A 57,671-nucleotide genomic window follows, 5' to 3' on the forward strand; every position below is an offset into this window, starting at 1 on the left:
GGTGTGATGAATACCTATTTTCAAACATGGATGGCTAACGAAGATGATATTTTGTCTAAGCTTGCTCAGATGTATATCAACCGCCATCTTTTAAAATCCTTAGAATATAATCAAGGACAAGAAAAACAGCTGGATCTTTTTAACTCTGATGCTTCACTTTTGGACAAACTGCGGGACCAAGTGGAAAAAGCAGGCTTTGACCCGCAATATTTCACGGGAACAAACAGTAATTTCGATCTGCCTTATGACTTTTACCGTCCCAGTTCAAATAAACCACGAACACAGATTGAAATTTTACAAAAAGATGGCAGTCTCATTGAGCTCTCCGAGGTTTCTCCCATTGTGGCAAGCCTAGCGGGCACCATTCACGGAAACAGCCGCTTCTACTTCCCAAAAATTATGTTGGAGAATCCTGAATTCATCACCTTTATGCAAACCAACCTTTAATTAGAAAAGAGAAAAAATAAAATGATTAAACTTATTGCTATTGATATCGACGGTACATTATTGGACCCAGAACGCAAAATTACGCCTGAAGTTAAGCAGGCAATTGCAGAGGCTAAAGCTGCTGGGGTAAAAGTTGTCATTACAACAGGACGTCCACTCATGGGTGTTCACGATATTCTGGAAGAACTTGAATTGACGGATTACAGTGATTATGTCATTACTTATAACGGTGCTTTAGTACAACGTGCGACTGGTGAAGAGTTTATCATGGAAACCTTAGAAGCTGAGGATGTTCTTGATATTGATGCTGCCGCTCGTAAAATAGGTGTACATATGCACGCCATTACTAAAAAAGGAATATACACAAGCAACCGTGACATCGGCAAATACACTATTCACGAAGCTTCCTTGGTTAATATGCCCCTCTATTTCCGTCAGCCTGAGGAAATTGCAGCACTTGAAGTTGCAAAAGTAATGATGATTGATGAACCTGAAATTTTAGACAATGCTATCGCCTACTTGCCTTTTGAATTTTTCGAGCGTTATAACATGGTCAAATCAACTCCATTTTATCTTGAATTTATGAATAAAAAAGCCAGCAAAGGAAATGCTGTACTGCACTTAGCTAAAAAACTCTTCCTAGATGTGGACGAGTTAATGGCTATTGGTGACCAGGAAAATGACCGTTCTATGCTAGAAGCTGTTGGCAACCCAGTTGTCATGGGCAATGGTAAAGAAGATTTGAAGAAAATTGCCAAATATGTCACAAAATCTAATGCTGAATCTGGTGTCGCGCATGCCATTAACGAGTGGGTTTTGAAAGATTATGAATAAGCTTGCTGAAGAAACCTTTGGTCAGAGTGTTCACTTTTGGTATGACGGACTTCCGCTTTATAAAGATGGAACTTATGCAAAAGAACTCCAACTCTCTGACCAACTTAAAACTGTTCTTTTACTGGTAAAAGATGATTTCTATAAAAAAGAAGCCACTGAATATTTCTGGTATATCTATGGTAATGAACAGACACAGGATGCTCTGCAAGAAAAGGTACGACCAAATATTATGATTCGTTATCAGTCAGAGGAATTTTTCGTACGCATGAATATTGCCGATGCAGATTTTGCCTTATCTTTGGAGCACGTGCTTGCTTTTGAAACAGAACTCAGGGAACAATTAAAAAAAGCAATCTTTTAAAAGATTGCTTTTTTATTTTTAGCTTCTTCCTTTTGTGAAGAATGTTGGATCCGCTGCACGCTCTGCGATTAAAGCATTGATTTCTTCATCAGATAAGCTGAGTTCTTCCACACAGCTTTGTGAACAACAACCTTCAAAGCGCTCGGCACAATTTTCACATTGGATAAATAAACGATGACAAGCTTTATTTTTACAGTTCGTATGCATATCACAAGCTTCGCCACATTGTGGACATGTTGAGAGAACATCATCTGTAATACGCTCTCCCATACGTTCATCAAATACAAAGTTTTTACCAATAAATTCAATAGGTAAATCTTGTTCTTTGGCTTTACGTGCGTATTCAATAATTCCACCTTCCACGTGGTAAACATTTTCAAAACCTTCGTGCTTCATAAAAGCACTGGCTTTTTCACAACGAATTCCACCTGTACAGTACATGACAATATTTTTATCTTTATCGTCTTTAAGCATATCTGCAGCCATTGGTAGCTGTTCACGGAAAGTTGCAGATGGTACCTCTAAGGCATTCTTGAAATGTCCCACTTCATATTCGTAGTGGTTACGCATATCAACAAAGATGGTGTCTTCTTTACCAAGCATTTCGTTCACTTCTTCAGCTTTTAAGTACTGCCCAACATCTGAAGGGTCAAACGTTGGATCATCAATACCATCTGCAACAATTTTGTTGCGGACTTTCATCCGTAAGACCCAGAAAGATTTACCATCATCTTTAATTGCATAATTTAGACGAAGTCCATCCAATTCTGGCGCTGTTTGGTAAAGTGTCGTTTTAAATTTTTCTAAATTAGGAGTAGGTACACTGATTTGTGCGTTAATTCCTTCTTTCGCAATATAAACACGGCCAAAAACTTTTAAATCCTCGAATTTCATGTAGAGATTATCACGAAATTCTTGAGGATCAGCAATATTAAAATATTTATAAAAAGAAATTGTTGTACGGGGCTCTGTTTCAGCCTCTAAGCGTTCTTTTAATTCTTTATTTGAAATTTTATTGTGTAAGATAGTCATGCTTCTATGGTAGCACAGCTTTATATTTTTCTTAAGAAATGCGCTTGTGTTTTGTTGCACAAACCTCAATACAAAAAAAAACACAATCAAGGAAGTGTTTCTTTTTCTTCTTCGGCAAGTTCTTCAAGTTTTTTCATACGACTCATCAGCTGTCTTTCTCCCAAGAGAATAACCAACAATAATAGGCCCCAACCTGCCAATATCCCTGCCGTACGCATCAGCCCATCCCCACGATAAGTCAAAAAGATACGTTCTGGGTGTTCATTGTCTACATAAATTTTGATTTTTGTATCAACAGTGCCCAAGTTTCTAAAGTAAGTATCCAAGGGACGGACTTGGTGACTAACACCTTCAAAAGTGTAGTTCACCTCTTTTAGTGCTTCGTCCCCGCGGACAATCACACCTTGAGTTTCAGTTTTTGTGACGTTTTTATTAGCCATATGAACCCCAGTAAAAAAGAGAGAGCCTGAGATTAATGCTAAGCCAACAACAAGTAAGAGAATTCTTGAAATCCCTTGCAGTATTTTTACCGTATTATTCATCTATAACCTATATAAATTCTAAACTTTATTTTGATCTCCCCCTATTATATCAAAATTATCGTTCGGACTCTAGTTAGTTATAATCCATAAGCTCACAAATTTATTTTCTGTAGACATATTCCTCAGCAGGACTGTTTGACCCGCCTTGCACGAAAATTAGACCTGATTTAAATAAAAATACTTTGAATTTATCTGACAGCTGGATAAGTACTTCAAAATTATAGAAATCTATGGTACACTCTAACAAAACCCTCACTTCTAATAGTGATTTCCGAGGAGAAATAATGAATTATAAACATATTGACATGGCTTCCTATAATCGTCTTTCTCATTTTGAATATTTTAAAAGTCTTGCCCAACCCTATGTTGGAGTGACCGTTAACGTAAATATTACAAAACTTATCGCAACGATAAGAGAGAATAAATTTCCTTTTTTCTTAACGATCTGCTACTGTGTGTCACAAGCAGCAAACGGTGTTTCAGAATTTAAACAACGTATCGTTGAAGATAAAATTATAGAATTTAATAACTGTCAGACATCACACACAGTTTCCTTAGACGATGGGACCTATACTTACTGCAATCTTGATTTCACACCTGATTTTGCTGCATTTTTGAGCTATGCTGTGGAGGAGCAAGAAAAAGCTAAAACCATACGCTCAATCGATGAGGAGGTTGAAGGTACTTTAAATAAATTATTCATCTCAACACTCCCTTGGTTTTCTTTTACTTCCATGATTAATCCCACCCCAGTTCCTGCGGACAGCAATCCAAGAATTACCTGGGGAAAATATTTTGAACAAAACAAGGAACTGTTGCTTCCCCTTTCGGTTCTTGCTAACCACGCTCTTGTGGACGGAGCACACATCGCAGCATTTTATACCTTATTGGATGAAGAAATTGAAAAATTAGTCCAAAATTATCAATAAACCAAAAATTCCTGTAATCTTTTTTCGGTTAACACAATTAGAACTTGACTTACGGTTCTGTTATAATTTAACTATGAAAAAATTAGCACTGCTTTCAGATCTGCATCTGGATGTTAATCAATTTATAGATTCTGAAATTCAAGTTTTAATTGATACCCTGCAAGAGCAGTCTGTGACTGATTTGCACTTTGCAGGAGACATGTCCAACGACTATAAAAAAATTACGACACCTTTTTTTAAGCAATTATCAAAAAACTTTGATATTAGCCATAATCTTGGCAATCACGATATGGTACATTTATCCGAAAAAGAAATTAATGCACAGGACTTTTCGCTTAAGTATTTTGGGGATACACTTTTAGTCAGTTTTCACGGTTGGTATGATTACTCTTTCGTTCAAGATTACTCAGATGAGAAACTTTTATCCTTTAAAAATAGCTTTTACTTTGATCGCAAAATCCATCGTGATTATAGCGATGCCCTTACGACACAACATACTCTCAACACTCTCGAAACAATTTTGGAAAAGCTCAATTTTTCTGGCCGTATCATCATAGCCATGCATTTTGTTCCACATGAAGCTTTTTCCATACCTACGACTTATAAAAAATTTGAACGCTTCAATGCTTATCTTGGATCACAAGCTTTCCATGAATTGTTCATTCAGTATCCTCAAATCACTGACGTTGTCTTTGGGCACGCACACCACCGAATTTCTGCTCAAACTATCGATGGGATTGTCTATCATTCACGTCCTTTAGGTTATACTTACGAGTGGCAAATGGTCAGCGATTTTCTTCAAGATTATCCCGAATATCAAATCGAAGAACATTATCATTTGCGTAAAAGATATCAGGCGATTAGATCACTTAATATTTGGGAAGATTACCGTGCACAGCATCTGTCAAGGGAGCTCCTCAGGAGCTTAAGCTTTTTTGAGCTACCAACCTGAGTCCAGAAACTTTTTGAATATTATGCTATAATAATAAGCGAGAACTTTGAATTTTGGAAAGTTGGTGAAGCCTTGAATCTTCCGAAAGAAGGCGACCTTGTCACGATTCAAAGCTATAAACATGATGGCAGTTTACATCGTACCTGGCGAGATACGATGATACTGAAAACAAATGAAAATTCAATTATTGGTGTAAATGACCACACACTTGTAACCGAGTCAGACGACCGTCGTTGGGTCACACGTGAACCTGCAATCGTTTATTTCCACAAAAAGTTTTGGTTTAACATCATTGCTATGATTCGTGAGGAAGGCGTCAGCTACTATTGCAACCTTGCGAGCCCTTTTGTCTTAGACAATGAGGCACTGAAATACATCGACTACGATCTCGATGTAAAAGTATTTAAAGATGGCGAGAAAAAACTCTTGGACGTTGAGGAATATGAGCGTCACAGGAAACAAATGAACTACTCTCCTGAAATTGACCACATTTTAAAAGAAAATGTAAAAATTCTTGTTGATTGGATAAATAATGAACGCGGACCTTTCTCCAAGGAGTATGTTGACATTTGGTACAATCGCTATCATCAATTAAAAAAATAGTCCATCTGGACTATTTTTTAATTAATCGCCAATCAAGTCACGTTGCCGATAAATAAACATGCCAATCAGAGCAAATATTACTGCTAAAGCAAGTATAAATACAAAATTGCCCCAGTTCATTGTTTCTACCGGAAGTCTTGAAATATGGTGGAAAACATTAAAATTATTCAACCAAGCGGGGAGATTCAATATGTTACCAATATAACTCATGAAAAAAGCAAAACCAAGATAAACCCAGATTAATGTGCTCAAGCGTGGAAGCACGGCCATTAGAAAGCCTAAAATCCCAAGGACAAAGAAAATCCCAACAGTCCAAGACATTCCCGCTGCAGCTACATTAGCAAAACTGAATGCATTGTCATTATTGGCTTGGGCGAGATAGATACCAAGCACAACTGCAAATTGAGCAAGACCTCCCAATATCCAAGAGATAATCATATAAGTGGCATAAACTTTATAACGACTAATTGGCATAGCATAAAGCTGTTCTTGCCGATTTTTTCGTTCTTCTGTTACCATCCGCATGAGGGAAGTGACCGCAAAACAAGCAACCATTACCGCACAAATCATAAAGATTGTCGACATAAAACTTTCAATCATCGCTTTACTTGCTGCCTTGCTGGCCTCATTTGCCAGATGAGGGTCAATATTAAAGAGTTTGGATATAGTTGGACTGGATTCAACAAAGCCACCGATTTGGTCAATCATTGATCCATAAGTAATGCCTAGAACAAAAAGCCCTAAAATCCAGCCGATACTAGCTGTACGTTGTTGCCTCATCGTAAGCCCTGTAAAACTGAGCAAGCTTTTCGATGCATGAGCCTTACCATTTACCTCTGGAATATATCCTGCATTGACATCTCGCCTAATTTCAAGGAAATAAGCGAGAACGAGAAGAACAAGGCTCAATCCTAAAGCTAAGAAGATGGGAAGCCAATGATTCTTAACATAAGGGTCGGTCAGATAGGACCAACTTAAAGGATTCCAATAGCCCCAATTTACATTTTGTGTATCTGTTCCCATACGAATAAGGTAGAGCAAACCAAGCAAGCCAAAAGTAGCACCTTTGGCACTGCCTGAATCGGAAAAGATTTGTGCAAAAACAAGTGCAAACAAGCCCCAAAGTAAACTTTGAGCGCCTATAGCAGAGGCAAACAAGAGATTTTCGCTAAAAGAAGTCATACCCGGAATATTTTGCACCTGAATTGAAATCGCCAAGGCTACAGTAATCAAGACTTGTAAAACAAAGAGTTCAATAACAACGGCTGTCGTATTGGCTAATTTTCCGACTTGAAAAGAGCGAAAAACTTCAGCGATTCCATCTTCTTCTTCTTTTCGTGTACGATTGATAACATAGATAATCGCAACAACAGCGAATGTTATTGCCGTAATTAAAGGCATGGTCGTGCCATAAGCTGCAGCCGCGGTAAAGTCCTTACCTTGAGCGACCGTCATAGGACCGAACAATGCCGTCATAGCTGGTCCCTGAAAAACATTAAACATGGTTTCTCGTTGACTATCAGTCTGCATGATAAGCTCGAATTTACCCACTCCCGACGCTGCAAAGGCCAGCACACCAACTATCCAAAAGACAAGTTTTAGCCAATCTCTCTTGAGTAAAGCCCTCAGCATACTAAAGGTTTTATTTAAAGGTTTGTCCATAACGTTTACCTCCTACTCATAATGATGCATGAAGAGCTCTTCTAAAGTTGGCGGTGTAGACTCTAACTTCTTCACCCCATACTTAAGTAAAGTTTTTAAGATAACATCTGTTTTATCCGAATCCACTTGAAAGACAGCCTTATTGCCATTGAGGTGCAAATCATGGACGCCCTCTAATCCATGCAACGCTTCTGGCGCTTGAGTAGTTTCGACTTTAAAAGTATCACGTGTCAAATGACGTAAATCATCAAGTGACCCTGTTTCAACGATTTCTCCTTTTCGAATAACAGCAACACGATCTGCTAGACGTTCGACTTCAGATAAGATATGGCTGGACAAAATAATGGCCTTGCCCGATTTTTTGAGGCGCTGAACTTCAGCTTGGAAAACTGATTCCATCAAGGGATCCAAACCACTGGTTGGCTCGTCAAATATATAAAGTTCAGCATCCGTGGCTAAGGCAGCAATTAAGGCAATCTTCTGACGGTTTCCTTTAGAATAACTACGCGCCTTTTTCTTTGGATCAAGTTCGAACTTCTTGATAAGTTCATCACGTTTTTTTAAATCTGCATGACCATGTAATTTCAAGAAAAGGTCAATAATCTCGCCCCCAGAAAGATTGGGCCAAAGATAGACATCGCCAGGTACATAAGCAATTTTCTTATGAATCTCAATGGCATCCGTCCACACATCTTTACCAAATATTGTGGCTGATCCTCCACTCTTTTTAATAATCCCCAACAAAACACGAATCGTTGTTGATTTTCCTGAACCATTGGGACCAATATAGCCCAAAACTTCTCCAGCATTTACATCTAATGTAACATTCTTCAAAGCTTGAAATTTACCAAAATTTTTCTGCAAGTTTTTTATTTCAACAATCTTTTGCATTGCTTTGCCTCCTCAATCCATACTAATATGTACTATTTTTACTTTTATAGTTCATATTGTACTATTTTAGTTGAAAGAGTACAAACGAAAAGATATAATACATATAAAGTATTCTTTTGTGGAGGCGAGAAAATGAATCAAACAGAAAAAAAGAAAAAAGCCATTCTTGAAGTGACTTCTAACCTACTACGAGAACGCTTAATTTCAGATATTTCTATGGATGAAATTGCTCAACTGGCACAAGTCTCTAAGGTTACAATTTTTAAATATTACAAGAATAAAAATAACTTGATGAATATCGTTATACGAGATGCACTTAATTTTATGATTGAAGAAATTCAACAGTTGGTAGACACGAAAGAAAATTTTCGTGAGACTTTTCGTCAGGTTTCGCGTTTTAAAATAAGACAGATTCATTTAATGACTGATATTTTTTTGCAAAACATGATGAATCAATACGCTACTGACCCTAACTTCTTTGATACAGATATGCGACATATTCAGCACCTTGTTTATCAAAAACTCTTTCAAAAGGGGCGTGCAGAAGGAGAAATTTCTCCTGATTACACGGATGAGGATTTGATTCTTTTTATCGATATTATGAGTGAAGGCATGAAAAGAATCCCTTTAGAAAGGGCACTGAAGCGCCCTGAGATTCTTACTGAAATGTTTTTAAATGCTCTAAAAAAAGCGGATTAATTTCCGCTTTTTTTTATTTCTTCTGCTAAAGCTGTCAGTTTTCGTAACCGGTGATTCACACCTGATTTACCCAGAGGCGGATCCAAGAGTTGCCCTAACTCTTTAATTGTTGCTTCAGGATGAGCAATCCGTGCATGTGCAACCTCTGTGAGTGCAGGGGGCAGGTTTTCCAGCTCTTTCTTCTCTGCTAAATATTTGACGGCCGATATTACATCTTGCGCTGCCGACACTGATTTGTTTATATTTGCCGACTCAAAGTTGGATTGACGGTTTGCCAAGCCACGCATTTCACGCATTATTTTTGCATCTTCAAATTTTAATCGTGCCTTCATCGCACCAATCAAAGTCAAAAAATCCATGATTTCTTCTGCTTTAGATAAATAGAGGATGTAGCGGTTCTTCCGCGCAATGACACGCGCATCAAAACCGAAATTATTAAAAATATCTTTTAAATCTTCTGCGTGTTCATAATATACACTAGAAATAGACAACTGATAATCGCCTTTTTCTGGGTTGTGCATTGAACCACTCGATAAAAAAGCTCCCCGCATATAATCTTCTTGTGCTTGTTGGTCATACTTCACTGACTCAGGTATACCCGAATCCAAAAACATCAGCGAATCCGACAGTTGCAGTTCATTGAGCAATGCATTGACCTTCTCCTCGATAAAAACCGTGTATACTCTATTTTTGGATAATGTTGTTTTCTGATGCACCCGAATTTCAGCACGTATCTGATAAATTTCGAGGAGCATCTGATAGATATACTTTGCGGTTGCTGCATTTTCTGTAGACAAGGACAAGGTTAAACCACCAGAAATACCCAGAGAGCCATTCATCCGAATTAATGCAAGCAAAGTTCCTCGGCTTGCTTTTTGACTCGTAAGTTCTTTTTTTATTTCACTTGTAAAGCTCATTCTTTTTTTCTCTCACAACGTGTACTGATGCCCATGATTTCTGAAGCAATTGCATCCCCGTTGTGGAAGGCTCCACCATTAATCAATTCTAAGAAATCATTTGAAATAACATTAACTTCTTCCTCTCTGAGTGCTTTAAAGTCATGAACAACTTGGACCAAATACTCATCAAATTTATTAGAATTCATATACTCTTCTGGCACTTCCGCACTATTTACAAGAACGGTATCAATCACACGAGTACCTAAGTGTTCGTGGATGACACGTACATGATCGGCATCACTGAAATGCTCCGTCTCCCCACGTTGTGTCATGATATTGCAGACATAAACAATACGGGCTTTTGTTTTTAATAAGGCTTCCCCAATTTCTGGGATGACGATATTTGGTAAGATTGAAGTAAAGAGGGAGCCAGGTCCTAAAACAATCGTATCTGCTTCCATTATAGATTTTACCACCTTTTTAGAGGCGCGTGGGCTCTGTCCTGTATTTGTCTCCGTCAAATATACATGATGAATCAAACCTTCATAATCCGCAATTTTACTTTCACCTTCAACTTCATGCCCATCCTTAAAGACGGCATGCAAAGTCAAAGCTACATCACTTGAGGGATAAACGTTTCCACGCACATGGAAAAAACGAGCCAGAGTTTGTACCGCCTGATAAGTCGAACCTTGCATTTCACCAATCGCAGCGATAATCAGATTTCCTAAAGGATGACCAGAAAGTTCCCCATCGCTTGCATCAAAACGATATTGGAGAATATCTGCGTAAAATTTCGGCATGTCGCTCATGGCGATAAGAACATTGCGCAAGTCTCCAGGTGGAGCAATATTAATTGCTGAACGCAGACGCCCTGAAGAACCGCCATCATCTGCTACTGTTACAATTGCGGAAAGATCGATATTTTCTTGACGCAAAGACTTCAAAATGACGGGAATTCCAGTCCCGCCTCCTATAACTACTACTTTTGATTTACTCATGATCGATTAACCGTTTCTTTCCGTCTATCCTTATCTCTATGGCTAGTATTTAAATGCCAATCTTCTTTAAGAAGTGCTTTGGATACACGTTCAGCAAATGCGACAGAACGGTGTTGTCCACCTGTACAGCCAAAAGCAATTGTCAATACAGATTTTCCTTCTTTTTGGTATGCAGGTATAATCGGCAAGAGCATATTCATTAAATTTTTATAAAAATCTTCAGAAGCTTTCTGGTTCATGACATAGTTGAAGACTTCTTTATCTTGCCCTGTTTTATCACGAAGCTCTGGAATATAGTGTGGGTTTGGTAGAAAACGCACATCAAAGACTAAGTCTGCATCCATCGGCAAACCATACTTAAAGCCAAAGGAAATAACTTCAATACGAAATGGTGCTTCTTTTGTCTCTGAAAAACGCTCAAGAATACGGGCCCGCAAATTACGTGGTGTGAGCTCACTTGTATCAATAACAACTTCAGCCAAGGACTTCAAATCTGAGAGAATTTCGCGTTCTTGTGTAATCCCATCCAGTACACGACCATCAATAGCTAGCGGATGTGAACGGCGTGTTTCTTTATAACGTGCGACCAGTTCAACATCACTTGCATCAAGGAATAAAAGTTTGAAATTCACTTCTGGAAGATTAGAAAGTTCTGCAACGATGCCGCGCAAGCGGTCAAAGAAGATACGTGAGCGCATATCGACAACCATTGCGACTTTGTTTATCTTACTATCCGGTGTATTGAGAAGCTCAACAAATTTTTCAATTAAGTTAGGGGGCATATTATCCACAGCAAAGTAGCCCATATCTTCAAAAGATTGAATCGCTACAGTTTTACCTGCGCCTGACATACCTGTAATAATGACAATATTCAGTTTGTTATCCATGTTTTTCTCCTCTTTCTTATAAAGTACAAATAGGATTATTTTGTTCAAAGCATTGGACTAATGAGTCTTGCAAGCCCTTCTTTGAAGCGAATACTGGTGCTACGCTCTTCGTATATTTCCATAGTCAATCGTTTACTGACTTCAAGGTCTTTCTTAAAATCTTCGCGTAATTTTTGCGAAATATCATAATCGTAAAGGACCATATTTCCCTCAAAGCAAAGTTGGAGACTTCGATTGTCGAAGTTTGCTGATCCTACAGATGCATACTCTCCATCAATGATGAGCGTTTTAGAATGCACAAACCCTTTCTCATAAGTATAAACCTTTGCCCCCATCTTAAGCAAGTCTGCCGCATAATAATAGGTTGCCCAATAAACCAGCGGATGATCTGGCTTGTTAGGAATCATAAGCCGAACTTCTACACCAGATAAAAGCGCCAATTTCAAAGATTCATGTAAAGCATCATCTGGAACATAATAAGGTGTTTGAATAATGATTTCACGTTCTGCACTGTTTATCATTTTCATATAGGTCATTTTGATTTGTGCTTTAACTTCATCTGGACCAGAGGTCACAAACTGTGTGATGATGCGGTCTTCTTCTAAGGCTACTGGGAAGTACTCTTCTGCTTCCGATATTTCAAACTTATGTTGACTGTTCCAATCCATAATGAAGCGATTCTGTAAAGAATACACAACATCTCCTGTTAAACGGAGATGCGTATCTCTCCAATAACCAAATTTAGCCGTTTCTGTTGCGTATTCGTCTCCCACATTGAAACCACCTGTGTAACCAATTTGACCATCGATAACCACGATCTTACGATGTAGACGATAATTTGTTCGGGGATTGATGAGGGATAAAATCAGCGGAAAGAAATAGGACACCTCTCCCCCAGCTTTCGTCAACTCATCAAACTCATGCATTTTCGTTTTATTACTTCCCCAAGCATCAATGAGAACTTTCACTTCAACACCACGTTTTACAGCTGCAGTAAGAGCATCGGTAAGCTCCCTTCCGAGATGATCCATCCGAAAGATGTAATACTCTAAATGGATATGGTGTTGGGCATTATGAATATCGTCAAGCAGCGCATCAAACTTTGCACGACCATCTGTGAAGATTTTTACTCCTGTGTTTGCTGAAATAACGGCTTTTTCTTCAACAAAAAGCATATGAATCAGCTGTGTAATACCATGATTCCGCGTTATTTTTTTTATGAAGCCCTCTTCATTATATACTCTCCAAGTACGTTTCAATTGTTCCTCAAATCCCACACGAAAGGCACGCTGCACTTTAAAAATTCGATAGTGTGCAATGCCACGACCAACCAAGATATATAAAATAAAGCCAAAGACCGGTAGCAGGTTAACCACAAAGAGCCAAGCCCATGTTGTTGAGGTGCTTTTTCGCTCCCGAAAAATGATGGTCAATGATAAAAAGAAGTTTAGGACAAAAATAGATAGTTCAACAATGGCAAGAATCCCCAAAATAAAACTCCTTTTTCTAAAAGTATTCTTATCTAATTATAGCAAATTAAGGACTGTTTCGCTTTCATTTTAGATAAGAATACTTTTAGAAAACCTTGAATATACTTCAAGGTTTCTTAATATAATCATCATAAAGTAGCTCAATCTCGTCGGTATCAATATTTTCTTCAGGTAAAATAACGACCCACTTGATATTTCGGCGTACTGCTTCCTCACCTAATTTGCTTGAGAAATGGAACTCCAAAATATCAGCTTTGATCTCAATTTGTTCCAAAGCGTTCTTTCGTTTGTCCTGGAATTTATCAGAAAAATACCCCTTAGTTCTAAACCATTTACGGTTGAACGCAAGCAAAGTGATAATAATCGACACTACAAGTAGGGTCATAAGGATTGATTGCGTGAAGGTATAGAAAAGTCGTGTTGTGGACTCCAAATAAAAGAAGGGCTCCTCTGTTTTTAATATCTCTTCAGTCAAAAGGACTTGCCATAAAGTAACTATCCCAGGTACAAAGGTTACTAACCAGACAATGATTATCCCGCAAACATTAAGCAACCGGGTTGTTATCAACTTCGAATCTGGTGCTGCTTTTGGATTAAAGAATGCATCGTAAACCACTTCATTCTCGATTTCCTTACGTGACAGGATGCGCGGACGTTCTGAATTTCCCCGCGGTTCTTCATTCAATCTCCTGTTTTCTGTCTCTCTGGGGATACCCATGTTCCTCCTCCTCCTGTTATTTGTGCTTTAATCGCTCTTGGTAAAGCCGCGAGCAAGGTGAATGGTGAAATGAGCCAATAAATCCATGTGTACCAGCCTGCGAAAAGGGAATACTTCATGGCAGCCTTATCACTATCATTGAACCAAATTGAAGTTAACAACTGTGTCACACCAACAATAAATTCATACATGATGAAAATCAAGGCACTAATCATAAAACGCCTAATCTGAAAACCATCCCCAAGTGCCACCCAGAAAAAGAGCCAGTAGATGACGAAGAGTGACGAGATAAACCAGAAAATGGCCCACATGATTGATAAAAATTGGTCCATAAGCAAAAAGATGAATGGAAAAGTTTTCACAGGATGTAAAAGCACATCCAGAGCGTGAGACATAAAAACTTCAAGGCCACCTTGTGCCCAACGCCTCCGCTGTTTATAAAGGACACTAATTTTTTCAGGAACTTCCATATAACAACGGGCATTCGGTGCATATTGGATCCGCCAACCCTTAAGCTGCAATGCCCAGCTGACAGCGATATCTTCGGTGATTTTGGATTGATCAAAAAGCCCTATGTCTATCAAAGCTTCCCGCCGATACATGACACAGACCCCTGAAACTGTGAAAATTCGTCCAATCATTGATTGTGCACGCTTGGTCATTCCGATAATCGAATGATATTCCACATATTGTAATTTCGCCAACAAAGAAGTCAAATTACGTGGCATAGGATTTCCTGTGACTGCAGCAACCAGTTCTTTTGGAGAAAAAATAGAATCTTTCATGAACCAAGCCACCATATGTTTAAGTGCATCTCCAGTCACGAAAGAGTCTGCATCGATACAGAGGAGAAAGTCTCCTTTAGAATGAAGCGCTGCTTGCGTAAGTCCATGTGCTTTTCCTTTATTCTTCTGTACTTCAATTACTCTTAAATGTGAGTCGGGCTTCGTCTCTTGCCAGTTTCGCAAGATAGTATTTGTATTATCTGTTGAACCATCAGATATTGCAATAATTTCATAATTTTTGTAATTGATCTGTGTGTCCAAGTAATGTAGCGTACGCTCAATAACAACTTCCTCATTGTGACAAGGGACCATGATGGTGATGAAAGGCTCTTTAGTACCTTCTGGAAACTTGGGAAGACGATTTTTAGTCCGGAAATGATAGTAAGTACCACCAATAATCCAGAATATCCCACCAACAATCGGATAAAAAATAAAAATGAAGAGCATTACATCAACAATACTGCTAAGATTAAACCAACCAACCATCTAGTTTCCGCCCTTCCCTTCAATATAATTCCGTTCTTGTGAAACTAAAGATTCATAATTTTGGAAGAACTTCGCATAGCGGTTTCTACTATTTTTTAAATCAATTTCAAAAATATGGGCTGCCTCGCGCACAGTATCACATTGACCAGTTTGAATATAGCTCTGAAAAATTTCGATAGCTTTAGGCGTTAAGTAATTCACTGAAATATTTGTTTGAGATACTGTTTCCGAATCTAAGATTTCTCTAGTTTCTTTTAGAAGGCGCTCACGCTCTGTTTGAGTCTCACTATTAATCCTCGCTACTGTAGGGCTGGAAAAGCGCTTGAGTACCCCTTTCTCCCATAAAAGTAGAAAAATCACCATAGAAATCATGCTAGAAAAAACAAAGTAGAAAACGTCAAAAAGAATCAAAAATTCAAAGTCCATCCGCTGAAGCATATATTCACCAGCAACGATGAAAAATGCGACCGCAATAAATATCCCCGCAATTGAACCTGTGATAAAAGCATAACGATTACGAGTAGCGTTAATTTCACGCTTCATGGCCTTTTTCAGTTGTGTGCGCTGAATGCGTAAACTGTCTAGGCGCTCAAGTGCTTGAAGTAAATTATCAAGCTGAACAAGCGCAGTTGATGATCGCTTATTTAACATCTGGATTTCTCCCCTCTTGCTTTTGGTGAAGCTGCTCTCTTACTTTTTGTGCTGCAATTTTTAGAAAGTTATCGGGATTTTGGAACCCATGCTCAAAGTAGAGATCTGCAAATTCCATATCTTCAATCGTCATATCTTGTTGGATAGCAACTGAGACAATATTGGCATAGCTTGAGAGATTAGAGACGGTGCCCATTGCTTGAAGACCTAAAATCTTGTGATTTCCTTTGTCATAGGTAAGCCATACCTTGACATAGTCATCAGAGTTGATAAAGTGATTTTCTAGATAAACCAGCTCAGCTTCGTAGCCTTCTTTTCGAGCGGTTTCTTTACTTAGACCTGAGACACAGATGCTATATTCTTCTAAATTCATAGAATAAGTGCCTTGAGACGGCGTAATCATCCGTTTAGGCTCCATAAGATTAATAGCAGCGACGGCTCCTTCACGGAAAGCATCTGAGGCATGGGGGAGATAGATTTTGTGCTCCACTTGCTTCATAGTTGTGGTGGCACAGTCTCCCACTGCAAAAATGTCATCTGCACTGGTACGCATGTATTCATCAACCTCGATTGCACCCCTATCGCCAATGAGGACCTGATCCATTAATAAAGTCGAATTTGGTCGGAAACCTATGGCTACAACAACAACATCGACATTTATTTGTTTATGTTCTGTGTAAACAGCTATAGTTTGGCCTTTTTTACTGAGTTTTGATGATGAAATCTCTTTGATGTCGATAACCAAAGATGAAGTTTGCACTTTGATCCCTTCCTTTTCAAGTAAGCTCTGTATTTCTTCACCAACTTCTTCATCAACATACTTATTCAGGATGCGATTTCCAGCTTGGACGATATAAACTTCCATACCTTTTTTTCGGAAAATACGAGCAAGCTCAACACCAATCATGCCGCCTCCCATGACCGCAACAACTTTTTTCTTATCCATAAATTTGCGAAGAGCAAAAGCATCTTGTTTGTTTTTAACAAAATATACGTTGTCATTGATCACACCACGAATTGGGGGAATGACAGGGTATGACCCAGTTGCTAGGACTAATTTGTCAAAATGATCTGTGAGTGGGATTTCATCGTCTTTTTCAGTGTAAGTCAACTGCTTAGTTGTTGTATTAATATCTTCAATAGTTGTCCGCGTTTTGACATGGATCCCCAAATCTTCAAGCTCTCTAGTAGAGGTGTAAGTCGATTGGCTCGCCAGATTATTTTTCCCCATCAAAAATTGCGGAATGCTTTGGGAAATGAAACTCACTTCCGCTTTTCTTTCGTAAATTATTATTTCAGACTCTGGATACTCTTCCCGCGCACGCTTGGCACAAGCAATACCAGCATGAGAACCCCCAATAATTACAAGTTTCATAAAACGTCTACTTATTTTAACTTAATACTAATTATATTAAAATAAGAATTATTTCCCTAACATAATGCGCGAAATGTAACAATATATTTTCTAATGTTTACATTTAGATGAAATGAAATATCAAAAAAGAACACCTCAATTTGAGTTGTTCTCCAAAAGTTAATTCATATTACGCACTGGTGGCCACCACCCATCCTTACTTGTACCATCTGGATTGACGATATGCAAAATTTGAGCCTCATCAATATGCTGGCGATTCATAGCTTCTTGTTTGGCTTCAATGCGGCTGCTTGCTTCGACAAAAACTCGCAAAGTATCAGGGTTGGTCTCAAAATTAGTCTTCATACTTTCAACTTCTTCAGGTGATGGTGCATAGTAAACTAAAAAAGTATATGTTCCAATGCCGCCTTGGCCTTGTTCTTCCCATTTTTCCTCGATTGCTGTAAGTTTTTTCATTGATTCACGATTTTGTGTAAAAACCACTGCAGTCATTACTAAAATTGTAACTAGTAGTACGCCTGACAGTGAAATCAGTATCTTTCCGACCTTAGACATCTTTTTCTCCATTTCATTAATTCTACTTTTATTTTACAATAAGATTTCCAATATTAAAAACGAAATACTTTGCCGACAACTATTGTTACTCATCAGTCTAGAAGTGAGTTTGTACCTTTGGTAAGTTATTTCCTTGGAACGATATAAAAATCTAATTTTTTACTCTAAAGTAAAAACGCCCGCTTCACCAACGGACGTCCTTACTTTTGTAAACATTTTATAGGAAAGATTGCTCTTTGGATAAAGAGCTGTGTCTTCAAAATAACGCTCACGTAAAACGCTTTCATTCTTTCGACTCCTTTAGTATACATGAATAAAAGGAACATGTCAAGAAATCGCTGAATTTTCTCAATAAAAAAAGCAGTGTGTTAAACGCTGCTTTTTATGAGTTCGATTTGGGCGTCTGCTACTTGATCAACAAAATACTGATCGTGCTCAATGACAAGCATACTGGGCTTGCTCCTCTTTATCATTTGAATGATTTGCTCTTGATTAAAAACATCAAGATAGTTGAGCGGTTCATCCCAGAGATAAATATGCGCCGGCTGACTCAAGGCGCGGGCCAGTTCGACTTTACGCTGCTGTCCCTGACTCATATTTTCGATTTTTTGCTCAAAAACTTTGCGCTCTACGCCTAATTTGCGCAAATTGTTGAGAAAAAGTTCTAATTCTAAGTTTTCTTTTTTGGCAAACTCGTTCAGAAACCCTCTATTATCTGCAAGTTGTCTTACTTCGGAAATGACCAAGTTATGGGCCAACTCAAATGTTCCAACATAACGGCCAGTAAATTCACCTGTGAGGACTTTCATTAGAGAAGATTTTCCTCTACCATTTTCTCCTGTTAGTGCAAGCACCTGACCTTGTTCAAGTGTAAAAGACACAGGTTCAAAAAGAAAGTCTTCAAATCCAGCCGCTAAATTTTCCACTGTCAGTAAGCGTTTTTGATGACTCTCTAAGACACTCATTTCCAATCCAGGTACTTCTTCCCAATTTTTTAGAAGTAGTTCCTTGTCAGCGATATCCTCTTTCATGCGCTTTTCGAGATTTTTAGACTTTTGCATCATATTTGCTGCTTTTCGTCCAATAAAACCTTTATCAACACGTTTTGTTTCCGAATCAAAACCTCGTTTCTTGCGGGATTTTGTTGCTTCTAAGTTACGCGACCACGCTTCTTTTTCACGCGCCGTTTGCTTCAATCTACCGATTTCTTTCCTGAGTTTATCATCTTGTGCCTTTTCCGTGAGATCTCGCAATCTTTTTTCCTCCTCGTAGATAGCAAAATTACCTGCATATACTTGTAAGTCCGCACGCTCTATCGCAAGTGTATGATCTGTCGTCTTATTGAGAAAATTACGGTCATGTGAGATTAAAATATATCCCTTTTTTTCTGACAAGTAGGCTGCAACTTTCTCACGTGAAGCTTTATCAAGATGATTGGTTGGCTCATCGATGAGCGGATAATTATGCTCATCCAAGAATAAAAGTGCTAAGAGTGTCTTTGTTTGCTCTCCACCAGAAAGACTATTGAAAGGACGCCATAAAGTATCTAAATCTACGCCCATTAGTGTCAATTCACGCTCAAGTTCCCACTGCTCAAAGTCAGCTAACTCTTGCAAGACAAATAAGGTCAACTGGTCTTTATCATTAATCGTCTGAGGAAAATACACAAAGCTCTTATTGGTTTTAATTTCAAGATGTACATCCACTTCTCCAAGAAGGATTTTTAAAAGTGTAGTTTTCCCTCTCCCGTTACGGCCAACCAATCCCAGCTTCCATTGATCATCAATATTGATATTTACATTGTCAAAAATAAGCTGATCGGTATAACCAAATGTTAAATTATTTATTTTAATATTCGACATTCTTCTCCTTTACTAAAAAAGCTCATGGGCTTTTGTTATGTTACCCTGTTCTTAATTTCTAATTAAAACCTATCGTATAATGTTGTGAAGTTGTATGTGGCTTTGTTGCGTGTTTAAGTCCTTTGGCCTGTATTTTTTGTCCTGTCTGAACAGGCATTTTCTTCTGCACCGCTCTGATTTTATCTAATCGAGCTTGCATCTCTTTCTGTTTTTTATTCAAAATAAAAACTCCTTTTCTCTATCTTCGCATCCACAAAAATAGAGAAAAAGAGTTCAAAATGAGCCTAAAAAGGGCTTTATTTTTGAAAGTCTATTTCTATAAATCATGAATGCGAAAAAACATCTGCGAACTTTCTTTCAGAATCGCCTTTAACATTTTTTCAATTTTCATGACTTATAATTTCAATAGACCTTACCTCGCTTTTATTGTTAAGAATAGTTTATCAAAACAAAAAAATACTGTCAAGAAAAATACTTGACAGTTTAGTGTTTCATTTATTTATTCTTCTTTTTTACGATAGCTTAAAAAGCTAAGGAGGCAGACAACTAAGGCAAATACAGAAATTCCCCATGGATTTGAAATCACAACGTTATAGCCCACAATAAGCAGCACAATTAAAGTGAAGATAGAAACCGTCTTGATAAACCAACCACCAAGTCCTGTTTTAAAATAGAAAATAATTGCAGCAATCAAGAGCATCATCCACACAATAAGAATCGTGTAAGAGATAGATCCCGCAAGATAGACAAAGAGATTATCACCAAAAATAAAGGAAAGAATAGCTCCGATAAAGAGCATACCTGAGCAAAAGATAATTGCTGCGACAGGAATTTGTTTCTTCGAGAGTCTACCTAGCGTTTGTCCGATTGGACCCTTTGCATCTTTGGCGCGTGAATAGACCGAACGCGATGTGGCATAAATCGCTGAGTTAATTACAGAAAAAAGAGCTAAAATAATAACAAAGTTAACAATCAAAGCTGCTCCTGGAATCCCGAGTTTTTCAAAAATCAAAACAAATGGGCTTTCTTTTGTTGTACTCAAGAACTTCCATGAGTAGAGCTCTACAAAGATAAACATTGGAATAACATAGAAAGAGAAAATACGGATAATAACTCCTCGAATCGCTCTTGGTATAGCTTTCTTAGGGTTTTCTACTTCTGCAACTGTCAAGGCGATGAGTTCTGATCCCCCATAAGAATATAGGACGATAAGCATGGAATTAAACACTCCCTGCATACCATTGGGCATAAATCCACCATAAGTGTTCATTCTTCCAAGGCCTTCACTGAGGCCGAGGTGGAAAACTTGAGTTGCGACTAAATAAAGTCCCACAACAATCAAAATAAGAATGACAATAATTTTTGTCCAAGCCAGCCAATACTCTGTTTCCGCAAAGACACGTACTGAATAAAGGTTTAACCCCAAGGTAATAATAGCTACTATAAGTACAAAAATCCACGATGGAATTTGGGGGAGCCAAACTCCTAAAAATTGAGCAATGGCTGCTGATTCTGCTACCATAACAGCCATCCATAAGGACCAATAAACCCAGTCTGTAAAGTGGGCAAATCTTTTTCCCACATAAGGGGAGATGAGCCCTGCTAAACCAACAGTGTTCTCTTTTTGATGAATGATTATTTGGCCAACACCATGCATCACGACATATAAAATTACGCCAGCTAAAAGATAAGCAATCATTACCGCTGGACCAGCGGCTTGGATGGCGTTACTGGAACCAGCAAATAAGCCCGCTCCAATGGCGCCACCAAGTGATAGCATAATCACATGTCTCGTCTTCATTGAAGACTTCAGTTCTTGATTAGAATTTTCCAAGTAAAATCCCTCATTTCTATTTTTTTTGCTTCTTTAGTTTTTTATAAAAAAGGTAAAGCCCTGCTTGGATCACGATAGATTAACTTTAATGGTTTAACAAAAACTAAAGAGCGGTTAAATTCAAAAAGAAAAAGCCGGGTAAATTACCCGGCTTTTTATCACGGGCACAGATACTTTTTGAGAATACTCAAAAGTTGTATCTATGCCAAGCATAAACACAACTTATCTGCGCCAAAAGAAATAGACTGTCAATGGAAGTGTTTTGCTCATGTGATTTTCTCCTTTATGAATTTAAAACTTATTATACGTAAAAATATTTTAAATTGCAAGAATTTATACAGAATTATGTGAAAATTTATGAAATTCCAGTTTTTCGCCTCAATTTATCTTCCAAATCGGAAAAGCATATCGCTTGACATGGAACGCGTTTCATAAATTACAATGAAAGCATCAAAAAACATAAAGGAGATTTAACGATGATTAAACACATTTTTACAGACATGGATGGAACACTTCTTGACACACGCGGCAGCCTTTCTGATACAAATCGCTGGTCAGTCTGTCTGAGTGATATCCCCGTTACCCTTGTTTCCGCACGAAGCCCGATTGAGATGGGACCTACATTGAATAAACTTCAGCTGAAAACACCACAGATTGCTTTCAACGGCAATCTGACTTTTACCCAAAATGAATTTGGGATTCAAGTGATTGAAAAGCACACCTTACCAGCTGATATTGTTTCCGCTCTTTTGGACTACTTCTCTTCAAACTTTCCAAATGTAAGTCTCAGCTGGTACAGCTTGGCACATTGGTACATTAAGAAACAGGACAAGGGAGTCTTCTTCCAAAAAGCCCTTACTGGAGCTGAACCACGTATTAAAGCATTTGACGGACAATCTGAAATCTACAAAATTATGTTGATGACTTTCAATCCTGATGAAATGCTACAAATTGAGCATGCTTTGAAAGAGCTGGATATTCCTGATATCCATGTGACTCGTTCCACAGCACATACTTTAGAGATTACATCTGCTGAAAAAACTAAGGCTGATGCTGCAGAAGCTATTTTGGAAGAAAAGGAAATTGACTTTGAGGAAATTGCTGCAATTGGTGATGGAAATAACGATATTCCACTCTTGAAGGTTGCCGGTCTTCCTATCGCAGTAGATAATGCTAGCGAAGAAGTGAAAGCCCATGTTAAAATAGTGGTAGCTAAAAATACAGATCACGGTGTAACTGAGGCGCTCTCAGCTATTCGTGAAATCAACGAACAGGTAACCTTATGACATCTCTTTCTGATATTGCCAAACTTACTGGATACTCCAAAGCCACCGTTTCTCGTGTGCTTTCTGGTAATGGCTATGCCTCTCAACACACGCGTGAAGAAATCTTGAAAGTTGCTGCCGAATTAGACTATGCGACAAATGCGATTGCTCAAGAATTGGCATATGGAGCTACACATAATATCGGTGTTGTACTTCCTTATATCAAGTTACCCTTTTTCAGCAAAATTTTAGAAGGAATCCTTGAGAAAAGCTTTGAAACAGGATATAAAATCATTATTCTCCCCTCAAACTATAATCAGGATTTAGAAATTGAATATCTAGAAAAATTACGTAAAAAGGCCTTTGAAGCCATCATTTTCACTTCACGTCAAGTACCTGAAGAGACGATTCTTAAATATCAGAAATATGGTCCTATCGTGCTCTGCTACAAACCTGAAAATTCAGGGATTCCAGCAACCTATGCAAATCGGATCCCTGCTTATCGTGAAGCCTTTGAATGGCTCAAGGAGCAACACTGTTCAAATATTGGCTTTCTCTTATCCAGAGGTAAAAGTCCCACAATCTCAACTACTCTACAGGCTTACAAGGATGTTTACCAACTTGAGGCAAGGCCAGAGCAGATCAAATCAGGCCTTATCTCATCTGAGGATGCTTATCGCTTTGCTCCACAATTGACACAATTTGACGGAATTTTTGCTAATTCCGACGAAATTGCGGCCAACGTATGGCGTTGGTTTGAGGAGCAAGGACTTCCTAAACCGATTATTGTAGGACAAGAACGTTTGCTGGCTGGACAATTGCTCAAATTACCCACCATTGACAACCATTGCCGTCAAGTCGGGCGGATGGCTTTTGAGCAGGCTGTTTCAAAAGCAAATAAACAGACCTCTGTTAACTCTGAGTTTATCCTTGAACGTTAACTGAGGCGTGACATAAAAATCCCAAGAAATTTATCTTGGGATTTTTTTACAGCCCTTTCTTGCCGATGAAAGGGAAAAATTTAGGGGTAACTTGCGCGTAAGCTTGAAAATCTTTGCGCGCTTTGTATTTCCTTTCAAGTAATGGGACTCCAGAAACAAACAAGAGTAAACCAGTGATTAAAAGTGGACTCACAATCAACCAAAGATCAGAAATGTCTGTAAAACCAATCAAGAAGATGCCCCACCAACATGCAGCTTCTCCAAAATAATTCGGATGTCGCGTCACTGACCACAAGCCGCTGGTCAGTAATTTTCCTTTGTTTTCTTTATTCTTCCTAAACTGTTCCAGTTGCCAATCACCTATTACTTCAAAAACAAAACCTATCAGCCAAACTACTACTCCAAGAATTTGCCACCAGAAAATTTGACTTTCCGGGCGGTGATTGCTTTGCATGATTGGTAGCGCAATAATAAAAAGTAAAAGGTACTGAACCATAAAGACGGAGAAAAAAGCCTTTAGTTTTGGCGCGTGACTTCCCCATCTGCGGCGCATGTTGGTATAGCGATAATCTTCGGGTTTGTTCCAATTGCGTCGAGCTAAATGAACGAATAACCTCACACCCCAAAGCCCAACCAAAACTAAAATTGCTCTATTTTGCATGGTTATTTGAGTATTGAAGAAATAGCTTAAACACGCTGTCAAAACAAAACCACCGCCCCATGCTATATCGATTAATCCATAGTTTTTCTTCTGGTCTGCTACTTTAAACCAGCAAATGAAATAAACAAGTAAAACCCCTAAAACTATTCCATAAATCATAACCGCTCCTTTGTAATGCCAGCGACAGCGATACTTCCAGCTCCCGCAGAGATAGCAATGGCAGATGAACTCTCAATCACCTTATAATCATTGCCCGTTTTTTCTTTTAATATTTTCTGCCAATCTTCTATATCACCTTGGGCCAAGACATGAGTCAGAGCAATATCTTCAATCTGTCCACTTTTTGCTAAGGATTGGATTTTTTTGAGTATTTTTTTCATACTTTGCTTCTGACTTAAGGAAGTACCGATGAGTTTCCCATTGCCCGTTTTGTCTAGACTAATTATTGGATGGAGTGAGAGTTTTTGAGCTATTGCTCCCAAAGACTGAGGAATTCTTCCTGACTGTATCATCGGAGATAAATCAGCCACTGCCACATAGATGAATATTCTTTCACGTAGCTGCTGGATTTCTTGCACAAGCTGTCGGATAGGAACTCTCCTCTCCGCAAGTAGAGCTGCCTGTTGTACAAGTAAACCTTGAGCAACAGAGTTTAATCGTGAATCAATGAGATGAATCCAGTTTTTCGAATAATTTTTTTCTTTGATACGTTGCTCAATCAACTGATATGTGCCACTAAGTTGTGACGCTACCGTGATAACAAGCACATGTTCATACTTACCTTCCAAAAAGGAGAAAAGTGCATCAATCGTTTGGATGCTTGGCTGTGAAGTACTCATCTTAAGATTTTCACCTGCTTTTTCTTTGATAAGTTGTGCATTAATTGTCAACTTGTCTAGAAAATTTTGGTCTCCCACAGTGACATTTACAGGTAAAACATGCACTTGATGTGCAAGCACAAATTCTTGAGATAAATCAGCTATAGAATCTGTAACAATCGCTATTGGAGCTAACATTTGTTGAGAAATTTCGTACTGTAGGCGCATATCGTCTACTTTTTGGTAGATAATTTGTCCGTATTTTTCTAGCTTTGCCAAGACCTTTTGAGGCTCATTAGTGTGCATATGGAGTTTTAACTGTTTAGCATTTCCTGCAGTAACCATTGAATCGCCCTTTTCTTGCAGTACTTCTCGTAATTGAAGTTCAGAGATTTGGGGTGCTTTGATGATAAATTCGGAACAGTATCTGTAACGCGGTGCTTCAGCTATGATATGGTTTACCGAAAGTTCTTTAACCATCTCTAGACCGTCATCTGCCTCTTCATCCCCAACTTTTAAAACTCTACCGCAGTAAAAGTCTGTAAAACCAAGGATAAAATAATAAAAACCTTTCGCCCCTGCATCTACCAACTTATTTTTCCGTAATAAGGTCATCTGAAATTGCGTAGCATTTAGTGCTTCTTGTGCTTCTGCTTTTGCTTCTAACAAGGCCTCTTCAAAGGAGTGATTCAATCTATAATTTTTTACCAGTGTAATAGACCAGGCACGCATTACTGTTAAAATAGTCCCTTCCTTAGGATCTATTAACGAACTATAAGCTTTGTTTACAGCTTGTTCTAAAGCTTCAACAAAACTTTCAAAATTCGTTTCTGCTTTCTGATAGTTCTCAGCCACAGCACTTAAATATTGGGCAAAAATGATTCCTGAATTTCCTCGAGCGCCAATAAGTGCTGCTGCTGATATTTCATCTAAAAGAATATCCATAGGATAATTTTTCATCGGTACATTGTCAATAATAGCTTGCATTAGTGAGGCAAGATTACTACCTGTATCTCCATCTGCCACAGGGAAAACATTTATTTTATTCAGCTCTTCTTTCTGAAGGATTACTTTTTCTGCCCCAGCTCTAAAACTCTGTAACAAGCGATAATTTTCATTTTTTTCTCCCACTTCTTTCTCCTTCTAAAGCTTTGCAGCAATTATATAAGTGAGTGTTGCACTAAGGGAAGTCACAAAACTCCCCCAAATAATATCAACAATTGTAATTTTCAATGGCCAATCGCTCAATGTCGCAAGATTTGTCAAATCATATGTGGCGTAACATACTGCTCCAAAAAAAGCTCCGGCTAAAAGAACGTAAGAAATGCTTTCTTTCACTTGTCCAGGTACCAAAACAAAAAATACAAGTGCAGCCACATAAATAAGGTAAAAAATGATGGCAGGCAAAAGTTTGGTTTGCCCCATCAAATGGCCAATGTACGGTTGATAAAACTTTTTATTTGCAAAGACTAACCATAAACTATCTAAAATAAGGAAAATTACTGCATTGATTAAAAACAGCTTTAGAAATTGAAACATCTTATACCCCTTTTCCACTCCATATCCTACTCGGTAACCGATTTCATTTCATTAATTTTAACACTTCTCTTTAAAATTAGCGAAAAACTTAACTCAAATCTTTCAATTCAGAAAATTTTTATTTCTTAAATGAATCGGAGAACTTAAATCGTCAAAATATTGATATAATAATAAAAATAGGAGTTAAAAAAATGGAGAAGATAAATGAAAAAAATTATTGAAATCCCGGATGAAGTTGCGGATAAATTTGAGCAACAAAACTATAAAATGTCAATCGAGCAAAATCAGATTGTCTTAAAAAGTGACGTTGGTCAAATTGATGCACAAAATTTTTCATTACACTATATGCTTATTCCCAGTTTATTAAGTTTAATTATCTCGTTACTTACTTTCTTTTTAAGTGGCCATTCTCAGATTAATTTTACAGGCGGGCGGTATCATTCTGTCGCTGGAATCAGCATGCTGTGTGCGACAATTATTGGCTTTGCAACCTTCCTCTGGGTTTACGCCAAGCAAAATACCTCACCTCAAAAACGCATGCTTAGCCGTATAAGAGAACTTGTCACAATCAGCCTTGCCTATACCTTGATTGTTTTTGCGATTCAAGCATTAATTTGGTACATTTTGGGGATGACCTTCGTCGGAGTAACTCTCGATCGCTTCACAGCTTCTTTTGTAGCTGCACTCTTTTCAGCTATTGTTTTTTACTTTTTAATTCTCTTTGCAGCCTCTGTTAAAATTTCTCATCTGATTATCTTATTGTTTATTACCTTCATCGGTGGTATTTTTCTTTCCATGGCTATGAATGGCCAAAATGCTTGGTGGCAATACAACTTTAGCTTTTTAGGAACAGGTGAGGCTAAAAATCAATGGCAATTTAATTTTACGATGATTTTTTCTGCCTTGATGCTATTAACAATTACTGATTATTTATTTATGGATTTTCAAAAAAGTGACTTATATAATTTCAAAGTCAAGATTGTTCAAGCCTTTTACTATGTCATCGCACTATTTATTGCTGGTGTAGGTATTTTCCCCGCTCAATCATGGACAATGACCTTTCACAATGCTTCTGCGTATGGTATTGTTTTGTGCATTATTATCCTGATAGTATTAAGTAAATATCTTTTACCCCAAATTTCGAAGGAATTTCTCAGCATGTCAGCTATTGTTTTCATCGCTCTTGTTACTTCAGCAATTTTATTTCTGAAAGTGCATTATCTATCTCTGACCGTTTTCGAAATTATCGCCTTTGCAATTTCCTTTACATGGTTGGTTCTGATGATTAATGCTCTCCAAAAAATGCTTCATGAATCAAGTGTCTATCAAGTCAAAATTGTCCAACTAACGGAAGAGATTTAATAAAAAAAATAAGGAGAAAATCTCCTTATTTTTTTTATTTTACACGTGGTTCATCATCATCGCTGACTTTGTCTTTTACTTGATCAACTTTTTCCGAAGTAAATCGTCCTGTTGATTTTGCAGCATCGCCTACTTTATCTTGGAGGCTTTGTTCATCTTGCTTTTGTTGTTCTTTCGTTTTAACATCGATAACATCTACGTTAACTTCTACAACTTCAAGGTCTGTCATGCCTTTAACTTCTTTTGAAATAACTTCTTTTATATTTTTATAAATATCTGGAACATATTTCTTATATTCAGCTACGATTTTAAGATCGACCGCCACTTGTTGTTTACCGACTTCGACACCTACACCAGAAGTTACATCGTCCGTATTTACGAGTTTTCCTGTGAGATTAGACAGGAAGCCACCATCAACTGCAAGCAATCCGTCTACTTTTTCCAAGGCAAGTCCTACGATTTTTTGAATCACTTTATCTTCATAAGTTAAAGTTCCACTTACTGCATCAACTGAGTTATCCAAAGTTTTTTTGTTTTCTTGTACCATAGCTTCTCCTTTTGATTTATAAATTATTTAATTATTTTTTACTTATTTTATCAAGATATCCAGTACGTTCGAGATAGAAACCAATGTAACTACCAAGCGCGATGAGTAAAAACAGTAAGAGCATCTTCCAAAAGCCAATTGTAAAGATACATATGGCGATGACCGCTCCAGTTGCCCCACCTATAATTGGATATTGATATTCTTCTAAAAGATTCATCTAACCTCCAATCATAATACACGTGAACTGCTTTTACTCTTTGGTGTTACAGCGTTCACTTTTATTTTCAAACTTAAATGATGATTTACCCCCAGAAACTCTTTAAGTCCTTTACGAATTTCTTCTTCAATAAGTAGGGACTTTTCTGAAATTTGCACGCGAGGTATAATCTCACCTTTAATAGCAAGTTTAATCTTATTTTTACCTAACAAAGTATCGATTTTCGGGTCTTTGATATAACCATTTTCTTTGAGCGTTTCTCGCACAAAACCTTCAATCGCAGATTTTTTAAGAAGCAGTTCTCCTCTACCTTCTCCTAGGACAAAGCCTGTATATCTTTTTGGATAGAAGATAATAACGAGTAAGAGAATGAGTAAGAGAATTCCTAAAATTCCTGTTGCAAACAAGAAATATGTAGGCAAGTAGGGACCAATGTAAGGGACTTGTGACATATCTTTGATTGGCTGGTCTATATCAAATTTCCCGAGAGTGTATAGAAACAGTGGTAGGATGGTTGTAATAAGAAATAAATCAACTAAAATTAGAATAAATTTTTTTCCTTTTGACACATTTCCTCCTCCCGTTTTACTGCAACTACTGTTTAATCGCCCATTTTACTTAAGAAGAAAGAAACAACAGCTACCACGATAACGGCACCGATAATGGAAGGAATAAGAGCCATACCTGCTAAACTAGGGCCCCATGATCCTAGTAAGGCTTGACCAACAGCAGAACCCACAAGACCTGCTAAGATATTAGCAATCCAACCCATAGATTTCCCTTTACTTGTGATTGCTCCTGCAATTACCCCGATAATTGCACCAACGATTAATGACCAAATCATAAAGCACCTCTTTCTTTCTAATTATTATTTTTTCTATATAATAATTCTAACAAAGTTAAAAAACGCTTACAAATTATTCGACTTATCTTTTTTAGATGAGAGTTTTTCCTTCATTAACTTTTAATTTATAGATAATTAATCAGGTTTTTAAGAGACAATATGTTATACTGGAAGTAACAAAAAGGAATTTTAAGGAGTCTTACATATGAAAAAATTTAAATTATCATTACTTTTAGTTAGTTCATTAGCTGCTGCCTTGCTACTGACAGCTTGCAGCAATACAACTAGCGCAAAGAAAGACACATCTTCTGAACCTTCTAGCTCTGTTAAAAGCTCAAGTGAAAGTACAAGTAAAGCCAGCAGTTCAGAAACATCAACATCTGAAAGCTCAGATGCCAGTTCAACTTCAGATTCCACAACAGCTACTTCTGAAGCCCCAGCAACATCTGAACAGCCGTCTGAACCTGCAACATCAGAAAGTTCAGATCAAGGTTGGGTCGATAACTCAAATAATCCTGTAGAAAATAACGGTGCAGGTGGACATAGTCCTCAGGCTGACCCTAATGCAACATCATCTAGCTCTGAAGCAACTCCAAACGGACGTGCTTGGGTCTTGGTTTACGTAGATAAAGCAGGAAACAAGCATGAGTCAACAGTCTCAACATCCTACAAGGAACTTCAAGACAAAGCGAATGCTCTCCTCGCTTCAGGTGAAGCATCATCTTATTACTTCATTCAAAAATAGCGGTAAGCATTAAGAACAAATAAACTAAATTTATAAAAAATAGGAAATTAACAAAAAAGACTAACTTTAGTTAGTCTTTTTTTATCTCTAAATACTTTACAAAACTACCCTTCTTAACGTTTCTTAAGAAAGGCATCATAAACCACAAAGATGAACAATCCACCAAATACGCTGTAAAATGTAGTAAAGCTTCCTAGATTTTTCCAAAATGGAATTTTAGTTACTTCTACTGTTTTATCCCAAGTCGTCTCTGCATCAATGATGACACGCGTTGTTTTTGATCCATTGCTACTGTAGCCTCGTGGCAATTGTACAGTGAGCGTTTCTCCTGTTTGGCCTTCAACATTTGTGATGGAAATATTTTTTTGGTTTTTGCCATTAAAGAATAGCGTAATGTTATGGAGCGTTGGTTTGACGTGAATATCTATGGCTTGATCAAAACGCTTATTAAAAACGTAAGATTTAGGGTTATTTGATAGTGTTTCATACCCAGATGTTGCTGCATGAGAGATATCGTAAGCTTCATTATAAGGGGAAGTGATTTGCTCTGTTGCAACGATTTCATCCTTATTTACATCGATATAGCGAATGAGCGCATTACGCAGCCAAGGTTTATCTACCGGTAAGTTTTTATTATCGGGTTTAGGGTCTTTAGTAATGGTTGCTTTTGCTGTTGAAGTTTTAGCGGTTTGCTCACGTTTTAAGACCTTATCAGTATTGAAAGGAAGAATCTTGCGTTGGAAATAACCAAAATACTTATTGTAAGCATTCAGAATGTTATCAATAGGTTGAGCATTCTCTAAGTTTACTTTTGCCATGGGCACTGTATCGTCCAAATAGACTTTCTCTAGCCCATAATATTTGGCAAACCATGTGTTGGACCATTCTTTTTCTGGGTGCTCACTTGAAACCAAATAAGGCGTTCCAAAATAAGCATTAAAGTCGTTAGAAGTCATCGGAATCCCAGGTACGCGGATCGAAGTTTTTCCCTCTTCCTTTGCTTTTTGAGCTATAGATTGGGCTGTATAAAAATATTCATATGAATTTTTGATGTCTTTTAAATTATAGTCATAGCTTGGCAAACTCACAAAGCTTAAGCAAAGAATGGCAATGCACAAAGGAAGATTGGTCCAAAAGCTTTGTGTACGTAACTCTTGCCATGCTTCAACCATCATTAATAAAGCTATGATAAACAGAATATTACTTGCAAACCAAAGACGGGCGGGTGTGATCGGCGAGGCTAGGATTGCAGCACAACCTGCAAGACCTGATACCAGAAAGATAAGTCCTCCATGCCAGAGGTAACATGCTTTTTCTTGGAGTTGCTTCCGGTTAAAATAAAGAATTCCCCCAAACACAAGGATGGGCAGTATAAGAAAACCAGAATAATGCGCAGTTCCCGATATGATATCAAGAAAACGTTGTCCTAAACCGGAAGAAGCACCGTAGTTCTGAGTTTCAGCAGATCCTGATGATAAGATGACTTGCGTCCCAAAACCAAAGGCGGCAGCTAAGGTTCCTAAAATCTGCGCCACCGTGTTTCCGTTTGTCGATTTTTTAAAATTATAAACCGTAAAAATGAGAGCAAGCAATACAGTTGTCGCGCCACCGACTTCATTTGTTAAGCCTGCTAAAAGTCCCAAAACTGGGAGGTAGTATTCTTCCCAGCTACGTTTTGTACTCACATTAAAACGGTAAGGTAATAAAAAGAGGAGTATAATTACTGTGGCCCACAGGTAATTCGCAGCACCACTGACCCAAAGCACCGTACTTCCCATCCCTGGAATAAAAAACCACATCAAAAGAAAGGTTAGTGCCAGATGTAAAGGTTTTAAAAGTACCTTTTTCCCACTGATTACCACATTCAACAACAGTCCAACCAATACATAAATACCGGCATTAAGGATATTGAAAATTCCTTTAGGAAGCTGCATCGCTAAGATTTCGAAAATTATTGATGTCATGCGCGCATTCCATAGTGTCATGTGCGTATAGACTGCTGAGATATAATCACCAATATTATGATATTCACTCAGATGTTCACTTGGCCAAGCACCTGTATAGATAAAGTGATACAAAAAATCATCGCCCGTGTAGCCTGTAAAGTGGTTGAGGTTCAAAATAAAAATAAAAGTCAACCAAAGAATTACTAAAGTTGCTATTGTACGCAATATATTCCAACCACTTAGAAAATTGAATTTTGTCCGCTTATTCATATGTGACACCTTTAAATGACTTCACGAAGTCACTTCCTTTTTCTTTACATTTTAAGTCAGCAAAGTATAGGCTTAAAATTTTTTTATTTTACTATCAGACATTTTCTCATTTTAAATCTTCAATAACTTACATTATCAAATAAATGTGAAAAAATCACCGATAACATTATAGCAAAAAAATGACACAATCTTACTTTATGAAGAGATTAACATACTGTTACAGGTGATGCTCTTAATCTCTCCCAACTTTTCCCTCAAAAATTGAAAATATAAAAAGCTCAAGATGCAGAAAAGCGTTTATTCTTCTACATCTTAAACTTTTCAAATCACCAAAAAATATTGGTCTCTATGGTCTAATCCTGTACCATCCTCAAGACTTGCTCTGTCGAGCGGACGCGTCCTAAGCGTGTAAAGATACCGTTAACAATACCCGTATGTAGCGCTCCATTAAAGTCTGTCATTGCATCTTCAACAGCAATCACATTATATCCATGTTGATAAGCTTCACGCGCCGTCGTATCGCAACCAATCGTTGTGGCGATACCTGTCAAGATAATATTCTCAATGCCTCGTCTACGTAACTGCACATCCAGATCTGTCCCATAAAAAGCACCCCAATTATGCTTTTTGACATGGATTTTATTTTTAACCTCTTCATCATAAGCCAAAGGAGAAACAAATTGGCTATAATTTTCAGGAAGTGGACCAGAAGCACTTATATTTGTATCTGTAAGCGGAGTGAGCATTTCTGGCCCATAATTCTTCACATGTACAAAAACAATAAGTCCCGCTGTATTCTTGAACTTGTCCAGCAATCTATCATTTTTGGCAAGAATTTCTTCTTTACTATAGGGTTCAAGCTGTGGACGATTTACAATGCCTTCTTGTAAATCAATCAGGACCAAGGCCGTTTTCTCAAGATTCAATTGTTCTGACATAGGCTTTTCTCCTCTAAAGTATTTTTATTTTTTCGCTTTTTTCTTCGTATTTTTTCCGAACTTTCCTTTTGCTGCATCCGCGTAGAAAGGCTTCTTCTTTTTCTTTTTATTTGGTTTTTTATCGAAATCGTTTTTACGTTCTCGATCCTCATCCTTGGATTTTCCTCTGTATTTTTTGTTTCTGCTGTTTTCAGAGAAATTTTTTCCGTGTTTTGAGGCTTTTCGTTCCTCTTTATTTTCAGAACGGTTTGCTTTTGGTCGACGGCGTGGGCCTTTTTCTTTTTTAGATTTTAAATTACTTTCGACAACATCTAGATCACTCTTGATATATTCAAAGTCGATATCACCGGTAACTTTATCCGCTTTAGTGACTTGGATTTTGATGGGTTGACCAATACGGAAGACAAGTCCTGTTTTTTCTCCCACAAGTGCCATCATACGTTCATGGAAGTTCATATATTCACCTTTAATAGTAGAAATATGAACCAAACCTTCAATAGTATTTTCAAGCTCAATAAACATTCCAAAGCGAGTAACGCTGGCAATAACACCTTCGAACTGTTCGCCGACATGTTTTTCCATAAATTCAGCTTTTTTCATCTTTTCAACTTCGCGTTCAGCATCGACAGCACGGCGTTCACGGTTACTTGATTGTTGGGCAATTTCCGGTATTTTTTCTGCCCAATATTCGATGGTCTTTGGACTTGGTTGATCCATCTCACGGATTAAGCGGTGAACGATCAGGTCAGGATAACGACGAATCGGACTGGTAAAGTGCGTATAGTTTTCTGCTGCCAAGCCAAAGTGACCATAGTTGTCTTCCGAATAGCGTGCTTGTTGCATCGAACGCAAAAGCATCGTTGAGAGGACCATTTCTCCTGGTTGACCTTTCACTTTTTTCAAAAATTCTTGCAAAGCTTTTTGACTGACTTCTGTTGATGTTCCCTTGACTTGCAAGCCAAAGGTTGCAGCAAAGTCGATAAAGCGGGTCATTTTTTCCTCTTTTGGATGCTCATGAATACGATAAATCCCTGGTAAATGACGTGCTTCAAAGCTGCTTGCAACTGTTTCGTTAGCAATCAACATAAAGGACTCAATCATGCGCTCTGCTGTTCCACGACTGCGTTTGCGAATTTCGATAGGTAAGCCATTCTCATCAACGATGATCCGTGCTTCCATCGTTTCGAAATCAATCGCTCCACGACGGCTCCGCATTGCTGCCAAAGCTTCGTGAAGTTCAGACATAATCTCTACGGATTCTTTAATTGCAGCATATTTTTCCAATGCTCCCTCATCACCAGCAAGCATCAAGTTAACATCATCGTAAGTCATACGTTCAGTCGTCTTGATAATGGAAGGACCAATTTGTGACTGAAGGACTTTTCCTTCAGGTGTAATTTCCATCACACAAGACTGCGTCAACCGATTAACGCGAGGGTTGAGTGAACAGATACCGTTTGAGAGTCGTTCAGGCAGCATAGGCACGACACGATCGGCCACATATACGGATGTTCCACGCTCAAAAGCTTCACGGTCCAAGGGTAAATTTTCAGTGACATAATGAGACACATCGGCGATGTGAACCCCTAACTCATAGTTGCCATTACTTAAGCGCTTGATATGTACAGCATCATCTAAGTCTTTTGCATCTGCACCATCGATGGTGAAAGTAATCTCATTACGATAGTCCACACGTCCCATGATATCTTTTTCATCAACTTCTTCTGGCACAGCGTTCGCTTGCGCCAAAACGTCTTCTGGAAATTCAGAACGAATACCAAGTGAAGCTAAAACTTCAAGAACATCGATTCCTTTATCACTTGCTTGTCCGACAATTTCGACAGCCAAACCTTGCATACTTTTGGGATTTTTCTTATCTGGATAAGCGGTAATGTCAACACGCACTACTGCTTTATCTTCTGGTACCAAACCCTTATCTGTCAAAAAGACATGATAAGGCAACTTTTTATTTCGTGATTTTACGTAACCGATACGATTGAACTCTTGACGTTCTTTTTCGTCAAATTTGACAAAAGTTCCGACAAGCTGAGTGACCGCGCGCTTTAAGACCTCTGTAACTACCCCTTCAGCACTTGTGCCCTTTAAAGGATTGGCATTACTTTTCAGTTCGACTTTTACTTCATCTCCTTCAAGAGCAAAAGCCGTTCTTCCCTTAGGAATAAAAACGTCAGGCTCATCAGAATCCACTGTTACAAAGCCAAAACCGTTCGCATTAGCACGGAAGATTCCGACAAGTTCTGCTTTTACTTCGGCTAGTGTGACTTTTCCATTTTTTGTAAATTCCAGTAATCCTTCCCCTTCAAGAGCAGCTAAAGTTTTAACAAATAGTTTAAAATCTGAAGCCTTTGTTAGGTCCAGTTCCATTGCCAATTCTTCTACAGCATAGGCTCTCTTTGGATGTTTTTTAAGTTCATCCAATATAACTTCTTTTATTTTCATGTTTCTCCAATATTTCTTTTTCTCTATGCACTTTGGTGATTCTTTTCAATCCCAAGCACATACATTATTATTTTAAAAATTAAAATGCGGACTGTCAGCAGCCCGCTACTTTTTGGCTCGATAAACGATAAAATCTCCACTGATTTCTCCGTAATCGTTTATTCAATAGGGGCAATCATCCTAAACAGCCCAATCTTTTTCATCGTCCGCATGGAATAATGATATTATAACATATTTGATATTTTCGTGAACCACCTTTTACTACACGCGATCAAATTTTGCCCCTGCTGTCGGATGATTATGATATTCAAAAGCTTCCAGAAGATCCTCACGTGTGTTTCGATCCACAGAAATATTCTGCAAGTTTTCAACTTCTTCCCGCGAGAAAAAGCGTGCCTCCGAAGTTTCTAATCCCGGATGCAACTCTAAAGTTTTGGGCTCACAATAAAAGAAGAGCTTATAAACATAATTCAAGCTTTTAGGATAAGGATGTTTGGCCTTATCAACCAACTTAAACAACTGTAACGGTATCACTTCAAGCCCACTTTCTTCTCTTACTTCTTTTTGAGCGATTTCTGCGGGGGAATAACCGATATCTGCCCAGCCTCCAGGTAAAGACCATTGTCCTTCGGCCTTTTCTTTCACAAGTAAGAGACGGTTATCTTCAAAGACAACAGCTCTTACATCCACTTTGGGTGTGACATAACCTAAATCCTCATTAAAGAAGGCTTCCAGTTCATCTTTTGAGTAAGAGGTCAACTTTTGAGAAATTTCAAAGAGAATTTCTTTCATTTCTTCTAATCTTTCTCGGTCATACACATCTTTATTATAATACAAAGAAGTGTTTACAAGAGCTTTAAGTTTTGCTAGAGCTTGAGTTGTATCCATTTTTTATCCTCCTTCTCTCATTTTATCACACGTACGGGATGATACAAAAAGTATTTATTATTAACTAAATGAAAGAGTATATTTTATTGAAAAATTTTTATTAAATGTTTGAATCTTGGGGAGCTTGTCTATATAATGAAAAGAGTAAGAGATAAAAAAATGGGAACAAATCATATCGCAAGCTAGTCTCTTGAAGAATGAAATACGTGCGCGAATCACGCTAAAAGGGCAAGGAGAAACTTTTATGAATGAAAAGAAGATTAACAAGCATATTTTTGTTTGGGTTGGAAATTTTTTAGTTGGACACTTTGGCGTTGACCGCTTTATGCGTGGTCAAACCGGCATGGGTATCTTTAAACTTCTATGTAACTGGATGACTTTTGGTATTTGGTCACTTACCGACTGGATAATCTCCCTCGTGAAAGCTTACAGTACATATAATGACACTGAAGATATTACCTTTATCAATGGTAAATATTCAAGATAAAAAGAAGCATCCTTATCTTTAAAGATAAGGATGCTTTTGATGTGGGATTACTTAAAACGCTGTCCACGCTTTCGTCTTATCAACCGAATAACTACACCCGATAAGCCACAAAAGAGAGCACCAACGGAAGCTATCGCTCCCAGCCCTTCTAAAAATAATTTGTGAGAGTGTGCGCCATAGCTAAATAAAACAAGACCAACTGCTATTATGACAAGCCATGTACTGCTTATTCTGATTCGATCATCCATTGTGTTCCTCACATGTTTTAGTAGGATATTATTATAGCATATAATATCATTAATCAATTCAAAATAAATTGTGGGGGGAAATATTTCCAAAGAAATGTTAGGAATTTCCTAAAATTGTAATAATCTCTTCAGAGCTTTCCGTCTTTTCCTTATATTTTATATCTTAACGCTTTGCTTCTTATAGTTTCGGATCAGCCACCAGCCTAATACACTGAAGACAACTGGTCCGGCTATCATTGAGATAATATCCGAATACACACTTCCCAAAGGAATTTCAGCTGGCGCTTGGAGATAATTTATGACGGGTTCAATGATTGTAAAGAAGTCCGCCAGAATAATCATCAGCGCTGCAATCCAAGAGATGCCAATAGCAAAGGCTTGGTTTTTCATAATCGTGAAAGGTTTCTCGATCGCCTGATTTTTCTTGAATTTGATATAAGCAAAGACGATAAAGACATAGGGAAGACTAGAAGCAATATTACTCATGTTAGTAATGACTAGGAAGAATTTATCTGCTGCTCCCTTATTGATGAGTGAAATTCCCATATTCAATAAAATCATTAGAGTCACAATGATGAATTGAGCTTTCATAGCATTTTTAGGCACACCATTTTCTATTTTTCCAAGTTTTCCTGGCCACACTTTTTCCGGTGTCCCCTCCATCAGTTGTTTAAGGGGAGAATAAATCAAAGTAAAGAGTGCACCTATAAGAGTGAGAAACATCGAGAAACCTACATAACGAGCAAAAACTGTTCCCCAAGTATGTACAGCACCAGATGATAGATTGAAGGATTCTGCCAGTTTTTCACCCAGCTGCTGCATCATAAAATAAGTAATATTACCTTGGTTGACTGAACCATCCATAATCCCCGGAATCCAGTCTTTATCAAAATTAATGAAAAAACCTGTACAAAGAATCATGAAAGAATAACCAATGCCAATAATGGCTGCCGAAAGTAAGATACCTTTAGGAAAGTTCTTTTTCGGTTCCACTGTTTCATCAACCAGTCCTCCCACGGATTCTACTCCGGCGTAGGCAAAAATAGCATATACTAAGAAAGCAATAAAAGTAACAAAACTTGTAGGTTGCAATGTTGGATTTGGTGTTGAAATCAAGGATTTTATCGTTAAGGGCGTTGCAGGCTGAAAACCACTTTTAGCTAAAATAATAAAGGCACCGATGATGAGAATAAAATTAAGTGAAACAACAGCAATACCTCCAACTGAGGCCACTTTTTTTATGGTTTCAAGCCCTCTAAGCGAAATGAACGTCACGAGAAACATGATAAGAATGGCCAAAAGTGACACAATAACTGTGCTTGGTAAGATTGTTGTACCAAAAATCATGTTCGATATAGGTACAAGTATCCGGTTACCTACAGAGACAAACCAGATAACCCATGACATGTACCACATCAAAGTACCAACCATGGCAAAGGATGGCCCCACTGATTTTTGCATCCATGTATAAATACCACCTTTCTCAGCATTAAAAGCTGAACCAAATTCAGTGACCATTAAAGAAAATGGGATGAAAAAGACTAAGGCACTAATAATATACCAAATGATTGATCCGTAGCCCATTTGAAAAAAGGCGAGCGGAACATTCCCAAAGCCATACACCGATGTAAAAATCATCAGGGCTAAAGAAATTGCTGTTAATTTATTTTTTTTAAGTTGCGACATTTTCTTCCTCTTTATGTATTTCTTTGGATTTATTATACAGCTATATGTATATTTATGCAAGAATTTATTAATAAACTGCAATAAGTATGAATATCAATAAAATGATTTTCTATTGTCTCTCCTTGAATCGGCATAAAAAAATAGAGTAAAATACTCTATTTTTTTTACTAGAAGGTAAATGCTGGATTAAAAACCCCTCTATATGGCTCATGTTCAACATAAACCGCAATATCCTTACCAGCTGCATCTTTCCCCATACGTTTGTAAGTAAATTTTTGAGAATTTAGCTCCGTGATTTCTAATGCAGCACCGTATTTATTTTGACCAATAGAAACATGACTTCTAATTTTATTTTTGAAAATCACATCAAAGTAACCAAAATCACCACGTGTATTACCTGTATTGATATCGAAAAATTCATATTTGCTTGTCTGAGTATCAAATTTTGCAAGACTAATAAACATCTGGTTTTCTTTTGTTACGTCATTTCCTTGCTCATCGCGCACAACTGTACCATGCCACAAACTATTACCAAGAATTTGACTTCCGGGCTCTGACTTCACAATTTTACCTGTTTGACTGCTTAATTTTTCACGTCCATGTGTAAATTTAAGATTTTTCGATTTGTATGGGACATGCTCTACATACACCTCTATTGGTTGGCCGTTTTTATCCACACCCATTCGTTTGTAAGTAAATTTGTGGTGATTCAACTCTGTGATATCAACGACAGCTTGATAGTTTTGTGTTGCAGAGATGAGCACACGTTTTGTACCATCATTAGTTACGAAAAATGTTCCTTCATCTCCTCTGGTTTTTCCGGTTGTCTTATCAAAAAATTCATAGTAACCTGTTTTGCTGTCATACTTGGCAAGGCCGATAAAATTACTATTTTCTTTTGTTAAATCATTGCCCTGCGCATCATAAACTTTTGTGCCTTGCCAGTTTGTCTGTGACAATGTTTTTTCATATCGATTTCCTAATGAAGAATCGGGTTTATGTGAAGACCAATGTTGAGACACTTGATCGGCTTGGGCTGAATGATCTGACACATAAGTATCTGCAAAGACACCAAGTGCTAAGATAGATGAGAACAATAATATTTTTTGAACTTTCATAAGATAATCTCCTTTTTTATTGTATAATTTATTATAGCAAGCAAATATAAACTCCAAATGGCTAAATTATAAACAAATTATAAACTTTTAGCATTTGGTTGAGAAAGAGCTATATGACAATAAAACATAGATTTATCACTACTTACATCAGTGCTATCGCAGTGACATTAGTTTCTGTTTTCTTAATTTTTTCTGTTGTATCTTACAGTACTTTGGGTAAGATTCCTTCTATAAAAAATATTTACAGTATGTTAACGACAAACCAGCCTCTCTCAGAGCAAGAAAAGCAAAGTTTTCTGACTTTGCAAACATTGGTAAAAAGTTCGCCAAATCTTCTTGAGCCTCCTTTAAAGGACAAAGCCAAAGATATTATTCAGAGCATCGAAAAGCAAAATATTAATATCGTCATTCGTAAAGGCAATAATGTCCTCTATCATTCCGAAGAGCTGAAAGCTTCTTCACTCCGGGTTCATATGCCTGCGTTCGACGAAAGCAATCTTAATCCGACAGGCACGATGGACAACAATGGACGTTTTTATAATTACATCAAGTACAGCTTTAGATATGAAGATGGAACTTTTGGTAACTTTATGATTTTAAAAAGACAAACTAACTTATTTGAGTTCTTCATTCGTTGGGGCATCTGGATGATTCTGTTCATTCTCATTTTATCTGCTCTTATTTTCTGGTTTATCAGTAAGAGGCTTTCAAAAACCGTCATCAAACCCTTAGTTACTCTAGAAAAAAATGCCCGCTATCTGGTCGAACAGGATGATATACTTACGGGAAATCCATTTACTGATGATTCGAAGGGTGCAAAAGAGGTTGAACAGCTAAAAGAAAGCTTGTACCAGATGTGGACGGATCTTCAAGCTGCACGCTTGGTTCAGAAAAAGTATGAAGAAAATCGCAAAGAACTGATTGCCAACATCTCGCATGATCTTAAAACACCGATAACTTCAATCCTTGGTTATGTCGAAGGTTTGCAGGAAAACATTGCTCAGACGCCAGAAAAACGAGCACTTTATTTGGCAACCATCCATGAAAAGAGCTTGGTACTCAATGAACTTATCGATGAACTCTTCCTTTACTCGAAGCTGGATATGGACAGTGTCAACTTAAGTTTTAGCAAAATCGACTTTACCTTTTATATCCAGAAGTTTGAATCCGAAATTGCAAGACACGAAAATGTCAATGTTATCCTCCAACTCCCACAAGATGAACTTCCTGTACGGTTGGATACAGCTTACTTTGACCGAGTTATGCAAAACCTCATCCAAAACAGTTTTAAATTTGCCCAAGCAGAGCAGCAGTTAGAGATTATACTCACTTTATTTAAAACCTCAAAAGGTATCCAGTTTATATTTGAAGACAATGGCAGAGGAATTTCACCTGAGGACTTACCTTATATTTTCGATCGTTTATACCGATCTGATAAGTCGCGCACTTCTCAGATAAAAGGCAGTGGTTTAGGGCTGAGTATTGTCAAACAAATCGTAGAACAACATCAAGGGTCTGTTCATGCCGAAAGTACTTTAAATAAAGGCACACGTATTATAATAATTCTGCCTAAAGCATAAGGAGTAACAATGAAAGATAAAATTTTAATCATCGAAGACGATGTGAGTATCGCCAACTTACAAAAGGACTATTTGGAAATTAACGGAATGGATGCTGTGATTGAAACAGATGGAACAGCTGGTTTAAACACTGCTCTAAATCTAGATTTTAACTTAATTATCGTGGATATTATGCTTCCTGGGGTTGATGGATTTGAGATTTGTAAAGCAATTCGGAATAAAAAACAAACGCCCATCATGATTGTTTCCGCGAGAAAAGAGGATATTGATAAAATTCGCGGACTTGGCTTAGGGGCTAACGATTATATGATTAAACCATTCAGTCCCAATGAACTGGTGGCACGAGTCAAAGCTCATATCCAGAACTATAAACTTTTAAAACCTAAAGAAAACACCGATATGCTTAAGATAGATGACCTTATCATCCACAAGGATTCACACAAGGTTTATGTTTCAGACAAAGAAATCATCCTCACGAACAAGGAATTCCAACTGCTGCTCTTTTTAGCCGAACACCCAAATCGCGTATGGAGCAAGGAAAGCTTATTCGAACAAATCTGGGAGATGGATATTTATGATACAGATGTCGCTACCGTTGTTGTTCACATTAAAAGACTAAGAGAAAAACTCAAAAGCGTTCAGTCGCCAACACAACCTATCGAAACTATTTGGGGCGTGGGCTATCGTTTTAATTTATAATAAAAAACGTTTCTATCATAAGGACAGAAACGTTTTTTTATATTCTTTATTTTCCAAGATAACGTTGTTCAAAAGCTTCAAGGCTTTCACCTTCTCGACGTTCAACAACTTTTTCAACAGTCCATAATTCATCATGGCTACGATCACGCATGGTATCCGAAGTATCTAAAGGACGTAAACTTGCTGCTGTACGTGCTTTGATAGCTTCATCTTCTGGGAAGAGATGAGGAGGTAAGCTTAAATCTTTCCCTGCCTCTTCTTTTGATTCGTCAATCCAGAAACCGGAAGTAATTAATGCTTCTTCATAACTATCGACAGCACCATCACCTGACTCAGCCATATCAAGGGCGCCAATACCTGGTGTAAATGTTGCGATTTCGAACAGAACCCCTGGCGCTACACGCACGTATTCGCTAGAGAAGTAGAAACGATCCACCAAGCCAGAATGTGGCAAACGAAAGGCTTGAATACGTTCAATCCAGTAATTTAAAGTTTCAGGGTTTGTCGTTCCCAATGCCAAATGGTAAATTGTACCGTAGCCTTGATAAGCATAACGCTCATTTTCTTGTGCTTCTTCAATGATCAAAGCTGCACCATTGCCTCCATTGGCTACTTCAAAAAGATGCAAATTATTTTCTTGACCAGCATAACGGAAACCAAAGACTGTTTCCAAAATAATCCGCAAATTGTAAGTGTCCGTAACTTTCACAAAGACTGGCCCCATGCCAATGATTCCGTGTTCAGGCGCTACATTTGAGAGAAGCCATGAGCGATCAAGTGCAGCATCACCTGTGTTGTCTTGATCGGAAATCAATTGGTATTTTTGACCATCGAAATCTTCAAATTCGAGTGTTTTCTTGCCAAATTTGACATTGATTTCGCCATGTTTAACATGTGCATTTTCAAAACGCTCTGTCCAGTAAGTGAGAGAGGCGTCACTTGGTACACGAAACGAAGCGCGTTCAATGTTGTTTGCACCGTGCATTCCTTTAGGAATATCCTTGAAGTCAAAGAAGGTCATGTTTGGACTTTTCCCGTCTTCCCCTGTGAAGTAAAGGTGATAAGTCTCATAATCATCTTGATTGACGGTTAATTTTGCCAAACGTAAGCCTAAGATATTTGTAAAAAAGTCATAATTCTTTTGTGCGCTTGATGTGATTGCTGTAACGTGGTAAACTCCACCAAGGATGTTTTGTGTTTCAATTTCTGTGTTCATGGGATTTTCCTCTTTTTTTAGTTTCTCTATAATTTTTTTGATTGGAAAGACATGTTCATGTATGCTTATTTTTTTCTTCATACGGCTAACCATTTTTTGGCTGCTACAAGCTCCTCATTGCTTAATTGATGACCAAAACTGGCTTTAAATACCTCAAGTTCACACTCTGTTTTTTGCAAGTCAGAAGAGAGTTCTTCAAGATTAGCTCGAGTCACGATGGGATCATTGTCCGCATGTGTTAGGAAGATTTTACTTTCATCTGCGATTACGGGGGTGTCTACATCTGTAAGTTGCATGGCATGAAAAGCCAAAACTCTATCGAATTGTATGAGCCCCTTCAGTTGCATATATAGTGCAACGTTAGCACCATTGGAATAACCAATCACCGCAAGCTTACTAAGATCCAGCTCATATTCTTCTCCCAAGCGTACAACTTCTGCCGCCAGCCATTGGGATTCTTGGTTCAACGATTCCAAGTCAAAATTTTCTTTCGTAAAACCAGGACCTTTGAGTTTAAAGTAGCGGTTTATCCCTTGATCACTGACGCGTCCACGAATGGATAAGAGAGGGTGATTGGGAAATAAGTCTTCAGCCAATGGAATCAGCTGCTCTTCATCACCACCTGTGCTATGCAAAACCAGAACAGGTGCAAGACTCTCATCGCCGGGTTTAAAAATATAGTTGGTCATTTCATTTCCTCTTTCTGATACAGATTAGACTTGCCTATTTTTGATACAGCCTCAACATCGTTTTATGTTTTTTTTAATTTTCATTTTTTGTCCCTTTTCGTTTACGTTTGTAAACTATATTTGTATTATATCGTTTACTTTTGTAAACGTCAAGTATTTAAGATTATTTTTTCAAAAAATTTTTTAGTGACTAAAATCCTGCAACTCACTTTAATTGTCCTTGATTTTTTACTTTTTTTGTTCTTTATCAAGTTTTCACTTACGAAGACACGGTCATTTATGTTATGATATAGTGCACTTAAAAAGAATGGAGAAAAAAAGATGCCTAAAAATTTTAAAGAAGAACTTGTTTTTACCGGATTAATTGCTGGAATGATGGTTTTTGGAATGACCATGTATAATGTTTTTAAAGCCAGCGGTATAAGTATGGAAAGTTGGGGAAATGTAGCTACTGGTTTTCCACTCGCTCTACTTGTCGCTGTCATACTTGATCTTGCACTTGTTGGCCCGCTGGCGAAAAAAATTGTCTTTTCTCATATCGAAAAAAAGAACTTACAGCCCTCTCCTACGCAACTTGGTATTTTTATTTCCTTGTTTATGATTCTAGGAATGGTTACCTTTATGTCTATTTTCGGGATTATCATGGAAGGGACACCAACAACAGATAGTCTGCTTCTCTTGTATGGTAAAACATGGGCATTAAACATTGTCGTTGCACTTCCTCTTCAATTACTTTTGGTCGGTCCAAGTTCACGATTTATATTTGCAAAAATTTATCGTTAAATTCTTAATGAACATAAAAAACTCCCCTTTACTATTAAAGAGAGTTTTTTGTTTTGAAATAAAAAGCTCTCCGCGTTGGAGAGTCAATTGAAATTATGAAATTATGTATTTAAATTGTATCAAAAAACTTACATGATTGGTTAACATTTGTCTATTATTTTTATTTTTAATAAAAAAAAGCGCCTCTTATTTTGAAGCCCTTCATTCACATGTTAATATTTTTTCATTTCGTAGAGAGAACCACCAAGATAAAACCAAGTACAAGCCATATGCCAATAGTAATAGCTGTAAATCGTTGCATGACAGCTTCAAAGCCTCGTGCTTTACGTCTTTCAAACAGTTCTCCTGAACCACCTGAAAAGGCATCTGCTGCACCATCTTGTTTAGATGGCTGCATCAAAATTGAGATAACTAAAATTGCAGAAATAACTAACATAATAACGAGTAGTACGTCGTAAATTACTTTATCCATATATATTTTCTTCCTTAATCAGAATTGCACTAATATGATTATAACACATTTGTTACTAGAATACGAACGATAAATCAAAAAGAACGGCAGTAAAGCACGTTCTTTTTGATTTATCCTTCTACATATTTATAGGCTTCTTGAGCAGCTTGAGCTCCGTCACCTACAGCAGTAGTAATTTGGCGGAAATCTTTTTGGCGTACATCACCAACTGCAAAGATACCTGGAATGCTTGTCTTCATCGTTGCATCTGTGATTATCCAACCTTCTTCATCAGTGATACCCAAATCTCGAGCAAATTCAGATACAGCATCTAAACCTACATAGATAAAGAGACCACCGAAGTCCGCTTCTGTAACTTCACCTGTCTTAACGTTTTTGTAACGTACAGATTCAATTTTGCGTTCGTCACCTTTGATTTCTTCAAGAACAGAGTCCCAAATAAATTTTATTTTATCGTTAGCAAAGGCACGCTCTTGGATAATTTTTTGAGCACGTAATTCATCACGGCGGTGCATGATTGTTACTGTTTTACCAAAACGTGTTAAGAAAATGGCCTCTTCTACAGCAGAATCTCCACCACCAACAACCAAGATATCTTGATCACGGAAGAAAGCACCATCACAGACAGCACAGTAAGATACTCCGCGAGCTCCATATTCTTCTTCTCCAGGAACACCTAATTTTCGATGATTTGCTCCTGTTGCAATGATGATTGATTTTGTTTCAAATACTTCTTCTTCAGTATTGATAGTTTTTGTTGCACCATTATCGACGATTGATGTGACAAAGCCATAAGCATTTTCAACACCAAGATCAGCTAAAGGCTCATACATTTTCATTGAAAGTTCAGGGCCCATGATTTGACCATAGCCTGGGTAGTTTTCAATTTCTGCTGTATTATTCATCTGACCGCCAGGAACACCTCGTTCCAAAAGCAATGTTTTCATTTCACTTCTAGCGCTGTACATAGCTGCGGTCATGCCTGCAGGCCCGGCACCGATAACTACTACATCGTAAATTTTTTCTGTCATAATTCACCTCTTCAAGTATAGAACCATTATAAATTCTCTTTTGATTATTTGCCATTATTTTGATTTACAATCATCTGATTCTTAAAATAATCAGTATACCAACAACTGCAAAACTCAAAATCGGAATCGTCAAAATATCCACCAAAATAATGTCAAATAAACGATTGCGCCAGACATTTCGGGGTTTATGATGATTACGAAGCCAGTAGATAAAACCGTACAAAAGACTGAGTAAACCTACAACTAAAAAAGAAATGAGTAAACCTTTAAGATAAAACTGTAAAACTAAATTAATCATTTGAACTTCCTATATCAATGGTTTTAACATGACGAGAGAGAAATTCACTCGTCCGCGGATTTTTAGGATGATGGAACACTTCCTCTGGACTGCCTTCTTCAATAATTTTTCCTTTTTCTAGGAAAAGAACTTTTGTCGCAACATTATAGACAAAGTCCATCTCATGACTAACCAAAACCATTGTTTGTTTGTTTTTGGCTGCATTTAGAATCGTATCCTGAACCTCGCCAACAAGTTCTGGGTCAAGTGCTGATGTTGGCTCATCAAGCAAGAGTAAAGTCGGTTGCATCGCCATAGCTCGTGCTATTCCTACACGCTGCTTTTGTCCACCAGATAAGAATTTTGGATAGTAATCCATACGATCTTCAAGACCGACTTTTCTTAAATTTTCCTCAGCAAGCTTCTGTGCTTCTGCTTTGGGCATTTTCTTAACTTGAATCAAACCTTCCATCACATTTTGGAGGGCTGTACGACGTTCAAAGAGATTGAATTGCTGGAAGACCATTCCTGTTTTGCGACGAAGCTCAAGAATTTCTTGTTTACTGATATGCTCAAAGTCGACTTTAAAATTATCAATTTCTAACTGTCCACTGTCTGCTTCTTCCAGATAGTTAATTGAACGTAGAAAAGTTGACTTACCGGCACCTGAGGCACCAATAAGCGCAATGACATCACCTTCATTAATTTCCAGATTAAGATTGTCAAGAACAACATTACCTGCAAAAGATTTACTTAAATTTGAAATTTTTATCATTTGTTGGTTACCCCGTTATCAAAAGGATTGCGTCCAAGTGAGATTTTTCGCGCTGCTTTAGGCATTTTGATTTCTAGTTTACTTTCAATCTTACGAATCAAGATTTCCAAAACAATACAGATTGGCCAGTAAATTAAAGCCAGAGCTAAGTAGGTTTCAAAAAGACGGAAGGTTGAACCACCGATGATTTGAGCTTGAGCGGTCATTTCGACTACACCAGCAACAAAAGCCAGTGAAGTCGATTTGAGTAAGCCGATCAAAGCATTTCCTAATGGCGCCGTTGCAACAGAAGCTGCTTCAGGTAAGGTTACGCGCCAAAAAACTTGAAAGTTAGTCATTCCAAGAGAGCGCGCTGCTTCAATTTGACCTTTATCTACAGATTGAATGGCTGAGCGAATTGTTTCTGAATTATAAGCACCTTCGTTAAGGGCAAAAGCCACAATCACAAAGAGCATGGCAGGAACAGAGTTAACCGTATAATTCGTACCATAATTCATATTGATTGCTTTAAGAATCAACGGAATCCCTGTATAAGTCAAATAAAGTTGCACCAAAATAGGAGTCCCACGTGTAAAGGAAACAAACAAGGCACGTAACTGGTCTAAAATGGGAATTTTATTTATTCTGACAAGTGCAAGGAGCAATCCCAAAATAAGACCAAAGAACATTGCGATAAGTGTCATCTGCAATGAAATTGGAATCATTTTAATGATTGGTACAAAGGCTGCTGTAAAGTCTTTCCAACTAAAAATTTTGGTGAAAAACATCGTCCAAAATTCGTCAAAACTATATTGCCCTTGCATGATCAAAAAGGGAAGCATAGGCAAAATAATCAACAGGAGCAAAACTCCCAAGCCTAAAATTATTTTTTTATTTTTATTCATTTTTATTCTCTTCATCAAAGAAAGCTGTCTGAACCCCTCACTCGTGCCACAAGCATTTGTGTGTGAGAGACTCAGGGACAGCTTTTACACTACTCCTACTATTATACAAGAAACTAAAAATTTTTTCTTGTCTGTGAAATATTTATTTAAACTTGCTTGCTTCAGGTACAAAATCTCCATCAAAGAATTTTTCTGAAAGTTTTTTCAAGGTACCATCTTTTTCAACCTCCGCAAGTACTTTGTTGACTTTAGTTTGAAGTTCTTTGCCAGCATCATCTTTTGCAAAGAGGAAATACTCATAACCGTCATGTTCAGGATCACCTGTTGAAGTATCGATATCTTGAATTTTCAAGCTGTCAAACCCTTGATCCTTAATACTTGATTGCAGAGAGATTTTATCATAAAGCATGAAATCAATCTTCCCTGATTCAATCTGGTTAAAGCGTGTATTGATAGATGTGCTATCTGAAGAGTAGCTGATATTTATTTTCTTATCTGGGTGCGCATTGTTCCAATCATTGATAATCTTTGTATAGTTAGAAGCTGGATTACCGATTGTACTTTTACCTGCAAGATCTTCTAGGGTTTTATAATCACCATCTTTCGTTAATACTGCATTATTCGATTTAGAAATTGGTGATGAAAAATTATATTTTTCTGCACGTTCTTTTGACCAACCAAAATCATTGGCTCCCATCTGATAACGACCACTGTCCAAACCTGGAACAATCCCAGAAAAGTCAACTGCTTGATATGTTACTTTATATTCAGGTAACTTATCAAAGACAGCACGTGCAACCTCAATGTCATATCCTGTTAAATTTCCTTGATTATCAGAATAGGTAAAGGGTTTAGTTGCTCCATCTGTAGCTACAACAATCTCCGTTTGCTTGGTTTTTGATTCTTCTTTGCTTGATGAACCACCATTACTGCAAGCAGCTAAAGCTCCTGCGGCAATAAGCGAAACGAGCGCGAGTGAAAGCTTCAGTGACTTTTTCATAGTAATGTTCTCCTTAATTTTTTGATATTTAAAGTTTATCACGCCCCCTCCCGCTTTGTCATATTATTTGTTTATCAAGGGGTTAAGATTTTTTTATGGCGGAATTTTATTTATTTAATATCAGCAAACAAAAAAAGTTATCCTCTTTAGCAGATAACTTTTTTGTTTTATTTCCAGACCGGTTGCCAAGTAATACCAAATTTGTCAGTGATCCAGGCACATTTGCGAATATCTCCTACAGATTCTGGTCCCATCATCACGCTTCCTTGTTCTGATAAAGCTGCAAAGATTTGATCAAACTCAACTTCAGTCGCACAGTTCAGAAAAAGAGAATTTGACCAGTTAGGTGTTGGTGCTGCATATTCTTTTTGCATATCAAGAAAGAAAAGCTCAGTACCTTTTATTTCCAAACTCCCATTTAAAACTAGCTCTTCTTTCACTTCAGAAAAAGCTGGACTTTCATGATAAAATTCCATCCGTATAATCTTTGTATCTGGTAAAACTTGAGCATAAAAAGTCATCGCTTCCTTGGCTTTCCCATTTAATGTAATAAAAGGGGTAATTTTTGATTTTACCATCGTTCTCCTTTACTTAGAACAAACCTGTGATTTTACCTGCTTCGTTAATATCCATATTTAAAGCTGCTGGTTTTTTAGGTAAGCCAGGCATAGTCATCACATCGCCTAAGAGAGCTACGATAAAACCTGCTCCAATCTTTGGCACCAACTCACGCACGGTAACTTCAAAGCCTTCTGGTGCTGCCAGAAGTTTAGGATTATCAGAAAATGAATATTGTGTCTTCGCCATACAAACAGGCAACTTATCCCAACCATTCTCCTCAATTTCTTTTAATTGACGCGCTGCTTTTGCAGAAAAATTAACTTTCTTGCCACCATAAATTTGTGTCACAACTGTTGTAATCTTGCTCTCTACTGATGCTTCTAAATCATAAAGATAATGGAATTCTCTTGCTTCCTGCGTGAAAATACTTGTTAGTTTTTCGGCTAAATCAATTCCACCTGCGCCGCCCTTTTCAAAGACTTGTGTCAAACTCACAGCAACACCTTCTGCTTTAACAAGTCGTGTTAACTCAGCTATTTCCGCCTCAGTATCACTGGCAAATTGATTAATGGCTACAACGATTGGCGCACCATAGCTCGCCATATTTTTAATATGACGTTTCAGATTTGCAAAGCCTTGGGTAACGGCAGCAACATTTTCACCAGTTAGTTCCGTTTTAGCTACACCACCATGCATTTTCAATGCACGAAGAGTAGCAACAATTACAATAGCATCAGGGGTTTTTCCCAGTTGACGTGTTTTGATATCAAGGAATTTTTCGCCGCCTAAATCTGCTCCAAATCCAGCCTCTGTAATAGTTACGTCCGCTAATTTTAAGGCTGTTTTTGTGGCTAAAACAGAGTTACAGCCGTGCGCAATATTGGCAAAAGGACCGCCATGTACTAATACGGGTGTCCCTTCAATAGTTTGGGCCAGATTTGGCTTAAGTGCATCTTTCAATAGGACTGTAATTGCACCTTCAATCTCTAAATCACCCACAGTGACCGGCTGACGATCATAAGTATAAGCCACAACGATACGTGAAAGACGCTCTTTCAAATCTGTCAATGAAGTAGCCAAACATAGAACGGCCATAATCTCGCTGGCTACCGTAATATCAAAACCGTCCTCACGGGGCACACCATTAACTACACTGCCTAAGCCAGCAACGATATGACGAAGCTCGCGGTCATTCATATCTAAGACACGTTTCCAAACAACACGACGACTATCGATGTTTAGAGCATTTCCCTGGAAGATATGATTATCTAAAAGTGCTGCAATAGCATTATTCGCTGTTGTCATGGCATGAATATCGCCAGTGAAATGCAAGTTAATATCTTCCATCGGAAGAACTTGAGCATATCCTCCACCTGTTGCACCACCTTTTATCCCCATCACAGGGCCTAATGAGGGTTCACGTAGCGCCACCATTACCTTTTGATTCAAACGTGCAAAAGCATCTGCTAGTCCAACTGTCACCGTCGATTTTCCTTCACCAGCAGGAGTCGGGTTAATAGATGTAACCAAGACAAGTTTTCCCTCAGCATTATCCTCAAACTTTTTAAGGCTTTCGAGTGGTATTTTTGCTTTATATTTTCCGTAAAGTTCGATATCTTCAAAACTTAAACCAATTTTTTCAGCGACGTCTGTGATAGCTTCCATCTTGCATTCTTGTGCAATTTCGATATCTGTTTTCATCTTTTAAATAACTCCCTAATCTCCATAACTTTCTTATCATTTTAACAGAAACATCTGGAAATTTCCTTTGTAAATGCTAAATTTAATAAGTTTACCCTTTGAATGTTCGGCTTTAACTTTTACTTTTTCCTAAACAATAAGTGTTTCAAGCCCTACACGCATCATATCAGTAAAGGTAGTTTGACGTTCTTCTGAACTTGTTGACTCCCCTGTCACTAGACTATCAGAGATGGTCATGATTCCTAGTGTTTGGACATTATGCTTTGCACCCAAGTAATAAAGAGCTGCTGCTTCCATCTCTACTGCTTTTACGCCCAATTTACCTATAGCCAGCGTATCAATATCACTGTAGAATAAATCAGCCGAAAGAACATTTCCTACATGGGTTGGAATATTTAAGTTTTTTGCAATGTGATAGGCCTTATCTAACAAATCAAAATCAGCAATTTGCGGCAAATCAAACTGTGGCCAGTCATTTTTAATAATGCGTGAAGTTGTGGCAGCGCCTTGTGCCAAGACTAAATCTCGTACATGAACATCTTCATTTAGCGCACCAGCTGTACCTACTCGGATCAGTTTTTTCACGCCGTATTCGGTGATTAATTCATGTGCATAGATGGAGATTGATGGCATTCCCATGCCTGTTCCCATAACTGAGATACGGTGTCCTTTATAAGTCCCTGTATAGCCCAACATGCCTCGCACATTATTAAATTGTTGAGCATCCTCGAGAAAATTCTCAGCAATAAACTTGGCGCGCAATGGATCACCTGGTAAGAGGATTTTATCTGCAATTTGACCTTCTTTAGCTTCGATATGAACTGACATAGTTACTCCTTATGTTTAGGTTATTTTGGTGCCAGCTTTCTTCACTAAAAAAAGAAAACGCTAACACGTTTTCTCTTATTTTATCACATTTTCGCTAAAACATTCTTAACAAGTGTTTTAAATGTTTCTTTCACACGTTCTGTTGTCTCAACAACTTCAGCGTGATTAAGTTCACTTTGCATTCCTGCAGCTAAGTTAGTAATGCATGAAATACCTAGAACACGCATTCCTGAATGAACAGCCACAATAACTTCAGGTACAGTTGACATACCTACTGCTGAAGCTCCCATCGTGCGAGCCATATGAATTTCTGCTGGTGTTTCGTAAGTAGGTCCGGTGAAGCCCATATAGACACCTTCTTGCACTTTAGCAGACATCTCTGCTGCTGTTTGCTTAGCAAGTTCTTGATAAGCTTTATCATAAGCTTGTGACATATCTGGGAAACGAGGACCGATCTCATCATCATTAGGACCAATCAATGGGTTTGTTCCCATGAAATTGATATGATCGTTGATAATCATCAAGTCACCAGGCGCAAAGTCTTTATTTACTCCCCCTGCGGCATTGGTAACAATAATTGATGGCGTACCAAGAGCTGAGAACACACGTACAGGATAAGTCACAACATCCATTGTATTTCCTTCATAAAAGTGGAAACGTCCTTGCATTGCAATGACTTTCTTACCAGATAAATCACCATAGACGAGTTGTCCAGCATGCCCAACAACTGTTGAAACAGGGAAGTGAGGGATTGTTTCATATTTGATAATAACAGGATTTTCAATTTCTCCTGCTAATTCTCCCAAACCTGACCCTAAGATAAGAGCGACATCAATAGCGCCAACACCCTGATCTTTGAGGTATTTTGTCGTTTCAGCTAACTTCATTTTCAATTCCATTTTTGTGTTCCTTTATTTTTATTTTTTCCAGCGCTTCAAGCCCTTTATTTGCATCGGGTAAAGTGTCTTGAGGAGCCATTTTTTAAATCCTGATATTTCAAGTTGATCCAAGGCCTTATTTCCTAAAGCAATTGTTTCTTCCAAAGTAATATTGGGTTGTATCCACGTCCCATTTTGATAGCAATATCTGCAATATTCGGTCGCTGTTTGCCCGTTTCTTTCTGTTCCAAAATCGACCGCTTGTGCTAAAGGCATACCGCAAGATTGGCAAAAAACTTTTTTGGCCATGAATTAGACCAAACTTTCAAGGAAGGACTCCCCGATTTCAGCCTTGTCAATGTTAAAGTTGTCTGCAATAGTAGCCGAGATATCTGCAAAATGTCCCAAAGGCAAAACTTTTGGTTCTTTCAATGAAGGTGAGAAGATAACAAGTGGAATATATTCACGTGTATGATCTGTACCTACATAGCTTGGATCATTCCCGTGATCAGCTGTAATCATTAACAAGTCATCTTCATGCATGGCTTCAAGAATTTCAGGCAAACGTCCGTCAAAGTCTTCGATCGCTTGTCCATAACCTTCTACATCACGACGGTGACCATATTTCGCATCAAAATCAACCAAGTTCGTAAAGCTAAAGCCTTCAACGAATTCTTCTTTACGCATTGCTTTGAGAAGACGATCGACACCATCCATATCGTTTTTATTATGTCCCATATCATATTTCACACCAACTGTGTTGAAAATATCAGAGATTTTACCTACTGAGTATGTATCTACGCCAGCATTATAAAGTTTTTCTAACACTGTTTCGTCAAATGGGCTCAAGGCATAGTCACGACGGCCATCAGTACGGGTAAAATCTCCTGGTGTACCAACATAAGGACGAGCAATAATACGACCAATCATAATACCAGAACCTTCCAGTGTGATTGAACGCACGTATTCACAAATTTTGTACAATTCTTCACGTGAAATAATATCTTCGTGTGCCGCAATTTGTAACACAGGGTCAGCGGAAGTATAAATAATCAACTCGCCTGTTTCCATTTGGCGTGGGCCAAAATCATCGATTACAGCTGTTCCAGAATAAGGTTTGTTGGCTTCACGAATGACTTTACGTCCAGAAAATTCTTCAATTTTTTGAAGTAAGTCTTCAGGATATCCTTCAGGATATGTTGGGAAAGGAGTTTGAATATTCAAGCCCATGATTTCCCAGTGCCCTGTCATTGTGTCTTTACCTTTAGAAACTTCTTGTAACTTAGTCACATAAGCCTTAGGCTGATCAGCAGCTGGGATAGTTTTGAGGGCTGTATCGCGTGGGATATTCCCCCACCCCATTTCTTGAAGATGAGGAACATTTAAACCACGGATTTCTGAGATGTGACCAATTGTATCCGAATTCACATCATTTACTGCTTCGTGTGTTTCTACATCATGGTTGAAAAATTTGTCTGCATCTGGTGCAGCACCGATTCCAACGGAATCCATAACTACGAGGTGAACACGATTAAATTTCTTAGGCATATTATTTTCTCCTTACTTAGTGAACTTTCTATATTATCATTATAAACTATTTAGTGATGAATAGGTTTCCAGAGCTAAACCTTCATGCAGAAAAACTTTTCTCGTTCGGAAGTTGCCCTTTGATGAGAAAAACGAAAACTGCTAAAGCCGCAATTGCTACACATGCAATCATGAGAAGAACTTCACTATAATGTCCTTTGACGGTTGCCGCAAAAACATGAAGATTTACACCATCAATAAAACGTGAAGAATAAGTAAAGCCGATTGACATTGCAATATTGATGCAAAGGTTGTAGAAACCAATTGCTGTTCCTTTGTTTTCTTCTGGCATTTTTTCCAAACTGGTATGCATGAGTGGAGCGTACATCATGGCAAAAGCACATGAACTTAAAATAAGCAAACCAGTGAAGAGGAAGACAGAGGCTCCCATAAATAATGCAGCAAGCACAATTGTCACCACAATAGTCACCATTGAAACAATAACAGCTTTAAATGAATCGAGCTTGGAAGCAATTGCTCCTGAAAGGCTTCCTACAATCGCTGCCGCTAAGCAAGCAGGAATGAACATCAATGATACACTGTCTAATTGCATCTGATAAACATCTGTAAGTAAAAATGAGAATGTATTCAAGGTAAAGGCAGCTTGTGTTGAGTAGATCAAAAGAGCAGCGATCAAGGTAAAGACAAACAATTTATTTTTAAAGAAGTCTATCGTAATAAAAGCATTTTTCTTTTTCGAAATATAGAGTAAGAAAACAACTGTTGCCAAAATAAAACCAATTAAAACAAGCCACGAGAAGTTGGTCAGGTAAACCATTGCAGTAACAGCAACAGCTGCAACAAGCATAATTCCTATCACATCAATATATTTTTTCTTACCAGATTCTTTGGGAAGATATTTTAAAAGGAAGGGGATAACCAATAAAGAAAGTAATGGCACAAGGAAAAGCGTTTGCCAAGCCAAATGAGTAGTGATAAATCCTCCAGTCAAAGTACCGATGACTGTCGCAATTTGAAAACTAGAAGTTGAAAAGCCATAATATTTTTTTTGCTTATCTGGTGCAACATAGCGAGCTACAAAGATAAGATAAAGGGTTTCAGTAGCGCCCAGTCCAGCAGCTTGAATGACACGCGCAAAAACAACCAACCAATAATTATCATGAACCAGGTAGCCCATAAAAGAACCTGCAGAAATTAAAAGAATACCAAAAATAAGTAATGAACGAATACTAATGCTGTCAGAAAGGGATGCATAGACGACTGCTCCCATTCCAATAACTAATCCAGCTAAGGTCACTTGCCAGGCTACTGTACTGGCAGAAACATGGAAATACTCCACCAGTTTCGGGGAAATGATTTTAAAAGAATTATCAATGACCAAAGAAAAAATCATCAATAAAAGGATGACAGGAACGGCTTTGCCTACCTGTACTTCTTGTGTTGTATTTTGCTGACTTGTAGAGAGTTGTGCTTCCACAGTTAGTCCTCCGATATGATATATTTAAACGCTCTATGTAAACGCTATCTTTAAAGAATATAATTATTATATCTTAAACATTTCTGAAAATGTATTCGCTTTCTCATAAAACACCTTGAAAAACTTTACAAAAAAAAACAAGCTACTCACTTGTCTTTTTCTACCTGATTGTACCTTTGGCACGATAAATGGTAAACATATCAACCATAATACGACAGATGACTTCTAAAGGTAGAATACTTCCTGCGTCCCCATAGAGTTCTTCTTTTTCTAATTTGCTTTGATAAGCAAGCAAATAGTAATCACTCATTTGGGCAAGTTGGCTTCGATGGTTACTTGTTAGAACTATTACTTTAGCTCCTTTTTTCTTTGCTTTTTTAGCCGCAGAAACAATGATTTTTTCCTCACCTGTTGAGGAAACAATAAGCATCATATCTTCTGCTGTCAGTTTTTCAGCATACATTTCCATATCATCATAGTAACGACTGATTGCATTTTTCCCCAGCGTTTGAAACCGATGAATCATATCATCCGCTACAGCTTCACTTGCGCCGCGCGCTACTGTCATGATCATCTTCGTTTCCACTAAAGCTTTCGAAATAGCTTCCAAGTCGGCAGGGTTAAGTAAGCCAATCGTCCGTGAAACTTCAATCAAGTTTTTAAAAACGTATTGATTGGCTTCGTCAGACAAACCAACTATCTTGTTTTCTTCCGCATTGGCTCCATTTTTATTTCTTTTGAGAGAATTTTTGAAATCGGCAAAGCCATCAAATCCTCTTTTTTTGAGAGTTCGTACA

General features: G+C 37.8%; 60 protein-coding genes (2 of these 60 cut by a window edge). 15 read left to right on the forward strand and 45 right to left on the reverse strand.

What is annotated here, in order from left to right; translation table 11 throughout:
* The 3 genes in view from VNN39_RS09440 to VNN39_RS09450 are tightly spaced (at most 21 nt apart) and all read left to right on the forward strand, a layout consistent with a single transcriptional unit that may run on beyond the window.
* Positions 1-447, forward strand: the 3' end of a protein-coding gene (locus VNN39_RS09440; RefSeq protein WP_339007093.1) for an HD domain-containing protein. 852 nt of this gene lie to the left of the window's left edge; the window shows 447 of its 1,299 coding nt (coding positions 853-1,299); its start codon lies beyond the left edge, outside the window; the stop codon is at positions 445-447.
* 21 nt (positions 448-468) lie between these two features.
* On the forward strand, positions 469-1,281 hold the full coding sequence (gene yidA, locus VNN39_RS09445; protein ID WP_017369719.1) for a sugar-phosphatase: 813 nt from the start codon (positions 469-471) through the stop codon (positions 1,279-1,281).
* Positions 1,274-1,642, forward strand: a complete 369-nt coding sequence (locus VNN39_RS09450) for a hypothetical protein (RefSeq protein WP_270264848.1) — start codon at positions 1,274-1,276, stop codon at positions 1,640-1,642. The genes yidA and VNN39_RS09450 overlap by 8 nt, the downstream gene beginning before the upstream one ends.
* Positions 1,643-1,660: 18 nt before the next feature.
* Here the strand turns inward: VNN39_RS09450 and VNN39_RS09455 are convergent, their stop codons facing one another.
* Together VNN39_RS09455 and VNN39_RS09460 are read right to left on the reverse strand one after the other, a co-directional pair.
* Positions 1,661-2,674: a rhodanese-related sulfurtransferase gene (locus VNN39_RS09455; protein ID WP_270740806.1), complete on the reverse strand. Its 1,014-nt coding sequence runs from the start codon at positions 2,672-2,674 to the stop codon at positions 1,661-1,663.
* 86 nt (positions 2,675-2,760) lie between these two features.
* Positions 2,761-3,216 (reverse strand): hypothetical protein, encoded by a 456-nt coding sequence (locus tag VNN39_RS09460; RefSeq protein WP_017369722.1) that lies wholly within the window; start codon positions 3,214-3,216, stop codon positions 2,761-2,763.
* 284 nt (positions 3,217-3,500) lie between these two features.
* Here VNN39_RS09460 and VNN39_RS09465 point away from each other — a divergent pair, with 284 nt between their 5' ends.
* The 3 genes from VNN39_RS09465 to VNN39_RS09475 all read left to right on the forward strand — a co-directional run bounded on the left by VNN39_RS09465 (position 3,501) and on the right by VNN39_RS09475 (position 5,700).
* Positions 3,501-4,145: a CatA-like O-acetyltransferase gene (locus VNN39_RS09465; RefSeq protein WP_165713675.1), complete on the forward strand. Its 645-nt coding sequence runs from the start codon at positions 3,501-3,503 to the stop codon at positions 4,143-4,145.
* Positions 4,146-4,152: 7 nt separating this feature from the next.
* Positions 4,153-5,097: a metallophosphoesterase gene (locus VNN39_RS09470; protein WP_338998124.1), complete on the forward strand. Its 945-nt coding sequence runs from the start codon at positions 4,153-4,155 to the stop codon at positions 5,095-5,097.
* Positions 5,098-5,169: 72 nt separating this feature from the next.
* On the forward strand, positions 5,170-5,700 hold the full coding sequence (locus VNN39_RS09475; RefSeq protein WP_096368393.1) for a nucleoside tri-diphosphate phosphatase: 531 nt from the start codon (positions 5,170-5,172) through the stop codon (positions 5,698-5,700).
* A gap of 21 nt (positions 5,701-5,721) precedes the next feature.
* On the opposite strand, the gene VNN39_RS09480 is transcribed toward VNN39_RS09475, so the two are convergent.
* Together VNN39_RS09480 and VNN39_RS09485 are read right to left on the reverse strand one after the other, a co-directional pair.
* Positions 5,722-7,362, reverse strand: a complete 1,641-nt coding sequence (locus VNN39_RS09480) for an ABC transporter permease (protein ID WP_270740805.1) — start codon at positions 7,360-7,362, stop codon at positions 5,722-5,724.
* A gap of 12 nt (positions 7,363-7,374) precedes the next feature.
* Entirely contained in the window at positions 7,375-8,253 is an 879-nt protein-coding gene (locus VNN39_RS09485; protein WP_165711989.1) for an ABC transporter ATP-binding protein, read from the reverse strand.
* 132 nt (positions 8,254-8,385) lie between these two features.
* On the opposite strand from VNN39_RS09485, the gene VNN39_RS09490 reads away from it, so the two are divergent.
* Entirely contained in the window at positions 8,386-8,952 is a 567-nt protein-coding gene (locus VNN39_RS09490; protein ID WP_270264853.1) for a TetR/AcrR family transcriptional regulator, read from the forward strand.
* Here VNN39_RS09490 and whiA read toward each other — a convergent pair.
* From whiA to VNN39_RS09550, 12 genes are all read right to left on the reverse strand, one after another.
* A complete protein-coding gene (whiA, locus tag VNN39_RS09495) occupies positions 8,949-9,869 on the reverse strand; it encodes a DNA-binding protein WhiA (RefSeq protein ID WP_017369729.1) in 921 nt (306 codons plus the stop codon). The two genes, VNN39_RS09490 and whiA, sit on opposite strands and share 4 nt — an antisense overlap.
* Positions 9,866-10,852, reverse strand: a complete 987-nt coding sequence (locus VNN39_RS09500; protein ID WP_338997618.1) for a YvcK family protein — start codon at positions 10,850-10,852, stop codon at positions 9,866-9,868. The genes whiA and VNN39_RS09500 overlap by 4 nt, the downstream gene beginning before the upstream one ends.
* Positions 10,849-11,739: an RNase adapter RapZ gene (gene rapZ, locus VNN39_RS09505; protein WP_017369731.1), complete on the reverse strand. Its 891-nt coding sequence runs from the start codon at positions 11,737-11,739 to the stop codon at positions 10,849-10,851. Before rapZ ends, VNN39_RS09500 begins: the two co-directional genes overlap by 4 nt.
* Positions 11,740-11,783: 44 nt before the next feature.
* Positions 11,784-13,229: a cardiolipin synthase gene (gene cls, locus VNN39_RS09510; protein ID WP_165711992.1), complete on the reverse strand. Its 1,446-nt coding sequence runs from the start codon at positions 13,227-13,229 to the stop codon at positions 11,784-11,786.
* A gap of 106 nt (positions 13,230-13,335) precedes the next feature.
* Entirely contained in the window at positions 13,336-13,947 is a 612-nt protein-coding gene (locus VNN39_RS09515; RefSeq protein ID WP_165714458.1) for a hypothetical protein, read from the reverse strand.
* Complete coding sequence (locus VNN39_RS09520) at positions 13,911-15,218, reverse strand: glycosyltransferase (RefSeq protein ID WP_165713681.1); 1,308 nt, start codon at positions 15,216-15,218, stop codon at positions 13,911-13,913. The genes VNN39_RS09515 and VNN39_RS09520 overlap by 37 nt, the downstream gene beginning before the upstream one ends.
* A complete protein-coding gene (locus VNN39_RS09525) occupies positions 15,219-15,869 on the reverse strand; it encodes a hypothetical protein (RefSeq protein WP_165714456.1) in 651 nt (216 codons plus the stop codon).
* Positions 15,859-17,244, reverse strand: coding sequence for an NAD(P)/FAD-dependent oxidoreductase (locus tag VNN39_RS09530; RefSeq protein WP_338997619.1), 1,386 nt, complete (start codon positions 17,242-17,244; stop codon positions 15,859-15,861). The genes VNN39_RS09525 and VNN39_RS09530 overlap by 11 nt, the downstream gene beginning before the upstream one ends.
* A gap of 159 nt (positions 17,245-17,403) precedes the next feature.
* Positions 17,404-17,799 carry a hypothetical protein gene (locus VNN39_RS09535; RefSeq protein WP_017369738.1) on the reverse strand — a complete coding sequence of 132 codons (396 nt, stop codon included), beginning with the start codon at positions 17,797-17,799 and terminating at the stop codon, positions 17,404-17,406.
* Between the two features lie 368 nt (positions 17,800-18,167).
* Entirely contained in the window at positions 18,168-19,661 is a 1,494-nt protein-coding gene (gene lsa(D) / locus VNN39_RS09540) for an ABC-F type ribosomal protection protein Lsa(D) (RefSeq protein WP_165713684.1), read from the reverse strand.
* A gap of 58 nt (positions 19,662-19,719) precedes the next feature.
* The gene (locus VNN39_RS09545; RefSeq protein ID WP_165711999.1) at positions 19,720-19,881 is read right to left on the reverse strand and encodes a hypothetical protein; all 162 of its coding nucleotides are present in this window, start codon (positions 19,879-19,881) and stop codon (positions 19,720-19,722) included.
* Positions 19,882-20,160: 279 nt separating this feature from the next.
* Positions 20,161-21,495, reverse strand: a complete 1,335-nt coding sequence (locus VNN39_RS09550) for an amino acid permease (protein WP_338997620.1) — start codon at positions 21,493-21,495, stop codon at positions 20,161-20,163.
* Between the two features lie 476 nt (positions 21,496-21,971).
* On the opposite strand from VNN39_RS09550, the gene VNN39_RS09555 reads away from it, so the two are divergent.
* Positions 21,972-22,781, forward strand: a complete 810-nt coding sequence (locus VNN39_RS09555) for a Cof-type HAD-IIB family hydrolase (RefSeq protein ID WP_270231954.1) — start codon at positions 21,972-21,974, stop codon at positions 22,779-22,781.
* Positions 22,778-23,701, forward strand: coding sequence for a LacI family DNA-binding transcriptional regulator (locus tag VNN39_RS09560; protein ID WP_338997621.1), 924 nt, complete (start codon positions 22,778-22,780; stop codon positions 23,699-23,701). Before VNN39_RS09555 ends, VNN39_RS09560 begins: the two co-directional genes overlap by 4 nt.
* 46 nt (positions 23,702-23,747) lie before the next feature.
* Here the strand turns inward: VNN39_RS09560 and VNN39_RS09565 are convergent, their stop codons facing one another.
* The 3 genes from VNN39_RS09565 to VNN39_RS09575 are packed head-to-tail and all read right to left on the reverse strand — an operon-like array spanning position 23,748 to position 26,719.
* Positions 23,748-24,521 carry a DUF1295 domain-containing protein gene (locus VNN39_RS09565; protein WP_270231957.1) on the reverse strand — a complete coding sequence of 258 codons (774 nt, stop codon included), beginning with the start codon at positions 24,519-24,521 and terminating at the stop codon, positions 23,748-23,750.
* Positions 24,518-26,311 carry a DAK2 domain-containing protein gene (locus tag VNN39_RS09570; RefSeq protein WP_338997622.1) on the reverse strand — a complete coding sequence of 598 codons (1,794 nt, stop codon included), beginning with the start codon at positions 26,309-26,311 and terminating at the stop codon, positions 24,518-24,520. The genes VNN39_RS09565 and VNN39_RS09570 overlap by 4 nt, the downstream gene beginning before the upstream one ends.
* A 12-nt stretch (positions 26,312-26,323) precedes the next feature.
* Positions 26,324-26,719: a DUF2177 family protein gene (locus tag VNN39_RS09575; RefSeq protein WP_338997623.1), complete on the reverse strand. Its 396-nt coding sequence runs from the start codon at positions 26,717-26,719 to the stop codon at positions 26,324-26,326.
* Positions 26,720-26,923: 204 nt separating this feature from the next.
* On the opposite strand from VNN39_RS09575, the gene VNN39_RS09580 reads away from it, so the two are divergent.
* Positions 26,924-28,081, forward strand: a complete 1,158-nt coding sequence (locus tag VNN39_RS09580; RefSeq protein WP_338997624.1) for a DUF998 domain-containing protein — start codon at positions 26,924-26,926, stop codon at positions 28,079-28,081.
* 34 nt (positions 28,082-28,115) lie between these two features.
* Here the strand turns inward: VNN39_RS09580 and VNN39_RS09585 are convergent, their stop codons facing one another.
* From VNN39_RS09585 to VNN39_RS09600, 4 genes are read right to left on the reverse strand one after another with little or no spacing between them, the layout of a single operon-like run.
* Positions 28,116-28,628 carry an Asp23/Gls24 family envelope stress response protein gene (locus VNN39_RS09585; protein WP_017369748.1) on the reverse strand — a complete coding sequence of 171 codons (513 nt, stop codon included), beginning with the start codon at positions 28,626-28,628 and terminating at the stop codon, positions 28,116-28,118.
* Between the two features lie 31 nt (positions 28,629-28,659).
* Positions 28,660-28,845 (reverse strand): DUF2273 domain-containing protein, encoded by a 186-nt coding sequence (locus tag VNN39_RS09590; protein WP_017369749.1) that lies wholly within the window; start codon positions 28,843-28,845, stop codon positions 28,660-28,662.
* An 11-nt stretch (positions 28,846-28,856) separates the two neighbouring features.
* Positions 28,857-29,414, reverse strand: coding sequence for an alkaline shock response membrane anchor protein AmaP (amaP, locus tag VNN39_RS09595; RefSeq protein WP_165712007.1), 558 nt, complete (start codon positions 29,412-29,414; stop codon positions 28,857-28,859).
* A 32-nt stretch (positions 29,415-29,446) separates the two neighbouring features.
* A complete protein-coding gene (locus VNN39_RS09600; protein WP_017369751.1) occupies positions 29,447-29,689 on the reverse strand; it encodes a GlsB/YeaQ/YmgE family stress response membrane protein in 243 nt (80 codons plus the stop codon).
* 205 nt (positions 29,690-29,894) lie between these two features.
* Here VNN39_RS09600 and VNN39_RS09605 point away from each other — a divergent pair, with 205 nt between their 5' ends.
* Positions 29,895-30,434 carry a hypothetical protein gene (locus tag VNN39_RS09605; RefSeq protein ID WP_165712008.1) on the forward strand — a complete coding sequence of 180 codons (540 nt, stop codon included), beginning with the start codon at positions 29,895-29,897 and terminating at the stop codon, positions 30,432-30,434.
* Between the two features lie 113 nt (positions 30,435-30,547).
* Here the strand turns inward: VNN39_RS09605 and VNN39_RS09610 are convergent, their stop codons facing one another.
* The 4 genes from VNN39_RS09610 to VNN39_RS09625 form a co-directional block, all read right to left on the reverse strand.
* Positions 30,548-32,650 (reverse strand): DUF3329 domain-containing protein, encoded by a 2,103-nt coding sequence (locus VNN39_RS09610; RefSeq protein WP_338997625.1) that lies wholly within the window; start codon positions 32,648-32,650, stop codon positions 30,548-30,550.
* A 353-nt stretch (positions 32,651-33,003) separates the two neighbouring features.
* Entirely contained in the window at positions 33,004-33,588 is a 585-nt protein-coding gene (locus VNN39_RS09615) for an isochorismatase family protein (RefSeq protein WP_096368413.1), read from the reverse strand.
* Between the two features lie 24 nt (positions 33,589-33,612).
* Positions 33,613-36,048 carry a ribonuclease R gene (gene rnr / locus VNN39_RS09620; protein ID WP_339007095.1) on the reverse strand — a complete coding sequence of 812 codons (2,436 nt, stop codon included), beginning with the start codon at positions 36,046-36,048 and terminating at the stop codon, positions 33,613-33,615.
* 261 nt (positions 36,049-36,309) lie between these two features.
* The gene (locus VNN39_RS09625; protein WP_213496757.1) at positions 36,310-36,936 is read right to left on the reverse strand and encodes an NUDIX hydrolase N-terminal domain-containing protein; all 627 of its coding nucleotides are present in this window, start codon (positions 36,934-36,936) and stop codon (positions 36,310-36,312) included.
* A gap of 244 nt (positions 36,937-37,180) precedes the next feature.
* On the opposite strand from VNN39_RS09625, the gene VNN39_RS09630 reads away from it, so the two are divergent.
* Positions 37,181-37,423, forward strand: a complete 243-nt coding sequence (locus tag VNN39_RS09630; RefSeq protein WP_338997627.1) for a TM2 domain-containing protein — start codon at positions 37,181-37,183, stop codon at positions 37,421-37,423.
* 404 nt (positions 37,424-37,827) lie between these two features.
* On the opposite strand, the gene yjeM is transcribed toward VNN39_RS09630, so the two are convergent.
* Together yjeM and VNN39_RS09640 are read right to left on the reverse strand one after the other, a co-directional pair.
* Positions 37,828-39,357, reverse strand: a complete 1,530-nt coding sequence (yjeM, locus tag VNN39_RS09635; RefSeq protein WP_338997628.1) for a glutamate/gamma-aminobutyrate family transporter YjeM — start codon at positions 39,355-39,357, stop codon at positions 37,828-37,830.
* Between the two features lie 167 nt (positions 39,358-39,524).
* Entirely contained in the window at positions 39,525-40,475 is a 951-nt protein-coding gene (locus tag VNN39_RS09640; RefSeq protein WP_338997629.1) for a DUF4822 domain-containing protein, read from the reverse strand.
* Between the two features lie 113 nt (positions 40,476-40,588).
* Here VNN39_RS09640 and VNN39_RS09645 point away from each other — a divergent pair, with 113 nt between their 5' ends.
* Together VNN39_RS09645 and VNN39_RS09650 are read left to right on the forward strand one after the other, a co-directional pair.
* Complete coding sequence (locus VNN39_RS09645; RefSeq protein WP_339007097.1) at positions 40,589-42,055, forward strand: HAMP domain-containing sensor histidine kinase; 1,467 nt, start codon at positions 40,589-40,591, stop codon at positions 42,053-42,055.
* A gap of 9 nt (positions 42,056-42,064) precedes the next feature.
* The gene (locus tag VNN39_RS09650) at positions 42,065-42,754 is read left to right on the forward strand and encodes a response regulator transcription factor (RefSeq protein ID WP_165713699.1); all 690 of its coding nucleotides are present in this window, start codon (positions 42,065-42,067) and stop codon (positions 42,752-42,754) included.
* 46 nt (positions 42,755-42,800) lie between these two features.
* On the opposite strand, the gene VNN39_RS09655 is transcribed toward VNN39_RS09650, so the two are convergent.
* Both VNN39_RS09655 and VNN39_RS09660 read right to left on the reverse strand, forming a co-directional pair.
* Positions 42,801-43,970 carry a VOC family protein gene (locus VNN39_RS09655; RefSeq protein WP_339007099.1) on the reverse strand — a complete coding sequence of 390 codons (1,170 nt, stop codon included), beginning with the start codon at positions 43,968-43,970 and terminating at the stop codon, positions 42,801-42,803.
* Between the two features lie 77 nt (positions 43,971-44,047).
* The gene (locus VNN39_RS09660; protein WP_338997633.1) at positions 44,048-44,659 is read right to left on the reverse strand and encodes an alpha/beta hydrolase; all 612 of its coding nucleotides are present in this window, start codon (positions 44,657-44,659) and stop codon (positions 44,048-44,050) included.
* Between the two features lie 321 nt (positions 44,660-44,980).
* Here VNN39_RS09660 and VNN39_RS09665 point away from each other — a divergent pair, with 321 nt between their 5' ends.
* A complete protein-coding gene (locus VNN39_RS09665; RefSeq protein ID WP_096368418.1) occupies positions 44,981-45,442 on the forward strand; it encodes a DUF2798 domain-containing protein in 462 nt (153 codons plus the stop codon).
* A 223-nt stretch (positions 45,443-45,665) separates the two neighbouring features.
* On the opposite strand, the gene secG is transcribed toward VNN39_RS09665, so the two are convergent.
* The 14 genes from secG to VNN39_RS09735 form a co-directional block, all read right to left on the reverse strand.
* A complete protein-coding gene (secG, locus tag VNN39_RS09670; protein ID WP_096368419.1) occupies positions 45,666-45,914 on the reverse strand; it encodes a preprotein translocase subunit SecG in 249 nt (82 codons plus the stop codon).
* 110 nt (positions 45,915-46,024) lie between these two features.
* Positions 46,025-46,945 carry a thioredoxin-disulfide reductase gene (gene trxB, locus VNN39_RS09675; protein WP_096368420.1) on the reverse strand — a complete coding sequence of 307 codons (921 nt, stop codon included), beginning with the start codon at positions 46,943-46,945 and terminating at the stop codon, positions 46,025-46,027.
* Positions 46,946-47,015: 70 nt separating this feature from the next.
* On the reverse strand, positions 47,016-47,243 hold the full coding sequence (locus VNN39_RS09680; RefSeq protein ID WP_004258121.1) for a DUF4059 family protein: 228 nt from the start codon (positions 47,241-47,243) through the stop codon (positions 47,016-47,018).
* Positions 47,236-47,997, reverse strand: coding sequence for an amino acid ABC transporter ATP-binding protein (locus VNN39_RS09685; RefSeq protein ID WP_096368421.1), 762 nt, complete (start codon positions 47,995-47,997; stop codon positions 47,236-47,238). The genes VNN39_RS09680 and VNN39_RS09685 overlap by 8 nt, the downstream gene beginning before the upstream one ends.
* Entirely contained in the window at positions 47,994-48,881 is an 888-nt protein-coding gene (locus VNN39_RS09690; protein WP_004258125.1) for an amino acid ABC transporter permease, read from the reverse strand. The genes VNN39_RS09685 and VNN39_RS09690 overlap by 4 nt, the downstream gene beginning before the upstream one ends.
* Positions 48,882-49,023: 142 nt before the next feature.
* Positions 49,024-49,881 carry an amino acid ABC transporter substrate-binding protein gene (locus VNN39_RS09695; RefSeq protein WP_338997634.1) on the reverse strand — a complete coding sequence of 286 codons (858 nt, stop codon included), beginning with the start codon at positions 49,879-49,881 and terminating at the stop codon, positions 49,024-49,026.
* Positions 49,882-50,048: 167 nt separating this feature from the next.
* Entirely contained in the window at positions 50,049-50,459 is a 411-nt protein-coding gene (locus VNN39_RS09700) for a VOC family protein (protein WP_165712021.1), read from the reverse strand.
* Positions 50,460-50,472: 13 nt separating this feature from the next.
* Complete coding sequence (locus VNN39_RS09705) at positions 50,473-52,143, reverse strand: formate--tetrahydrofolate ligase (protein WP_017369769.1); 1,671 nt, start codon at positions 52,141-52,143, stop codon at positions 50,473-50,475.
* A 129-nt stretch (positions 52,144-52,272) separates the two neighbouring features.
* The gene (gene deoD / locus VNN39_RS09710; protein ID WP_017369770.1) at positions 52,273-52,971 is read right to left on the reverse strand and encodes a purine-nucleoside phosphorylase; all 699 of its coding nucleotides are present in this window, start codon (positions 52,969-52,971) and stop codon (positions 52,273-52,275) included.
* 83 nt (positions 52,972-53,054) lie between these two features.
* Complete coding sequence (locus VNN39_RS09715; protein WP_213496784.1) at positions 53,055-53,870, reverse strand: purine-nucleoside phosphorylase; 816 nt, start codon at positions 53,868-53,870, stop codon at positions 53,055-53,057.
* Between the two features lie 18 nt (positions 53,871-53,888).
* Positions 53,889-54,158, reverse strand: a complete 270-nt coding sequence (locus VNN39_RS09720; protein ID WP_096368427.1) for a zinc ribbon domain-containing protein — start codon at positions 54,156-54,158, stop codon at positions 53,889-53,891.
* Positions 54,159-54,161: 3 nt separating this feature from the next.
* Entirely contained in the window at positions 54,162-55,397 is a 1,236-nt protein-coding gene (locus VNN39_RS09725; protein WP_096368428.1) for a phosphopentomutase, read from the reverse strand.
* 82 nt (positions 55,398-55,479) lie between these two features.
* Positions 55,480-56,874 carry an MFS transporter gene (locus VNN39_RS09730; protein ID WP_338997637.1) on the reverse strand — a complete coding sequence of 465 codons (1,395 nt, stop codon included), beginning with the start codon at positions 56,872-56,874 and terminating at the stop codon, positions 55,480-55,482.
* Between the two features lie 160 nt (positions 56,875-57,034).
* Positions 57,035-57,671: the 3' portion of a MurR/RpiR family transcriptional regulator gene (locus VNN39_RS09735; protein WP_017369775.1), read on the reverse strand. The gene runs 122 nt beyond the window's last position; the window shows 637 of its 759 coding nt (coding positions 123-759); the start codon falls outside the window, past its right edge; it ends in the stop codon at positions 57,035-57,037.

This window comes from Lactococcus formosensis, assembly GCF_037892375.1.
GTDB classification, from domain to species: domain Bacteria; phylum Bacillota; class Bacilli; order Lactobacillales; family Streptococcaceae; genus Lactococcus; species Lactococcus formosensis.

Excerpts from the sequence above, each read along its gene's own strand:
- VNN39_RS09650 (WP_165713699.1), top strand. The coding sequence starts at position 42,065 with ATGAAAGATAAAATTTTAATCATCGAAGACGATGTGAGTATCGCCAAC.
- VNN39_RS09535 (WP_017369738.1), bottom strand. The coding sequence starts at position 17,799 with ATGTCTAAGGTCGGAAAGATACTGATTTCACTGTCAGGCGTACTACTA.
- VNN39_RS09660 (WP_338997633.1), bottom strand. The coding sequence starts at position 44,659 with ATGACCAACTATATTTTTAAACCCGGCGATGAGAGTCTTGCACCTGTT.
- VNN39_RS09530 (WP_338997619.1), bottom strand. The coding sequence starts at position 17,244 with ATGAAACTTGTAATTATTGGGGGTTCTCATGCTGGTATTGCTTGTGCC.
- VNN39_RS09480 (WP_270740805.1), bottom strand. The coding sequence starts at position 7,362 with ATGGACAAACCTTTAAATAAAACCTTTAGTATGCTGAGGGCTTTACTC.
- VNN39_RS09610 (WP_338997625.1), bottom strand. The coding sequence starts at position 32,650 with ATGAATAAGCGGACAAAATTCAATTTTCTAAGTGGTTGGAATATATTG.
- VNN39_RS09685 (WP_096368421.1), bottom strand. The coding sequence starts at position 47,997 with ATGATAAAAATTTCAAATTTAAGTAAATCTTTTGCAGGTAATGTTGTT.
- VNN39_RS09450 (WP_270264848.1), top strand. The coding sequence starts at position 1,274 with ATGAATAAGCTTGCTGAAGAAACCTTTGGTCAGAGTGTTCACTTTTGG.
- VNN39_RS09695 (WP_338997634.1), bottom strand. The coding sequence starts at position 49,881 with ATGAAAAAGTCACTGAAGCTTTCACTCGCGCTCGTTTCGCTTATTGCC.
- yjeM (WP_338997628.1), bottom strand. The coding sequence starts at position 39,357 with ATGTCGCAACTTAAAAAAAATAAATTAACAGCAATTTCTTTAGCCCTG.
- VNN39_RS09560 (WP_338997621.1), top strand. The coding sequence starts at position 22,778 with ATGACATCTCTTTCTGATATTGCCAAACTTACTGGATACTCCAAAGCC.
- VNN39_RS09575 (WP_338997623.1), bottom strand. The coding sequence starts at position 26,719 with ATGTTTCAATTTCTAAAGCTGTTTTTAATCAATGCAGTAATTTTCCTT.
- VNN39_RS09525 (WP_165714456.1), bottom strand. The coding sequence starts at position 15,869 with ATGTTAAATAAGCGATCATCAACTGCGCTTGTTCAGCTTGATAATTTA.
- VNN39_RS09600 (WP_017369751.1), bottom strand. The coding sequence starts at position 29,689 with ATGATTTGGTCATTAATCGTTGGTGCAATTATCGGGGTAATTGCAGGA.
- VNN39_RS09455 (WP_270740806.1), bottom strand. The coding sequence starts at position 2,674 with ATGACTATCTTACACAATAAAATTTCAAATAAAGAATTAAAAGAACGC.
- VNN39_RS09665 (WP_096368418.1), top strand. The coding sequence starts at position 44,981 with ATGCCTAAAAATTTTAAAGAAGAACTTGTTTTTACCGGATTAATTGCT.
- VNN39_RS09605 (WP_165712008.1), top strand. The coding sequence starts at position 29,895 with ATGAAAAAATTTAAATTATCATTACTTTTAGTTAGTTCATTAGCTGCT.
- VNN39_RS09515 (WP_165714458.1), bottom strand. The coding sequence starts at position 13,947 with ATGGGTATCCCCAGAGAGACAGAAAACAGGAGATTGAATGAAGAACCG.
- VNN39_RS09705 (WP_017369769.1), bottom strand. The coding sequence starts at position 52,143 with ATGAAAACAGATATCGAAATTGCACAAGAATGCAAGATGGAAGCTATC.
- VNN39_RS09555 (WP_270231954.1), top strand. The coding sequence starts at position 21,972 with ATGATTAAACACATTTTTACAGACATGGATGGAACACTTCTTGACACA.
- VNN39_RS09680 (WP_004258121.1), bottom strand. The coding sequence starts at position 47,243 with ATGATTAATTTAGTTTTACAGTTTTATCTTAAAGGTTTACTCATTTCT.
- rapZ (WP_017369731.1), bottom strand. The coding sequence starts at position 11,739 with ATGGATAACAAACTGAATATTGTCATTATTACAGGTATGTCAGGCGCA.
- rnr (WP_339007095.1), bottom strand. The coding sequence starts at position 36,048 with ATGAAAATAAAAGAAGTTATATTGGATGAACTTAAAAAACATCCAAAG.
- VNN39_RS09460 (WP_017369722.1), bottom strand. The coding sequence starts at position 3,216 with ATGAATAATACGGTAAAAATACTGCAAGGGATTTCAAGAATTCTCTTA.
- VNN39_RS09655 (WP_339007099.1), bottom strand. The coding sequence starts at position 43,970 with ATGAACACAGAAATTGAAACACAAAACATCCTTGGTGGAGTTTACCAC.
- VNN39_RS09580 (WP_338997624.1), top strand. The coding sequence starts at position 26,924 with ATGAAAAAAATTATTGAAATCCCGGATGAAGTTGCGGATAAATTTGAG.
- VNN39_RS09625 (WP_213496757.1), bottom strand. The coding sequence starts at position 36,936 with ATGGATACAACTCAAGCTCTAGCAAAACTTAAAGCTCTTGTAAACACT.
- VNN39_RS09715 (WP_213496784.1), bottom strand. The coding sequence starts at position 53,870 with ATGGAATTGAAAATGAAGTTAGCTGAAACGACAAAATACCTCAAAGAT.
- deoD (WP_017369770.1), bottom strand. The coding sequence starts at position 52,971 with ATGTCAGTTCATATCGAAGCTAAAGAAGGTCAAATTGCAGATAAAATC.
- VNN39_RS09565 (WP_270231957.1), bottom strand. The coding sequence starts at position 24,521 with ATGATTTATGGAATAGTTTTAGGGGTTTTACTTGTTTATTTCATTTGC.
- whiA (WP_017369729.1), bottom strand. The coding sequence starts at position 9,869 with ATGAGCTTTACAAGTGAAATAAAAAAAGAACTTACGAGTCAAAAAGCA.
- VNN39_RS09725 (WP_096368428.1), bottom strand. The coding sequence starts at position 55,397 with ATGCCTAAGAAATTTAATCGTGTTCACCTCGTAGTTATGGATTCCGTT.
- VNN39_RS09720 (WP_096368427.1), bottom strand. The coding sequence starts at position 54,158 with ATGGCCAAAAAAGTTTTTTGCCAATCTTGCGGTATGCCTTTAGCACAA.
- yidA (WP_017369719.1), top strand. The coding sequence starts at position 469 with ATGATTAAACTTATTGCTATTGATATCGACGGTACATTATTGGACCCA.
- VNN39_RS09640 (WP_338997629.1), bottom strand. The coding sequence starts at position 40,475 with ATGAAAGTTCAAAAAATATTATTGTTCTCATCTATCTTAGCACTTGGT.
- VNN39_RS09520 (WP_165713681.1), bottom strand. The coding sequence starts at position 15,218 with ATGGTTGGTTGGTTTAATCTTAGCAGTATTGTTGATGTAATGCTCTTC.
- trxB (WP_096368420.1), bottom strand. The coding sequence starts at position 46,945 with ATGACAGAAAAAATTTACGATGTAGTAGTTATCGGTGCCGGGCCTGCA.
- VNN39_RS09465 (WP_165713675.1), top strand. The coding sequence starts at position 3,501 with ATGAATTATAAACATATTGACATGGCTTCCTATAATCGTCTTTCTCAT.
- VNN39_RS09590 (WP_017369749.1), bottom strand. The coding sequence starts at position 28,845 with ATGAATCTTTTAGAAGAATATCAATATCCAATTATAGGTGGGGCAACT.
- VNN39_RS09690 (WP_004258125.1), bottom strand. The coding sequence starts at position 48,881 with ATGAATAAAAATAAAAAAATAATTTTAGGCTTGGGAGTTTTGCTCCTG.
- VNN39_RS09485 (WP_165711989.1), bottom strand. The coding sequence starts at position 8,253 with ATGCAAAAGATTGTTGAAATAAAAAACTTGCAGAAAAATTTTGGTAAA.
- VNN39_RS09645 (WP_339007097.1), top strand. The coding sequence starts at position 40,589 with ATGACAATAAAACATAGATTTATCACTACTTACATCAGTGCTATCGCA.
- secG (WP_096368419.1), bottom strand. The coding sequence starts at position 45,914 with ATGGATAAAGTAATTTACGACGTACTACTCGTTATTATGTTAGTTATT.
- VNN39_RS09630 (WP_338997627.1), top strand. The coding sequence starts at position 37,181 with ATGAATGAAAAGAAGATTAACAAGCATATTTTTGTTTGGGTTGGAAAT.
- VNN39_RS09500 (WP_338997618.1), bottom strand. The coding sequence starts at position 10,852 with ATGAGTAAATCAAAAGTAGTAGTTATAGGAGGCGGGACTGGAATTCCC.
- VNN39_RS09700 (WP_165712021.1), bottom strand. The coding sequence starts at position 50,459 with ATGGTAAAATCAAAAATTACCCCTTTTATTACATTAAATGGGAAAGCC.
- VNN39_RS09490 (WP_270264853.1), top strand. The coding sequence starts at position 8,386 with ATGAATCAAACAGAAAAAAAGAAAAAAGCCATTCTTGAAGTGACTTCT.
- VNN39_RS09615 (WP_096368413.1), bottom strand. The coding sequence starts at position 33,588 with ATGTCAGAACAATTGAATCTTGAGAAAACGGCCTTGGTCCTGATTGAT.
- VNN39_RS09585 (WP_017369748.1), bottom strand. The coding sequence starts at position 28,628 with ATGGTACAAGAAAACAAAAAAACTTTGGATAACTCAGTTGATGCAGTA.